The organism is Halomonas sp. KHS3, from assembly GCF_000830495.1.
Lineage (GTDB): Bacteria > Pseudomonadota > Gammaproteobacteria > Pseudomonadales > Halomonadaceae > Vreelandella > Vreelandella titanicae.
This window is the reverse complement of record NZ_JWHY01000004.1, coordinates 230687-288357: the sequence shown is the minus strand read 5'-3', so window position 1 is coordinate 288357 and position 57671 is coordinate 230687. Positions and strand designations below refer to the sequence as shown.

The window sequence follows — 57671 nt, the reverse complement described above, 5'->3', positions numbered from 1 at the left end:
TTTAGGAGCTGCTGGTGAACCTTTTCGATCACACGGTCATAGGCCCGGCGCTGATGACGGCTCATCCAATTGCTGGCCAGCACGCGCTGCTGAGCATCAAGAATACCGCTCGCCATTTCTAAACGCGGGCGATGCTGAAAGGTTTTTTTAGCTGACACTTGGTGCAACCGCCCCAGCAACTCCCCCATGGCAAATAGGTGCGATGGATTATCAAGCTCTGGCGCCTGGCCGGGGCAATGGGGGAACAGCGTAAACCGAAAGCCCTTAAAATAGTGTAAAGACGTCCCCGCCTTATCACGCCAAGGGGCAACGACCGACACCTGTTGATCTACCAGCTCCTGCAGAAAATCATGCTCTTCCTGAATCGCACTGTCTGACCAACGATCAGGCCGATAAAACTTAACAATCCAGTTCTTGCCATCGTCATCGCGAAATAGCAGTACACGGTTTTCATAGCTATTTAGCGCAAAAGGCTCGCCTGCAGGCCAAATATCCAGCGACTCCACTGCAGACATCACTAAATCAGGCGAAAGAGAGCTAAACGGGTGTGACATAGGCCACTCCTGGGTTGGCGAAAGAGCTAATGAATAAGCGAAAAGACTATTCTATCAATCCTTACCTAACGGTGTCCGTGCGGCCGCCCAAATATCAACACGTTTGGCACCTGCCTCCAGCGCAGCGCGCCCTAATGCGTTGCCTGTGGATCCGGTGGTGACCACATCATCGATTATTAACAAATGCGCCGGGGGCGGTGATTCAAAGACAAAGGCACCCGCCAGGTTGGCAGCCCGTTGGCGGCGGTTCAGCGTGCGCTGAGAGGGGGAATCCTTTACTCGCTTGGCAGTCACCATTGGCACCCCAAGCTGGCGGCTGAGATGTTCGGCCAACCAGTGCGACTGGTTAAATCCTCGGGTGCACGCATGCGTGGTAGTCATAGGCACTGATAGAAGTGCGTTTCCCAGGTCTATCGGCGGGGTTAAGAGCATCAATTCAGCCAATAGCGTGCCCGCCCGCGGAGAAGCATGGAATTTAAAATCATGCACCAACTGTTTGATCGCCCCTTGATACAACAGCCCCGCTTGGGTGGTCGAAAATGCCGGTGGGTCAACTAAGCAGTGCCCACACAAGCTCGTACCATGAGCAACTGGGTCACCGCATTGGCGACAGGCATGTAGGTTCCACGGCAGCTCGTACAAACAGGTTGCGCACCACCCTTGCCCTGCGGATGCCGGCGCCAAACAAAATGCGCAGTAGCCGGGCATGGCCTGCTTTACCCAATTACTACCCCACTGTAGCCACCCCTTTAATGCCATGCCCTCTCCTGACTGCCATATGCATTAATATCAAATCATTGATTGACTTCTATCACAAAGTTGATAATATACGCCTCGTCTTAGCGGATGTGGTGGAATTGGTAGACACGCTAGATTTAGGTTCTAGTGCCGTAAGGTGTGGGAGTTCGAGTCTCCCCATCCGCACCAATTTGATTTTCCTCAGTTTTTATCCCTCCTTGCTTCACTCCAATGCACACAAGATTATCTTGTGTGACACAGATTGTGACCTAGCCTATTTTCGGCCTCGCGCACTCGTTGCGGTGCCAAGTGCGCATAACGCTCGGTCATCGTTATGCTGGAATGCCCCAGCAGCTCCTTTATTACCTCCAATGGAACACCATCGCGCACTGGCCAAGATGCTGCGATATGGCGCAAGTCGTGTATCCGCAAATCAGTAAGCTTGACTCGCTTTGCTGCCTGGCCAAACCCTGCGCGTAATGACTTAACCGATTCACCACTCTCCTGGGCAAACAGCCATTGGCAACCCAGTGCATTCTCCGAACGCCAGCACGACGCTTGATCGCCATCACAGCGGGCTCGTTGAGCGCTACCGCCCTCGGTTTTCCCGACGTCGTGTGCTCGGCCCGAAGTGCAATCAACTCCCGCCCGCGCGTCAGATCGACCCAGCTCCATTCCAGGTTGTAAAGCTCGCCCCGCCTGCAGCCAGTGTTGACCGCGATCTCGAGGCAGCTACACGACGAGATCGGGGGGAGACTGGGCCAGATCCTCGCGATGCTCGTTGGCCTTGAGAGCTTCTTGCTCTTGAGATGCACCTGGACTGCCCTGGCTAACGCCCCCTGTTTACGCAGTTTCTCGGCGCCACGAGCGGCATGCGCACGTGTCACACGACGGCTCATATCGCTGTAGAGAGCATAATTCGATGAGACGAGGATCAGCCAACAATTACCTACGCACCCTTCCTTCGGGAGTAGACTCCCGAAGGAAGGGTTGCGGTTAGATCAAATTGAATAGCCGGTTTCGCGTAGTCGATATCGAGGCTGGATCATCACGTGCTGGGGGAATCTGGCGTCAATCCAAGATGGTCGAACACCTCGCTGCGCCAGCCATGGATTCGATCGATCAGAGTCTCGATCGCTCTGGCAGTACGGCGCGCTCCAGATTCCCCAACAAAGAAGAAATGGTTACCACCTACCTCAACGCTGAGACGTTCGGGTGACGATTGAGTCAGATCCAGCAACGCGCGCCAGTCACCATCGTTGAGCGCATTGAGGTCAACGTCATTACCACGTATGTAGCGCCGGTACACCGTGTTAGCGTTGTAGAGCGACCAGGCAGCGCTGTCGGTGAGCGCGTGGCGGGAATCCATGCGGTCGTCACCCAGCAGCATACCCACCAGCGGGAAATGCGCGAAATCAAAAGCGCCATTGTCTTTGGTGCCCGCTTCGCGGTCGATTACGAATTTTCCGTCGCGATAGCGCTGTTGATAGCCTTCCTGGTTTATCGAAATATCGCCAGTATACTCCTGCATGAACACGGGTTCCGGGACGATCTCATGCCCCGCTCGCTCACTGTTTGCGGCTAGCTGGGCAAACCAGCCTGCGCGATCGTCACGCCGATCGGCATAGCCGCTGGGGAGCGCCTCGAACATGCGGTCGAGACTAATCTGGCCGGGAATTGGTGGAGTGGCGACAAACGAGAGATAGCTATCCAGGTCTACACCCAGCTCATCGGCAGCGGACTGAACAGACTGGGCAATCTTGCCCCCCATCGACCACCCCATCACAATCACCGGCCCATTCAGGTTATGGGATTCCAGCGTCCTTTTGGCTAATTCGATGGTTTGCCGCCCCCACTCGCGCACAGTGAAGTCTGGTTGCGGTTCTGCAAATACGCCACTTTCAGTATCTAGTGGATATGAGATACCGAGGAAGTTATAGCCTTCCTGATGTAACCAGTAGGCGAGAAAATCGGTCTCTCGGTACCCTTCATGTCCACCATAGGCTATGCGTGCCATATGATTGGTACCAGGCACGAACACTAGCAGCGGCTTGTTCGGTTCGCCCTTAATGAATCGGATTACGGCCGGGTGTCCAGCAGCCTCGACACGTTCCTCACCCGGATAGAGCGAATCCCGATCGTCAACTGCCATGGCTGAAGAAAACCAGAGAGTACCGACGAGTGCAAATAACACCGCCGGAATAGAAGAGAACTTCATCATTGAAAATGTCCCTTAAGTTATGTTGGGGTTGGGGTATTGTGATTATGTGCCTCCTTAAGGGGAGTACTTGGGGATAGTTTCATGTGAAAAAGGTTGCGTCCAATGCAAAGAAAGCAAGAATTCATGCTTGGGACACATTAATCTTTCCGCTGCTTATATCTCTTCCAGGTAATCTCTGAGGTTCCTCTACACTAGCCAGCAATGATATCTGATTTATGCACAATGACCTTACCGGGGCTTGGCAATCAGTGCTCATGCTCACCAGCTGCACGGAACGTTGAGTAGCACCTCACGAGGCCGGAAACGGCGCGATACAGCCGGATGTAGCGTGACTGATGAGAGTTTAATCAATGCCAATGGTCACATTCGTCGATTGCGCCCAGCGTGTAACCCGTTGAATTTAGGCGCCTAATGTAAAGCGCCGGTTTAAAAGGATGAATTTAGGTTCTAGTGCCGTGAAGGAGTGGGAGTTCAAGCCTCCCCACTCTCATCAATTATTTGTTATTTTTCAACTATTTACAAAAACCTCTCTTGTCTTTTGAATAGCTTCCAAACAGCTTGATGTTAGCGCTACCTGGATAGCTTTTGGTCAGTATTCTTCGCAAAATACCTTATCTTCGTTTGAAAAATACCCAATGGCTTAATGCCATTTTTTTGTGTGTCTGTTATTTGCTCAATACTACCTCTATCAAAGGCCGATTTGGCTGACTTACCCCCACTTTTCCGCTAGTCTCTATTCCTAAATAATGCTACCCAACCTCCCTCAATGGCTATCCTCAAAAGCCCGCGTCAGGGATTAACACCAATAACAATGAGAAGGATCTCATATAATGGAATGGCTCAACGATAATGCTCAGGCAATCTCGGCTGTAGCGAGCATTTGCACACTCTTTGTATGGGTATTTTACGCCCAGCTACTTTATAACGGCTATGTGCGACAGCGTCGCCCCCGCGTGATCATTAATCGCGGCAAAGGTATCGGCGTGGACTCCATCTGCTTAATCAGCAATATGAGCAGCGAAGCGATCTATGTTCAACACCTGGTAGCGGTACTGCATACCCAAAAGGGCAGTTACTCCCTTGACGTAGTGGAGTACCAGCAGCACGGTGGTGAACAGCAAACGGGTAGCCAACAAGGTGAGCAACAAGAACCCAGCTACCGCACTCATCAAGGCCCGCTAGCTTCCGGGGATTATCTGAACATTCAATCGTTTGGTGATATTGTGAATCAGGTTAAAGATTATTGGGAAATCGATGATAATCTACTGCAAGAGCAGAATATTCAGCTTGAAATTCGCGTTATCGCTATTTATGGCTCCGAGGATATGCCGACAGGCGCGTCACGAACCTTTAACCTCGACCTTAGCGCGCCACCCAATCATCAGCTTATCCCGGCGAGCGTCGATACGGATCGACTCAATAGCCGTGGCCAACGCAAGCGTGTGCTGGAGTGGGCAAAAGAGATCGAGACCCATAAAGCACGCTAAATAAACGCTATTGTTAAGCAGCGACGCCCCATTACCGAGACTATCGACGATGCATAAACTGTTAACCCTCTGCTGGCTTGGCCTACTCACTACGGTCTCGACGAATGTGTATGCCGAAGAGGAAGATAGTGACTTACCCGAGTGGGCGGAAGAGCGCATTGAGCCGTTTCGTGAAAGCGTAGGCAACTGGGTTGATAACACGTCGCGCCGCATCGATGGATTCTTTGGCACTGACGACCATATGCAGGTCAACAACGAGTCCTATCTGCGTTTCGGCCAAGAGATTGATTGGATGGAGGGGGATGGCACCCGCGGCGACACCACCCTTCGTTACCGTATTGACCTACCTACCTCAGAGGATCGCTTGCGACTGGTCATCGAGAGTGACCCGGAAGAGTCGCAAGGCACCCTAGAAGAGCAGGGCTCTGGGCGCCTTGCCAATGACCAGCGTGACCGTCGCAGCTCTACGCTCGGCCTGGATTGGTTAGAAAGCCGTGATAAACGCGAAAACTGGAGCAATCGAGTAGGTGCCGGTGTTCGCCTGCGCCTCCCTCTTGACCCCTACGTGCGTTTTACCAGCGAGCGCCTGTGGCAACTGGGTGAAGGGCCGTGGCAGCTTGAGTCAAATAACCGCGTTTCATGGTTCAACAATGAAGGCTACTCAGCGCGCACACGCTGGGATGTTGGCCGACCGTTGAGCAAACGCCGCCATTTACGCTTTATCTCTACAGTTCAGTGGCGCGAGGAAGAAGACAAACTGGAGTACAGTGAGGTTGCCGAAATCAATCACCGTATCAACCGCCGCAGTGCACTGCGCTACTCGGCGATAGCCATCGGTGAAAGCGCGTCCAATCCTCGCATGACCAATTACTATCTTCAGACGCGCTACCGCCGCGATCTTCATAAAGGTATTTTATTCGCCGATGTGATTCCGGAGCTACATTTCCAGCGCGATGTCAGCTACGACCCACGCTGGGCGATGACCCTGCGCCTTGAGATGTACTTTCAGCGCAAAATTAACCGCGACTACTTTTAAGCGTTATGTACAGATGAGTGAGCTCACGCGCTCATCTACACACACAACGCGGGCGGCCTTTTAGAGCCGCCCATCTATGCAACACGCCTTTGTCTTACCACGGCAAAGAAACTACAGTCGTAAACCGCCGTCACACTCAATGATGCGCCCAGTGAAGTAGTCGTTCTCCATAATAAAGGCAACGCTTTGGGCAATATTATCGGGCTCACCCAAACGCTTTAACGGCACGCTTGACGAGATACGCTCCAACATATCAGGACGCATCGCAGCGGTCATTTCGGTAGCCACAAACCCAGGCGCTACGGTGCCGGTACGAATACCATAGCGTGCCAACTCCTGGCTCCAAGTGACTGTCAACGCATGTACGCCCGCTTTTGCGGCAGCGTAATTGCTTTGCCCCATATTGCCTGCCCGGGAAATACTGGAGATATTGACGATCACGCCTTCATGTCCGGTTTCAATCATCTGAGTGGCGGCTTCGCGACCACACAGGAAAACGCCAGTTAAATTGACATTAATAACGTTTTGCCAAGCCTCTAAGGACATACGCTTTTCCACTTGCCCCTCTTTGGCTTTTACCAGCAGCGCATCCTGGGTAATGCCCGCATTATTGACACAACCGCTGATAGGCCCCATGCGTTGCGCGATATCGGCAAACGTCTGAGTCACGGAGGCTTCTTCGGCGACATTCACCACAAACGCCTGGGCATCGATACCTTCAGCGGCAAGTTGCGATACTGCCTGATCAAGCGCTTCAGCGCTCATATCCAATAGCGCCATGCGTGCACCCTGCCTGCCCAAGCGCAGCGCCATGGCATAACCCAACCCTCGCGCCCCACCCGTGACTGCAATGACTTTATCGGTAAGTACCATTCGTGACTCCTTACAAAAGATTAAACCAGCTTCATTGTGCATCGCAGCATAGAAGAATTATGGACATAAATCGAGCTACATCATCGCTGGAATACGCCATGTCAGCTGCTTGCTATTTATATTTATGTCACCATATTACGCATTTACGACTGTTATCGAGTCGCTTTTTCGGGAGTTAGCCATGCCTATTCTTATTTTTATATCACTTTTCACTCTACTGGATTTTGTGGTTCTGTTTTCGATTGGCAGCCAGATCGGCCTACTCACCACCCTACTTTTAGTGCTCGGCACAGGTTTTGCCGGGCTACATCTGATTCGTAAAGAGGGTGTATCCACCTTTGCGCGGGCACGCCAGCGCATGGAGGCTGGTGAACTCCCCTCCAGTGAGCTATTAACTGGCGCTGCACTTATCTTCGGCGGTGCCTTATTAATGGCCCCAGGCTTTTTGTCTGATGCAGTAGGCTTGGCATGCTTGATCCCCAGCGCGCGGCAATTGATGTTCAAAGCACTTACCTGGCTGGGGCTTAAAAAAGTTGCCGGACAACAGCAAGGCCCCAGCGCTTCATCAGCTCGGCCCAATGAATATCAAAACAGCCAGTCTTCACAACAGGATGGCCCGATTGAAGGTGATTTTATTAGTCGAGATGAGCCCCCACGCCGTCGCTGAGGTTTTCTTCGGAAGAAATTCAGCGGAAAAGCAATTTTTTTATTACTCTCCCCCTTGAAAGGCCATTCGCAGCCCCCATTTTTCATTCAGCACACAAATTCGGTAGCGATCGAGACGGTAGCTGCCATTAACAAAGAAGACCGTGAGGTCTTCACTTCTCGCGGGTTACTCCCTCGAGAACACTTTTAGGCTAACCGCCCTCACCAGGGCTTCAACCATACTCAGGAGAACGTGAATGAATATCCGTCCTTTGCACGATCGTGTCATCGTCCGTCGCGTTGAAGAAGAGCAAAAAACCGCAGGCGGCATCGTGCTTCCGGGCAATGCAGCAGAAAAACCGACACGCGGTGAAATACTCGCCGTCGGTAATGGTCGCATTCTGGAAAATGGCGATGTCCGTCCGCTAGACGTTAAGGTTGGCGATAACGTGATCTTTAAAGATGGCTATGGCGTCGAGAAGCAAAAAATCGACGGCGAAGAAGTCTTGATCATGAGCGAAGCCGATATTCTTGCCGTTGTTGAAGGCTAAGCATCGTTGCAGCTGGTACTTATTTAACCAGTGCTTCGACTATTTACTTTCACGTTTTTGCATTCAATATTAGGAAGTAGCAGATATGTCAGCTAAACAAGTTAAGTTCTCCGATGATGCTCGTAAACGCATGGCCCGCGGTGTCGACGTTCTCGCCAACGCGGTAAAAGTTACCCTCGGCCCGAAAGGCCGTAACGTAGTACTGGAAAAATCTTTCGGCTCACCCACCGTTACTAAAGACGGTGTTTCTGTTGCCAAAGAGATCGAACTGAAAGACAAGTTCGAAAACATGGGCGCGCAAATGGTGAAAGAAGTCGCTTCACAGACTTCTGACGCTGCAGGCGATGGCACGACTACCGCTACTGTTCTGGCCCAGGCCATTATCGCTGAAGGCCTGAAAGGCGTGACGGCGGGCATGAACCCGATGGATCTTAAGCGCGGCATCGACCAAGCGGTCAACGCCGCGGTTAAAGAAATCAAAGCCATGTCGGTACCTTGCACCGATACCAAGTCGATTGCTCAGGTAGGCACTATCTCTGCAAACGGCGACAAACGCATCGGTGAAATCATCGCCGAAGCGATGGAAAAAGTCGGCAAAGAAGGCGTCATCACTGTTGATGAAGGCCGTGGCTTTGAAGACGAGCTGGAAGTCGTTGAAGGTATGCAGTTTGACCGCGGCTACCTCTCGCCCTACTTCGTTACCAACCAGGACACCATGACGGTTGAACTGGAAGATCCCTACATCCTGCTAGTGGATAAAAAGATCTCCAACATCCGTGAGCTGCTGCCGGTTCTCGAAGCTGTTGCCAAGCAAGGCAAGCCACTGGCCATCATCGCTGAAGATATCGAAGGCGAAGCCCTGGCAACGTTGGTTGTAAACAACATGCGCGGTATCGTTAAAGTAGCCGCTGCTAAAGCACCGGGCTTCGGCGACCGTCGTAAGTCCATGCTGCAGGATATCGCTATTCTGACTAACGGCACGGTCATTTCTGAAGAAGTCGGCCTGACGCTTGAGCAAGCCAACCTGGATCACCTGGGTACTGCTAAGCGCATGACGATGTCTAAAGAAAACACCACTATCATCGATGGTGCTGGTGCAGAAGGCGATATCGAAGCACGCGTTAGCCAGATCCGCGCGCAAATCGAAGACACCTCTTCTGACTACGACAAAGAGAAACTGCAAGAGCGCGTTGCCAAACTGGCAGGCGGTGTTGCCGTTATCCGCGTCGGTGCTGCCACCGAAGTAGAAATGAAAGAGAAGAAAGCCCGTGTTGAAGACGCTCTGCACTCTACTCGTGCAGCCGTTGAAGAAGGCGTGGTGCCAGGTGGCGGTACAGCACTGGTTCGCGTAATGGCCAAAGTACAGGGCCTTACTGGCGATAACGAAGACCAGAATCACGGTATCAACATGGCGCTACGCGCTATGCAGTCACCACTGCGTCAAATCGTTTCCAACGCTGGTGAAGAGCCTGCCGTTGTGATTAACCGTGTGAAAGATGGCGAAGGCAACTTCGGCTACAACGCACAAACCGGCGAGTACGGCGACCTGTTTGAAATGGGCGTCCTGGATCCAGCGAAAGTAACCCGTACTGCACTGCAGTCCGCTGGTTCTGTTGCTGGCCTGATGATCACCACTGAGTGCATGATCGCAGAAGACCCTGAAGAGAAAGACGCTGCACCTGATATGGGTGGCATGGGCGGAATGGGTGGTATGGGCGGCATGATGTAATGCACCCCTGAGCCCTTCGCTCTATCGACGGCTAGCATTTAGCTGTCAACAAGAACCCCGCCTTGTGCGGGGTTCTTGCGTTTTGAGGCGCCTACAGGCGTGAGGTTGTCGATAGCGTTTTGTCAGCCATTTCCAGGGCCGAACGTGCTACTATCTGGGCGATTTTTTTAAGCTACATTTTCACTACTGGGCACCAGCGCATGTTGCAGCATATCCGTATCGTACTCGTTCAGACCTTCCATCCCGGCAATATCGGCGCTGCCGCGCGAGCCATGAAAACCATGGGCCTGACCGAGCTGGTGCTGGTTAATCCGCGCCTATTCCCCGATGAAGAAGCGAATCGGCTAGCGGCGGGTGCCACTGATGTCCTGGAGAGTGCGCGGGTGGTTACCTCGCTGGAGGAAGCCGTTAACGACTGCGTGCAGGTCGTGGGTGCCAGTGCACGCTTGCGCAGCCTGCCCCTTCCCCACTTTGACGAACCTGATGAGATGGCAACAGACGTCATCCAGAACGCTCAAACGGCGCCGGTGGCACTGGTGTTTGGGCGTGAACGTTCGGGGCTGACTAACGATGAGATTCGCTGCTGCACGCATCAGGTCAGCATTCCTGCCAACCCTGATTACGGTATTCTGAATCTATCCCAGGCAGTACAGATACTCGCTTATGAAGTACATCGCGCCTGGCGTAAAGGTGATGGGAGCGGTTTTACTTATCAGCGCCCGCTGGAGGCAACGCCACCCAGCCGCGAACAGTTCTTACACTTTCAAGCGCATCTGGGCCGCTTAATGCAGGAAAGTGGCTTTTTAACCCAGCCACATGCCCGCACTGAAGAGCAGCTTCAAGCCCTATTCGCTCGCGCTCAGCCCAGCCGCAAAGAGCTTTCGCTTCTGCGTGGGCTATTAAGCGCGTTTGAAAGTCATCTGCCTAAATAGTGATAGAGTTAAAGCGACTAAAAAGGGACAACCAAGTTGTCCCTTTTTAGTTTGAAGATAAGGCTTTTAGAGCATCATTGCCGCTAGCCAGCCAAAGCCGACTAACGGAATGTTGTAGTGCAGAAACGTTGGCACCACGCTGTCCCACATATGATCGTGCTGACGGTCAACGTTAAGGCCTGAAGTGGGGCCCAGGGTAGAGTCAGAGGCAGGCGAGCCTGCATCACCCAACGCCGCTGCCGTACCCACCAGCACCACCGTGGCCATGGGAGAGAAGCCAAACTGTACCGCCAAGGGCACAAAGATGGCAGCAATAATGGGAATGGTTGAGAACGACGAGCCGATACCCAGGGTAATGAATAGCCCTACCAACAGCATCACCAGCGCCGCTAGCCCACGGTTATCGCCAAAGAGTGAAAAAGCTCCTGACACCAGGGCATCAATCTCTCCCGTGGTTTTCATGACTTCAGCAAAGCCCGCTGCGGAGATCATGATAAAACCGATCAGCGCCATCATGCGCATACCACTGGTAAATAGATCGTCTGCTTCGCGCCATTTAAAAATACCGCCCATTGAAAGCAGGCCAATCCCCACCAAGCCCCCCAGAATCATCGAGCCGCTATAAAGCTGGAGACCGAGCGCTGCGACAATAGCTATTCCAGACATCACAAGCCCCAGCCTATGAGGTTTAGCGGGCGTATGGCCTTCGGCAACGTTGGCGTTAGCGATATCTTCGGCCTGATACTCACGCGGGCGGCGGTAACTCCAAAATAGCGCAACGATTAGCCCCAGCGCCATCCCCCCTACCGGTACTGCCATGGCCAGCGGCACCATGCCACGGGTGATCTCTAAACCCAGCGGTTCCCCAGCGCTATTTAAGTTGGCCAAAAGAATATCGTTTAGAAAGATCGCCCCAAACCCTACCGGCAGCAGCATATAAGGGGCCGTTAAACCAAAGGTGAGCGCACAGGCCACCGCGCGTCGATCCAACTTTAAGCGGTTCATCACGGTTAATAGCGGCGGAATCAGCACCGGTATAAAGGCAATATGTACCGGGATAGCGTTCTGAGAAGAAATAGCCACCAACAACACAGCCGTTAGCAACAGCATTTTGACCCGCGTCTGCTGCGCAACGGTTGCCTCTTTTTTACCCAGCAGCGTAATCAAACGATTAGCCAGCATATCCGGTAGCCCAGAGCGAGAGATCGCCACAGCGAAGGCCCCCAAAGTGGCGTAGGCCAGCGCCACCTGGGCCCCGCCGCCCACGCCTGTATTAAAGGCTTCCAGAGTTTGTTCTAGTGACAACCCGCCCACTAAACCGCCGACTAAAGCGCCCACCACTAACGCAAATACCACCGAGACACGCGCCAGCGATAGCGCCACCATCACCAGCACCGCAAGAATTACTGCATTCATGAAAATCCTTAGAGCTATTGAGAGGTCATTAACGGCGAAGGGGGCGGATTTTAGCAGATTAATAGCATAAAACTAATACTGCCTTACTTACCTATTCCTAGCTTCTAAAAGCGCACAACGCATGCGATAGTGAGCTAACTGTTAGCCTGCCAACAAAGAGAACATCATGGCCTTCGTTCTTCGCCACTCACTGCTGCTGATTATATTGGGAAGCTTGGTTATTTCCACGGCCATGGGCTTACGCCATGGTTTCGGGCTCTTTATGGAGCCCCTCAGCAGCGAGCTCGGCTGGGGGCGTGGTGTATTTGCTTTTGCACTAGCCTTACAAAACCTGGTTTGGGGCTTATCGCAACCCTTTACCGGGGCGCTCGCGGATCGCTTCGGTGCGGCCAGGATTATCGTTGTTGGCGGCTTGCTGTATGCCTTGGGGCTGCTGTTTATGAGCCTCTCTACGTCAGAACTAGGCATGACGGTCAGCGCCGGGCTGTTGATTGGCCTTGGCCTCTCCGGTACCACATTCTCGGTTATTTTAGGTGCTGTGGGGCGCGCAGTGGCGCCTGAAAAACGCAGTATGGCCATGGGGATCGTTAGCGCAGCGGGCTCGTTTGGGCAATTTGCCATGCTGCCTGGCACTCTGGGTTTGCTCGAGTGGCTCGGCTGGGCCGCAGCGCTGATGGCGATGGCAGCTATCGCGACCATCATTCTGCCCCTGGGGGCAATGCTGCGCGACAAGCCCTCCGCCAAAACGGCATCCGATTTAAGCCTCAAAGATGCGCTCAACGAAGCAGCAGGCCAAAAAGGCTTCTGGCTACTCTGTTTAGGCTTTTTTGTCTGTGGCTTTCAGGTGGTGTTCATTGCCGTGCACCTCCCCGGCTACTTATTCGATAACGGCCTGGCGGTAAAGGTGGGTACGACGGTACTGGCCTTAGTGGGACTGTTTAATATTGTTGGCACTTATACCGCGGGTTGGATGGGCGGCATCTGGTCAAAACCCAAGCTGCTAACCTGGCTCTATTTGATTCGCGGCGTAGTGATTACGGCGTTTGTTTATTTGCCGTTAAGCCCAACCAGCGCTTACCTATTTGGTATCGTCATGGGGCTTCTATGGCTCTCTACCGTACCATTAACCAACGGCATTGTGGCTTCCGTGTTTGGTGTTCGTCACCTCTCCATGCTGGGCGGCATCGTATTTCTGTTTCACCAGTTAGGCTCTTTTATGGGTGTATGGCTGGGTGGCTATTTTTATGACCTTACTGGCAACTACAATACGGTCTGGCAAATTGCTATTGTGCTCTCGGTCGTCGCTGCTGCACTGCATTGGTTTATCAATGAAAAGCCGCTCGAGCGCTCGCAGTCAACAACGGTGATCCCATGACACGCAATAATTTACTCAAGGCCATGGTGGCAACTCTGCTGTTTAGCTGTTTAATACTCGCATGGTGGGGCTGGCAGCATATGGATGCTGCCTTGCTACTGATGGGAACCCGGTTATGCTAACGAGCAAAGGTTGACTACTTGCTAAGATGACTATTCCTTACCCTGAGCATGTCACCGTGGTGGTAACCACTTTTATTACCGTGGTCATTGCGGTGCTGCTTCACTATGAAGCCCTGTGGCTTATCTCGCACCAAATAGAAAAATCTCGAAGACCACATCGGCAACGCATCCTGGCGATGGCGTTTGGAGTATTGATGACCCACGTTGTCGAAATTTGGCTATTTGGCATCACTGGCTGGTGGCTTACCGAGCAATTAAGCATTGGTGCTTTACATGGGTACGACAGCTTCAACATTTTTGATTATATCTTCTTCTCTGCGGTGACCTATACCACCGTGGGCTATGGCGATATATATGCCATTGGGCCGGTACGTTTTCTGTACGGCACGCTGGCTTTAACAGGCTTTGTATTGATCACTTGGTCAGCATCATTCACTTTTATAGAAATGCAAAAGCACTGGCGAGTTGGAAGATAATCAGCTTCGTTACGCGCTCTAGGGATCCGGCATGTTTGAAGTGGTTATTCTATCGGTAGCGTTTATCTTTGGTATCGCAGCACGACAGCTAAGTTTACCGCCACTCGTGGGGTTCTTATCAGCAGGGTTTGCACTCAATGCCTTTGGGCCCAGTATTGGCCTCCCAAGTGATGCGGGCCCAATGCTTGAACACCTTGCCCATCTAGGGGTTCTGCTACTGCTGTTCACCATTGGTCTTAAACTCAATATCCGCAGCCTGGCAGAGCCCGTTGTGCTAGGAAGTTCCTTTATACACTTGGCAATTACCTGCCTGTTGTTTACATCTGGTTTTGTCATTTTTCTATCGCTGCCCCTGGACAAAGCAATTCTGCTGGCCACTGCGCTGTCTTTTTCAAGCACGGTATTAGCGGCCAAAGTCCTTGAAAGCAAACGCGAATTACGCGCCCTACATGGCCGAATTGCGATTGGCATTCTGATTATTCAAGACCTTGTGGCTTTAGCCGTTCTCAGCATCTACAGCGGCAACTCCCCTAGCCCCTGGGCCGTGCTGGTTTTTTTGGTACCGTTATTAAGGCCGGTACTTTATTGGCTTATGAACGCGGCGCAGCACGATGAATTACTGGTGCTACTAGGCGCCGTATTAGCTATTGCCGTTGGCGGCATGGGCTTTGAAGCAGTGGGTTTAAGCTCAGAAGTAGGAGCCCTGGTCATGGGTCTGCTGCTGGCCAAACACCCCCGTGCGCAAGAATTATCCAAGGCGCTCTGGGGGCTGAAAGAAGTATTGTTAATCAGCTTCTTTCTGCAGATAGGCATGGCTGGCTTACCTGATCAAGACGCACTGCTATTTGCGGTTATCCTAGCAGTTCTGCTTCCGCTTAAAGGGATCCTGTTTTTTGCACTACTCATTGCCTTCCGAATCAGGGCACGCAACGCCTTTTTGGGAGGCTTAAGCTTGACGGCTTACAGTGAGTTTGGCCTGATCGTCGCTGCGAGCATTTTGCAAGAGTGGCTTGTTCCTTTGGCAATTACCGTTGCCTTGTCGTTTGTCATCGCCGCACCGCTGAATCGCATTGCCCATCAGCTTTTTGATCGCTGGGAGAAACACCTGCTCTGTTTTGAGCGGCACGCACGACATCCTGACGAACAGCCTGTGGATTTAGGCAACGCCACCATCTTAGTGCTAGGCATGGGGCGAACCGGTAACGCCGCCTACGACTTTTTTACCGATAAAGGTTTGTCTGCCGTGGGCATCGATTCAGATCCCAATAAAATAAATACCCAACGGCATGTTTTTTATGGTGATATTGAAGATGTGGGATTTTGGCATCACCTGCATATTGCGCAAATAACCGCAGTAACGCTGGCCACCCCAGAACTTGAGAGCAAGCTTATTGCCACCCGCGAACTGCGTAAAGCGGGCTTCACTGGCCACATTATTGCGGGCATCCACTTCCAAGATGAAGCCGAACCGCTGCATACCGCTGGAGTAGATCAAACGTATTTGCTGATGACCGGTGCTGGCATCGGTATTGCCGAGAAAACCTGGGAATGCCTGCAGTCGCCGCCGTTGTAAACGCTTAAGTAAATGGTGCTAACTAATTTGACGATGGCACCAAAAACGCATCAGCCCCCTGATTGGGCGAGAAAAGCAGCGCCATAAAGAACCAGCAGGTAGCGACGAGCACGATTGCACCGCCCGAGGCAACGCCCAATACCACCGAAAGCCATAGCCCGATGACCGCCGAGCTATCCTACACCCACGGAAATCAGCATTATGGTTTTAAAACGGTCGGTGAGCAGGTGTGCCGTTGCTCCTAGGGTGATCAGCATCGCCACCACTAAAATGATACCCACCGTTACCAAACCCGCCACGATGGTAGGGAAGGAGAAGTCGCATTTTGCGCTTCGGCACTGGGCGCTTCGGTACAGGCTAGTGCAGCGCTCAGCCATAGCGGTAGGCTCAAGGCCATACCCAGATTGCGCTTACTCATTGTCTCTCCTTTTTTGTACATGACCGATAAGTATATTGCAGCTCAACAAGAAAGCATTGTGCAAATAGTTTAGCCTAGGCTAACAATATTGCACAAAAATACGTTACTATCCCAGCGACTATCCAATGATTGTTCCCACTGCTTCCGATATAATTTACCAATGACTGATTCTAATCCGAACGCCTCATTGACTGCCCCAAGCATTCCTGGAGATGCCCTGCCCCCTGTGGAGCAGCATGCCCAGCAGTATGCAACGGTGCGAAATGCCCACGAAACCGAACTGATTGAAGACTACGTTGAGCTAATTGGCGACCTGCTGGCCCACCGCGGCGAAGCGCGCGCGGCGGACATTGCCAGCCGTATGGCGGTCAGCCAGGCGACGGTTTCAAAAATGATTCGGCGTTTAAATGAGCTGGAGTTGGTTACTAGCAAGCCATATCGCTCGCTGTTTCTAACCGAAGCGGGTCAAAAAATGGCGGAAACGTCACGCGCTCGCCACGATATCGTGCTGCACTTTTTACGCGCCCTTGGGGTGAGAGATGCGACTGCGCGTATTGACGCTGAAGGCATGGAGCACCATGTGAGCGACGAAACCCTCGCCATTATGCAGCGCTTTACCGAGCAGCAGCAAAACAGCTAACCCCACTACTCCTCATCAGTGGGAAAACGCAATTGATTCACCTGGGTGATGGCGCCGTTCCAAATCATTTCCAAATAAGTGGTTTGGATAATGTCAGCAACGCAGCTTGGTGTCATCAGCGCCCAGTAGTTACTAGTTTAATAAAAAGTATCTGCAAACACAGTTTTTTACTCTTATTGATCAACCTTCTGTTACCTTGACGGGCATCCCCAACCGCCCGATGCCCGGCAATTTCAAAGCGGGTCGCATAACATCGATACCAAAGCTCAAGCCCAGGAGGTTAAGTTCAATGCCCTCCTCAAGCGCCAACATAATGCCAACCACCCCACCCAAAGACAGCTGGTAACCGCTGCCACTGGGCGCAGCAGCAAAAACGCCATTGAAAATATAATCCTTACCAATAGCAGTTACCGGGAGCGTCACCTCAAAGCCTGGCACTTCGCGTATAACCCAGGCAATAAAGCTATTGCTGTTCGGGCCAGGCCACACTCGATAAAGCTCAGCTTGTGGGTAGTCAGCGGCGGCGGCCTCTATCTGCGGTATTATCTGTGCAGCCGCCTCGCCGCGATAGTCAGCCAACAGTGTAGGAGGACTGCCAAACCAGGCTCGATCAGGCGTGTCGATTGAAGACACCACCGTGGGACGCCGCCAGCTCAACACCTGATGCAGTCGGTAACTATCGGCGTTTTCAGTCTTGGTCGCAATCCAGATATGCTCGCCAAACGCTCCGCGCCAGTTATAAGCCCGGGCTGAATATACCTGAACGACGGCTTCAGCGTTCACCGCTGGATCAGGCGCTATGCCAGCAGATGACCGATCCAGCGACGACCAATGCCCATCGGTCGCCACCTGATTACTCGCCAATAGCCAAACAGGCCCCGCTAACAGCAACGCTAACAGCGCCACTAGACTATGAAGCCAACGCATTAGCATTTTCATCGCATTATCCGTAATTGGAGATTATCTGCTTATTACCGCGATAGCTCAATGGGTGCAAGTATAGATTCCAACGACTCCATGTGCTCTATAGAGTATGATCAACAGTACAGTAAGCTACTTTTCAGGCACCACTTGAAAAATTAAAGAAAAATTTATACCAAAAAAAACCCTCCAATATTTATGGAGGGTTTATATTTTATGAACCTGATACAGAGTCAACAACATTTCATTTTATTGATCAAGATCTCTCGGGCTTTGCAATACCTATTAGCAAGGCTAACTTATAAGTAGTTGAGTAAATCTTAAAGTAATAACACAACAAATATGCCAAAAACTTTCTAGAAAATGAGAGTCCTTTTCTACCAAAAATATTTAACTGTCTTCGTGGAGGAAAATAGCCTTTAAGAAGAATTAAAAAAAAGGTATTTTTAGAAGCATTATTTTTATTGCATACTTCCCCACCGATCACCCTTTTGCGTTTTTTTAGCATAGCTTTCATATCGGCACGAGCAGGATGATTTACAATAACGTCTGGAGCATACTCAATAGATATACCTTTATCTTTTGCTCGCCAGCCCCACTCATTATCGCCTCCTGACATTAATGTATCGTTAAAAAGCCCAACCGTCTCAAAGTGTTTCGCCAATGTAATCATATTGGCAGTTGCTGCTCCTCCAGTCTGAGCATATTTTTCCTGATCAAAGGCAAAAGCCTTCTCATAAATTTCGACTAGGGTGAGCTTATCAGACTTAAAAAAAAGCTCTATTTTACCTGCTATTCGCTCTACACCTTTATCAAAATGGTTAACAGCAGCTTCCAACCAGTAAGGATCCGGAATACAATCAGAATCAGTAAAAGCAATAATTTCACCTTTCGCCAATTTTAAAGCTGCATTTCTTGCAGCATATGATCCCGGCTTTCCCTCTTTAATGATACAGAAATTGTGAGGCAAAGAGAAATCAACAGGTGGTGTATCTTCTGGTGCATTATTTACGATAATAACTTCAAAATCATCCTGGGGAAATGTTTGGTTTTTCAAAGCATTAACACACAGCTTCAATCGAGCCCAATCATGATAAGTAGGCACAATTACTGAAGCTCTTGGGCTGCGAACCTTCGTAACCCCACCTGCATCCTCTATCGCACTTTTACATTTCACCGCTTTTTCAAATTCATAAATGGACATTTAGTTGCTCTCCCCGTAATTATTAAAAACCTGAAAAATTGACGTCTGATGCTCAAGCGAAGCTTTCAGGCTTGGGGTGATATATTCCAGATAATTTCGTGTCAGGTGGTGGGTATCAGACCACATCAATCTTTCATCAAAATATGCCGGACATAATCCCTCAACACAAATTAATTCGGTAAAGTCTATTGAGATAAACAGAGGTATTTCACCTACATACGCATCTGCAGGATTAACAGATAGCAACACCTCTTCAATAGGTCGAGCACATAGGCTTGCCTCATGACGGTTCTTCCAAACGCAATAGCTTGGATCACTTTCAAACCAAGGGTTATCTCTTATACCCATTACAGGAATACCTAAAGCAGATATTTCCTTCCATTTTTCCACATGTCCAGAAGGAACAAACTCAACAGGATTCCCTACTACTAATCTATTCTCACGGGGACGATTCGACCTCGTCGAGTTTGTTATAACAAGATCAGGGGACAGGTCACTTAAATAATCAACGATATTTTCATTCCATAACTTACAAGTATCATTACCTTCCACAATTTCATAGCCAAGGGAACAAGAATTCTTTATGATACTTACCACTTTAAATCCATATTCATTCCCTAGACTCGAGAAAAAAGGTTCCCACTGACCTATATGCGACCCGCCTACGAGTGCGACTACAATTCCTGAAGAGGTATCTCCAAAATCACAAGATGAAATTTTGGACTCTGTAATGACCGTAGCACAACCATTATCTCTGTCCATGGTCTCGCCTAAGTCATTAGAAATGGCGGTAACATACCAATAGTTCAAATTGGAAGCATCGTCTTGTATAGAAATCTCATCGCCCTCGAATGCAGATCTTTTAAAATCAACTTTTACATCATGCAGATTTTCAATATAGTATTTAGCACCCAACCCAAGCGTAACCGAAGGAATGAAAAATGAAAAACCTGCAATATAGGAGATCCAAACCCTAGACTTGGGTATTTTCCTAAAAGGCTTTTCAATCAACCAGGTCGTAATAATAGCCAGCAAAACTCCTAATACAACAATGGTCATACCTTTTACAACGCCTAAGTTTGTTGTTTCATAATAGTGCTGAAAAAAAACCAATATCGGCCAGTGCCAAAGGTAAATGGTAAAAGACATGGCACCCAACATGACAAGATATCGATTTGACAATAACCTATTCACCAGTGTACGTTTTTCAGATTCGTTTCCTGAAATGATGATAAAAGCAGCTGAAACAACAGGAAATAGCGCGACATATCCAGGGAAATTCCAGTCGCTAGGAAATGCTATACCGATGCTAAAGAGAATAAAAATACCTAGAAAAGAGATGATTGATGCCGTTTTTTTATTCAACTTAATATAAGGGATAAATATAGCAACCAAGGCACCGGCTAGAAACTCCCAGACTCTTCCTAAAGGATTAAAATAGGCTGTGTTAGGAGTAAAATGCGTAGAGACCAACGAGTAAACAAAAGAAATAAAAAAAACTATAGAAACTCCCAACATTAAAGGTATCAATGATTTCATTTTGTTTGAAATATACAATAGTGGCCCAATAAGCAAAGGGAGAAAGGCATAGAATTGCACTTGAATTGATAGTGCCCAATACTGTTGAAAAGGGCTTGCTGGATCTCCAATTTGTAAGTAATCAACCTCTCTTCTTATTAGCAATAAGTTTTCTAAATGTCCTGCGCTAAAAATAAATTCATGTATTGTAGCCACCCAGTAAACAGGTGGTACGAAAAAATAACTGAGAATAAAAGTCGTTAAGAGTACAACATAAGCGGATGGAGCCACCCGTTTAATAATTCCTCCCCAAAAATGAAAGGGCTTTATATTACCATCCCTTGCATACTGACGAAGCAACATTCCGGTCATTAGAAAACCAGATACAACGAAAAATACATCGACACCTCCAGATACCTTCTGAAACCAGATATGGAAAACAAGCACCAGTATCGCGCCGATGGCACGAACTCCTTGAATATCCTTACGATACTTGTTATCGAGAGTATAAACATCAAACGTTTTGTTCACTTCTATCCTCCTTAATAAATAGCAAAAACATTCAACACATCTACCCACAGATGCCCTTGAGGGCCTCCAGAGGAGAGTTTAAAGTCTGCGTAAAGGAGTTTTCGGCAAAAATAGATAATTTTCTTACTCATCAACGGGTATTTTCTAGAAAAACCAACCTCGAGTTAAATCAATTAGCTCCTAAGTAATCATTCATTAGTATTTTGATAAAATCATCTATGTGTTTCGTATTCGCTTGCTCACCATCTTCAGCATTAACCGTTAACACTGGTACTCCTCTTTTCTCAAATTCCCCGATCACTTTCTTTCTTTTTTTTGAGCTTTTCTACAATATTCAGCAATTTCATATTCATGTTTATTTTTATAATATGGCAACAGGTTACCAGTCTTCCTATAACGCTTAAGAATGCGCTCCGCTATAATTTCTGGCCGAGCGGTCATATGCACAATAACCCTTTTTTCCATCAGCTTACTAAATAAAGCTTTATCCTTTCCCCAATTATCACTAATTTCATATTTTAAGTGGTGAAAAAGGCCTTCGTCTATTAGCAAGACAGTCGGGATTTTTTTATCTTCAACATATTTATCTATTGCTCTTGGAGTAATAGCGTACTGGGAATACTTAAACCTTGATTTTTTATTCTCCAAACTTATTAACTTGTAATCTAAAATTCTTTTATAAGCACTATCGATGTTCGTATTACGTTGTAGTCTGGCAATCCACAATCTTGCACGAATCAAACCTTTAATTAACCTCTTTTCTTCCATATAATCTATCAGAGTACTCTTTCCTACCCCTGGACACCCTACAACTTCTATAAAAAGTGATTTATTTGCGTTCTCTATCTGATAATCAAAGACACCTTTCACAAAAAAATGTGCCTTATACTCAAAAGTACGCAGTCGACCTAACCAGTTTTTTGCGATGAATTCTAATTGTGTCATGGCTAATCACCTAATAAGGAAGATCTTGCATAGATTTATTATTATTCGCTGAGATATGCTGACGTCAGACAGGATAGTTAGTGTTAGCGACACAACAGTTCCCGCGAATCCTCTGAGAATTGCGCCGTTATTTAGATAGTTTACTTTATCACTTTAATTTCGAAAAAATCTCTGCAATAAAAAGAAGATACGATTTTTAACCACTTAGCACACGATCCCGTAATCTACAGTAATATGGCTGAGGTATTATTAGAGTCGCCAAAGTCATCCACTGGCGGGGCCGCATACTAAATAGTATTAATGAGCATATATCTTTCTTAATTGACCTTCCAACTATCTTTTTTTCAACCGCCCATGACAATATTTTACGATTAATGGCGGCATTTAGATAATGTTTTTCAAGCCACGATAGGTCAACTTCACATTCACTCTTTAAGTCTAAGCAAGGATGAATTTGAATCATATTATTTTTGTCGCTTACCACGCCACTATTATGAAGCAACCACATGCTCGTAACGGTGGGATCATAGTGAACCATTTTAAGACTGCATATAACTTTTAACCAAAAATAAACATCCCCAGCACGTCGGTATCGATCAACAGGAAAACCACCAAGGGCCATGAATGTATTTTTATGTATGCAAGCGCCGTTCATGTGAATGAAATCAGAACGTGAGAACGCTGCTAAAGCTTCCTGTCGACTCATGACTCCATTTTTTAAAGGTTCACTTCTCGGAATTACTATATTTCCTTCCATCTTCCGAAATGCATTTACAAAAAGATTAACAGATGGGTTTTCGGAAATAGCATTAGCAAACCTTGAAAGGTGGTCATACACAAGCAGGTCGTCGGCATCAAAAAAAACCAACCATTCAGCTGTTGCCTGCTGTGCTCCATAATTGCGTGCTGCGTAGCCGCCTGGGCCAGGCTTATCTCGCTGGAACAGTCGCAGCTTACCCTTGCGTTCCTCTTGTAATAAAATCTGGAGAGACCCATCTGTAGAGGCATCATCAACGACAATGATTTCAAAATTCTTAAAGGTCTGATTATAAAGACACGAGAGAGAGTCCAACAAAGTTGAAGCCTTGTTATGAACAGGCACTATGACAGAAAACTTATACATAAACTCACCTCGTCTTAAGCTATTAGCCAACTTTAGCCAAAAAACTATAAACTTTCACATTTATAAATTCTCAATGGAAGACATTGACTTTTAACCGGTGAATCAATGTATTCAATTTCAGGTGAAAACAAAAAACCTTCAACCAACCCAGCTGTTACAATACCAGCTTTTTTTAACTGTCTTCTTCGTAATAATTTTAATATCATATATAAATCTAAGCACATAATTTTTACTACGACATGAGCTGGACGATATTTTTTTGTGACAAATATTCTATTTCTTATTAAGTACTTATAATACTTAAGGCGCACCTCACTATTTTCAGAAATAATATTTAGCACTCCTTTCTCCTGCCGTAAATGCATCACTTTGCTGGCACCCACAACAAACCCGGGAACATCTTCCGTTATTCTTAATGTATATTCAGTATCCTCGCCCCATATGAACATATCGGAAATAGGCAAACCATACCTGTCAATGGTACCGCGGGGAACAAGAATAGATACAAAAGTTGCTCGATCAACGGAGACAACACCATATTGAGCAAATTTTGGCCAATCTTTATATCCAATATGATTAATTTTTTTGTTGATAGAAGGTGAATTAGTTACATAACCATTTTCTGTAAAAGCAGTAGAGATCAGGTAGGCTCTGTCAATACCATTTTCATCCAAGGTATTATCTGCTTCAATTAATCTTTGCAAGGCAAACGGCTCCGGAATGACATCATCGTCCATCATCCAGATATAATCAGCTCCTTCCTTATATGCGAGACGAAACCCAGCATTGAATCCACCTGCAGCACCTACATTCTGCGACAGCAAATACACTTTTAGATTCGGATAGTCCAATTCACTTAGCATTTCTTGTGTATTATCATCGCTAGCATTATCGACCACAATCACCTGGTCACAAATGCATGTTTGTGAATAAATGGCAGCTAAACATAGCTGTAGCAAATCCTGCCGATTGTAGGTGAGTATCACCGCGATCACCTTGCTCATAGTGTCCCCTGCATAATCATGCCCTTGAAAACTCAATACAGCGTTTAATTATTGGCTAACATATACATGCGATTAATACGGCAGCACCTGACCTTAGTTGCCATTTTAATATAATAAACATTTTTGTTTGGCATAAAGAGAAGCCTGGAATTTCGTGCATTCGTAAAATGCAAATGGAGAACATACACACTTTATGTCGCTAATTATTTAGGATTATGCTATTCCAGGCGCGATCCCTAAAGCATATCAAAGATGAGCATCATTATAATTTCCAAAGGCTCACCCTTTTCAAGCGACGCCGGATGCTTCTTGGAATGTTATTATAAAAAAATTTAACAAAAGCAATTGGAAAATAGTAGAAAGGAGCTTTAAGCTGTCGTAATTTTTTTAGACTAATTTTCAATGAATTAAATGTATAACTCAATCGATTTCCGACTTCAAAGCTCTGTCCTTCGTGAAGTCGTTTAACTGTTAGCGGTAAATCCACTTGGTAAAATATAAAACCTTTTCTCAGAGCGCGTACCCACAGGTCTATATCGACCTGTCTAAACAATGCTTCATCGTACCCTCCAACCTCATCAAAAAATCGTCGAGAGAACAATATAGAGCTATGATTTATTGGATTGTTAACATAAAAACTATCACACCCCATTGGTGTGACGGAGAATCCTCTACTAATAACTAACTCCCCTTCCCCTTCTCCATAAACGATCTGGCTAGCTGTTACGACAAGCTCCACATTTGGAAATAGGCTTATAGTGGCGACCTGCTGCGCCAATTTTTCGGGTAGCCATTGGTCGTCTGCGTCGATATTGGCCAGCCACGGATAACGAGTATGATTGACAGCAATGTTAAGCGCCCGCGCACGACCAACACCTTGCGTATCCACTAACTGAACCTGGACAGGGGCCATGTGACGTAACTTCTTGAGCACTTCCCAGGTATCATCGTCTGACCCATCGTTGACCACAACAACTTCTTTAGGTAGATAGGTTTGAGAAAAAACGGAAGAAAGACTTGATTCCAGGTATTTGGATCCATTTTTCACAGTCATAATGACAGAAATATCAATCTGATTCATTAGGCCACCTCCATGGCATCAGACAAGCTGATGATGATAACTTTTTCTATTAATAATAATTATCACTAACAAACAGTAAAAACTCACTAGCATATTAACTACAGAACTAACAATTTATTTAGCCTGAAAATAATTTATATCTCTTTTCTATCGGCGAAATTTCATATTGACTACTTTCCATATCAATAATTTTATTTTATTCTTGGCAAAACGAGCCCCAAGCTGATCTTCAGGATTATATATACGGCTATCACTAAAACAGAAAACAGGCTTACCTGCTTCTCGACAAATTAGTTTTGCTTGATAAGAATTAAACTCGACAAACAAGTCCGCCGTGGATGCAACAAAAGTCTCAACCTTGAATTTCACCTGCGAATCAATAGTCATGACATTCTTATTATTTTTCTTCATAACGAGATTACGATACGAAACCCCGTTATCCATCAGTAAAGCTTCTACCTTATGTCGGTTTGACTCACTCTGAGACGTAACGATTGTATCGATATCTCTTGAAGGAAGGTAACGAAAGCGTGTAGTACCTGTATCATCACAAAGTTCGTTTTCTGACATCATCCCCTCAAGACAAATACAAGACCTACTCATTACATTATGATGAAATATATTCCATTCAAAAGCTCTTGGATGGGGAAGAAATTCAAGAATAATATCTACATCACTTCTGATTGGCTTGCCTGAGTAAATAGCCAGTGTCGATGCACGTGCTGCTAACCAATCGGGGAGCGCGTTAATTTCGTTTCTTATTGAACCTCCGGTCATTATACTGTCGTCTACAATAAGAACTTTTTGTGCCTCCCAGGGAGAGTTCAAATCTTTTCTCACGCATCTCGTAAGCCCTTTTTTCAATGGATAATTATTAACCCAGGATGAAATATCCGTACAATTTATATTTAGTGCAAGTGCAATCATGTAGGCGGGAACCATACCACTTCTTGGTACCCCGACGACTAAGTCCCAGTCACCAGAAAATTTTTCAAAATTCTTTGTAATATCCCTGCCGAGATCACCATATGACTTGAACTGAATCTGCATTAAGTTTTCTCCGACAACTCGCTCAATATTTTCAGCAACAGCTATCTACCACCCATTTAGCTGATACAGATAGATATATGGTGACCACCAATCGAAATACCTATTGCATCAGTGATGCCGCAGCTATTAAATTAGATAAAATCAGGAAATTAGTATCGAGGCTGTTAGTACTTTTGCAGGGTATAATGTAGATAACACGCAGCACTACGCTACAATTTTATTTAGCAGTAATAGTATCAAATGGTTTTTGCACCCTATTACGAAGCTCTGGTTTTCCTATACCCATTGCTTCAAGCATAACGGCATTGACTTTATGCACATCGTATTTATCTTTAGCAATCTCGTGGGAGCGCTGTCCCATGGTTTTAACTAAAGCTGGTCTGTCAATAAAGTGTTGCATGGCTTTAACAAGCGCATCGACATTTTTTACAGGTATCAAGTAGCCGTTATCGCCATTAGTGACGGTTTCTCGACATCCAGGTGCATCGGTAGTGATGACCGCTCGCCCCATAGACATGGCTTCCAGAATTGAGCGCGGCGTGCCTTCTCGGTAATAACTAGGCAGTACAAAAACGCTACTCTCGGCAAGTGCCAGGCGCACATCATTCAGCCAACCCAAGTGTTCAAGCGATCCCTCTCCCACCCAAGTATCCAGCTCTTGTTGCGAAATCGTATCGGGGTTGCTGTCGATATCACCAGCCAGTTGAAATACTACCTCAGGGTGCTGCTGCTTGATTCGCCTAGCTGCCTCAGCGTACTGGCGGACACCTTTGTCTGCCAACAAGCGAGCAACCAATAAAAAACGTGGCGGCCCATCAGGTAAAGGGGCTGTAGCAAAATGCGCCATATCGACCCCTGACCCATTGAGCACTTGGGAAGGTACGCGATCGCGTAGTATTCCCAAATCACGAAATAAGCTTTCATCATCGGGGTTCTGGAAAAAAACCTTATCCACCTTATTCAAAGCTGCCGAATACAGTCTACGCACCAGATGGAAAACCAGAGCGCGCTTACCGCGTGCCTCTCCGGCAAAGGCATATCCCAGGCCAGTGATCAATGCATAACGTTGAGGAACCTTCGTCAGCCAAGCCGCCAACATCCCATACACCACCGGCTTGATGGTATATGCCAGAACGACATCGGGTCGTATATTACGCATCAACAAGTAAAGTGCTTTTAGCGTCAAAAAATCATACCACGGGTTAAGGCCTGTTCGTTGCATGGGGATATCGTGAACAAATACTCCCCAAGCCTCTAACTGGCGGCATGTCCTTGGATCATCATGTAACCCTGGTGATGCCGCATGTACTTCTAATCCTGCACTAATCAGGCTTTGTACGAGCGGCCCCCGAAAATTGACTAAGGAATAGCTTGAGCCCGACACTAGCAGAAAGCGACGTTTTGGTTTATTAAGCTTAGAGTTCATGCTGCCTCCTCAACGAACACCAGATAGTAAAAAAATTACCAGCTAAAAACATATAAATTCGAAAATATAAACGCCTACTTATAATAAAGACCCATGCATAACATAAATGCATCCTTAAAGTAATGAATATAAACAAAACCATGTGATACATGGAATATTTAATTAGAAGCTAGATATGAAGATTCTAATGGGCTGGGCCTACCTACTGAATAATAAGTAAATCCTTTCGCCCTCATTCGGCGCGGCTCATAAATATTACGCCCATCAAAGATAGTGGGTTCAGTTAATTTCTCTTTAATAAGATCAAAATCAGGTGCACGGAAGTTCTGCCACTCCGTGACGATAATCAAGGCGTCAGTATTCTTTAAAGCTGCTTCTTTGGTTCCACAAAGGATTAAGTGATCATGACTCCCGTAGAGACGCTGAGCTTCTTCCATGGCTTCCGGATCATAAGCCTGCACCTTGGCACCAGCTGCCCAAAGTGCCTCCATTAGTACCCTGCTGGGGGCATCGCGCATATCATCAGTGTTGGGCTTGAATGAAAGCCCCCAAATGGCGAAGGTCTTACCCTTTAATTCAGCATGGAAGTGCTGGCTTATCTTATTGAATAGCGTGTTTTTTTGCTCTTTATTACGCGACTCCACTGCTTTGAGTAATTTGGCGTCAAAATCAATGGTATTCGAGACGTGGATAAGAGCCTGCAGATCTTTAGGAAAGCACGAACCGCCATAGCCCACACCGGGATAAATGAAGTCGTAACCAATGCGTGGATCCGAGCCTATTCCTTTACGCACCGCCTCAATATCGGCACCCAGACGCTCAGCCAGGTTTGCCATTTCGTTCATAAAACTGATTTTGGTAGCCAACATGCAATTAGCTGCATACTTGGTCAGTTCGGCACTTTTTACATCCATCACGATGATCTTGTCGTGATTACGATTGAAGGGGGCGTATAGCTCGCGCATGACTTCAATCGTGGCATCGCACTCTGTGCCGATAATAATACGATCAGGCTTTTGGCAGTCTACGACCGCACTACCTTCTTTTAAAAACTCAGGATTAGACACCACGTCAAACGCGATATCATTGCGTCCGCGCCTTTCCAGCACTTTTTCCACCTCGTCACGCACTTTGTCAGCACTACCTACAGGTACGGTGGATTTGTTAATGATAATTTGGTTCTGCTCCATATGTTCGGCAATGGTGGCAGCCACAGTGAGAACGTACTTGAGATCAGCACTACCGTCTTCGTCCGGTGGAGTTCCCACAGCAATAAACTGCACTTGGCCATGGTTGACTCCCGTGGCCGCATCGGTAGAAAACTCAAGGCGCCCAGCGGCGTAGTTCTCTTTTACTAAAGATTCTAGACCAGGTTCATAAATAGGGATGTTGCCCTGCCTAAGTTGTTCGACCTTATGATCATCTAGATCGATGCAAACAACATGATGGCCAACTTCAGCCAGAATAGTTCCTTGAACCAGGCCTACGTAACCCGTGCCGAAAACTGTAACGTTCATTGGATTTCCTAACTGGAGAGTAAAGTGGTGAGAAAAATTAGAGAGAAGTTTTATTTAGGCAAGCTATGAATTTCACTTATGGTGCTGCTCGCCTTATTTGGCGAATAGTAACTTCGATACCATTCGACAAACTTGGCAACGCCATGAAAAACTGATGTGGCGGGCCTATAACCAACCTTTTTTTCTAATTCACCTGAATCCGCATAAGTGTCTGGAACATCGCCAGGCTGCAAAGGCAGTAGATCCTTGATGGCCTTTCTACCTAATGCTTTTTCAATGGCTTCGATATAGATGTTGACCGTCACAGGATCATTATTGCCAATGTTGAAGATACGAAATGGCGCATTGCTGGTAGCAGGGTCAGGGTTATCGCTATTCCACTCAAAAGCAGGAGTGGCTATATCATCACTGGCGCGAATAACGCCCTCAACAATATCATCCACATAGGTGAAGTCGCGGGTATGGCAGCCATAATTGAAAACCTGGATGGGCTCATTGGCCAAAATATTTTTGGTGAATTTAAAAAGCGCCATATCTGGGCGCCCCCAGGGGCCATAGACGGTGAAAAACCTTAGCCCGGTGGTCGGTAATCTAAACAAATGACTATAACTGTGGGCCATCATTTCATTGGCTTTTTTGGTGGCAGCATAAAATTGCAGTGGATGGTTGGCTCCTTCATGCTCGGAAAACGGCATTAAAGTATTAGCGCCATAAACACTACTGGTACTGGCGTACGTCAGGTGCGCAATGCTGGAGTAACGACACGCCTCCAAAACATTAGTAAACCCAATCAAGTTACTTTCCACATAACTAAGTGGGTTTTCCAGCGAATAACGAACCCCTGCTTGGGCAGCTAGATGAATAACTCGGTCAAAGTGGTGTTCATTAAAACACTCGGCCACCGCCTGTTGATCAGCTAGATTAGCGCGAATAGAAAGGTAGTCGTTTCTTGTCTCTTTCGCCGTCTGCTCAAGAATTTTTAGGCGCGCCTCCTTAATGGCAGGGTCATAATAGTCATTGACGCTATCAAAGCCGACGACACTATCACCGCGCTCCAGTAGCCGCTTGGCAGTGTGAAAGCCGATGAATCCGGCATGGCCGGTAACAAGAATCTTCATTTAATAACTCCATGACGTGGGAGGAATAGAGGGCATTGGCAGGAGTAGGGCAAATAACAGCGCTAATCTCAGCTGCGTACAAAGCGCTGAATATGGCGCCAGCTCACTCGCCTCAAGCCATCCAACGTCAAGGGCACCAGAGCCACTGAACGCACCATGGCAAGTAACGGACGCGGAAGCTCACTCAGACATAAGGTTCGCGGCAGGCCGGTATAGGGAAACCAACATTGTCGATAGGAGCTCTGCCGGGCTGAAGGAGGTAAATCGCCGGTAAAAATCGAAGGTACGGCGTACCAGGCATAGTTGCCTTTCAGCGTCTTTATTTCGTCAGAACCGGGCTGTAGAAACTCGAAATCGATAATCTTTAGCCCTTGGCAAGGGTCATAGATAAGGTCATGCGGATTAAGATCGATGCATTCATAGCCAAGACTGCGATAGTGCAAAATAACGGCTCTCACGCGCTCGATGGCCCAGATAGGCAGCAAACCATGATTAGAAAAAGGCGCACGAGGCGATAAAATGCGTTCCATGCAATTGGCATAGCGCTCAAACACTAGATAATGAGTACCGACTTCTAGCAGACGGGATACTTCTGGCAGAGAGGCACCGAGTTCACGCGCCTTTACTTCACGCTCTAGGTAGCGCTCACGCCCAGGCCGAAATGTCTTGCAAATCGCCTCAGTGCCATGAAAATCCACCAGCTCTACTTTGGCTCGGCAAACCTCTTTACTTAGGTCAGCTAATACCGGGTAAGGTGTGCGAAATGCTGCATCGTTGCTTAGGGCTGCTTCACGTATCTTACCGATCTGCTCGGGCACCAAGGTTTTGAGATACTTAAACGCCTGATCCGCATCGCGGGAGCAATGTATCGGACTCTGTTGTTCTGCTTTGCTCTCCTCTGGAGAGAGCGTGGCACTGAAGGTTGCCCTGATGGTAGGTAGTCTTAAATTGGGAGAGTCACTCGACATCCGCTTCACCGGTACTGGATGGACATCCTGTACCACAAGCAGAAAAACTGGCGGCGACCCACTGCTGGCAAAATTTCCTTGCTCTTGTCCATCATCAAGAACCCACTGAGCGAGCGCCTGTTGCTGCCCACTTTCGATTGGCACGCTACACAACACATTAAATCCATAGTGATCAAGCAACTTAAGAAGGGTGTCCAAATACGCCAACTCACACTCTCTAATCAGAAAAACAGTAATCCCGGATAGCCACTCTTGTTGCTCGTCATCAGATTGTTTGTTCGTCATGACTTGCCTCCTTGTGCTAAAGAGAGCACTTATTTTTAAATAAGCATTGATGACATGCTCAATAATGCTTTTCGCATCACTCAAGCATGAAAAGTGGTGATCAGAGCGAGGGGGAAACGGCTCAGTCGCTATGGCGTAGGCGCCGGAAGTAAACGGGTTGCAGCAAAGTTGGTAAGATTCCGTCGTCTTGTGATAGCCAGCGATTCAATAAGATTCTCAACCTTCTTTGGGTACGGAGCGTAATACAGGGCCTAGTCTGGCGACCGACCTTAAGGCTGTGTTCGTTGCATCAACATGTTGGCGTTGCGTATCTGAGGTCATGGTCTGACGCGCTTTCCATACCAGGTCGGCTATTTCGTCCAAAGGGTTGTAGTCCAGTGGAGCCGACTGCAACAACTGGCGGATACGCAGGTGATCAGTAGCGATAAATGCCTGCTCCAGCTGCTTTAAAAAGGCTTCGAGCCTCGGCCATTCCCAGAAGCGCTCTTTTGAAGTCATGATACGATCATGGCGCGTCTTGCTGACGTCATGACCTATCAACAATTCCTCGTAAAGCTTTTCACCAGGCCGCAAGCCGGAATAGATGATTTCGATATCCCCTTCAGGATGCGCAGCGTCTCTTACCTCCAATCCCGAAAGGCGAATCATATTCATGGCCAGATCATGAATGCGTACCGGCTCGCCCATATCGAGCACGAAAACCTCCCCACCTTCCCCCATGGCGCCAGCCTGGATAACCAGCTGCGCAGCTTCGGGAATTGTCATGAAATAGCGGGTGATATCCGGGTGAGTCACCTTAACGGGGCCGCCCTGCTCAATCTGCTGACGAAACACTGGGACAACGGAGCCACTTGAACCCAGAACATTGCCAAAGCGCACCATGCAGAATCGAGTGTTGGACTGAGAATGTGCGAAGGCCTGACAGATAAGCTCAGTCAAACGCTTGGATGCACCCATGGCATTGGAGGGGCGAACCGCTTTATCGGTGGATACCACCACAAAGGTTTCAACATTGGCCGACATTGCCGCCTTGGCCAGATTCAATGTGCCAAAGACGTTATTACTCACTCCTTGCACGAGATTAAATTCCACCATCGGCACATGCTTGTAAGCAGCAGCGTGGTAGACAGTATGCACCTCGAAACATTCGAACACTGCCTTAAGACTGCCCGAATGCTGCACTGAGATAAGCAATGGTTTTAGCTCGCACCGTGACGCGGTGCTTTCGATATGTTGCTTCAACTCTTGCTCAATGGCGTATAGCGCAAATTCGCAGTTATCGATCAAAAGCAGGCGGACAGGATTCTGATCAAGAATCTGACGACACAGTTCACTGCCTATCGAGCCTCCTGCCCCCGTCACCATGACCGATTTATCGCGGATATTGGCCTCCATCAGTTCGGGGAAGGCAGGCACAGACTCCCTACCCAATAAATCTTCCAGCGCCACATCGCGAAGTTCACTGATTTTGGCTCTACCGGCAATTACATCGGCGCTACCAGGAATTGTCTTAAGAGGCACGGAAAGGCCCGAAAGCCAGTGCAGTATCTCGCGGCGACGCCAACGTGGGGCGCTGGGGATAGCTAACAAGACCATTGTGGCGCGGTGTTCTTGAACCAGAGCAGCTAATGCTACCGGCTGATGTACCCGCAGCCCTTCTACCATGGCGCCTTCCAATCCCCGCCAGTCATCAACGAAGGCCACCGGCTGGTATTCCTCTCCATTGCGCAGAGCAGCCACCAGCTCGCAACCCGCGGCCCCTGCCCCATAAATCACCACTGGCTTGCGCTGTCGAAGCTGACTGTGGCGATACAACTCGCGCAATAGAAAACGCAGGCTACCGATACCCAACAATAAGAGCAGCGCATAAATGATGATAATAGATAGTCCAATGGGCGAGTTAACCATGTAACTGGCCGGCGCTACTAACAAAGTCGATGCCAGCACAACAACAGCTATAGTGGATACAGTGGCATGGCTCATGTAGCGAATGACGGCGCGATAAAGCCCTAACCAGCGGAAAAGCAAAAGGCTTATCGGAACTAACACGCTGATGGTCATCCACAAGGAAATGCTGCTGAGTGGTTGTAGGCTTTCCAGGTGAATCATTGTGGCAAGTTGCAGGCTACCCACCACAATCAAACCATCAAATACAACAAGTACCCGGCGCTTTATGGAGCGCGGCGCCATTGATAACGACTTTATGAAACTAGCCATAGTTATCTCTATCCGTCCTTGCGGGTTGCCAAGTTACAGCGCTGACAGCCGCATTATTGAAGTGGGCGATCAAAAACGAGATTTTGACGGGAAGCCGCTATCGAGCCTTCTCGATAGAGATGCCAACAGATCACTAGTAGTACCCAGAATAACGTCGCGCGCAGCCCGTTATGAGTAGTGGAATAAATCAATGGCCCTGCTACTCCAGCCCAGATGTAAAGGGGAGCTCGGCGCAATACGGTGGCTATTATCGATAGGAAAAGCACTAGGCCTGGCAAGCCATAAGCAAACAACATGTTAATAAAGGAGGAGTGGATTTCGGCCCCATCATATGGTGCAAAACGCTGCCGTTCGGCTTCTCCTGCCCCCAATATTGCGTAGGCGGGAAAGTTAGTCAGTCGGTCAAACTTGCGTTCTTCATACACACTATCAATTTTGCTTGGTGCTCGATCCATACGCGCTTCCAGGTTGCGCAACACCTGCCCCTCAGTACTAATATTGGCGAGCACAACACCTCCCAATAATAGTGGCACCAGCAGCAACAGGCGCGCAAAGTACTTGACCTGCTTAGCATTTGCTATGGCCCAGCCGATCCCCACCATAGCCCCACCTCCCATAGCGGCCAACGACGACGCCGATAAGATCCCCAACACGCCGCTAGCTAGCCCGGCCAATGCCAAAGGCCTCATTTTAGGGTGAAAATCATCGAGCATTAACAACACCACTACGCCACATAGCGAAAAGTAGGCCAGCTGATTGGGATTATTAAAGCTGCCAGTGGTGCGGTTGATCCCCAAGGCTAATTGCACTAACACATGGCCACCGGCGATCACTAGCGCAATAGAGATGCTATTTCGAATAAGCCCTATGGCACGTTCACCGTAAACGCTTAGGAAACGCAGCAGCCCCATACCGATTAAAAAATTGAACAGGAAAAACTGGGCTGGTCTAAAAAATTCAGTGGTTTCCATCACTAACGTCCAGCTAAGGCATACCATTACTACCCACAACACCATTAATCCCCAGCACATAGCGAAGGGTGAAACTTTCAGGTGTTTGTCTCCTAATGACATCAAAAGCATCACGCCGGCAAAACCGATCAGCACAAAATCAGCCAGCTGTGGCCCACCGCTGGGAAACAAATAAAGGCTGCTTAGCGAAAGCCCCACAAACAGCAATAGCGCACCGATCAGATTCATGGCGATACCTTTTTTCTACTGTGGCTAGAGGTTAGCCATCATCTGGAAGGTATGATTGCGACTGGCCAAGTCATCATAAGTACCTGCATCACTTACTTGCCCGTCCTCAAGCATATAAATTATGCCGCACTCTTTGACCGTGGCCAGGCGGTGGGCAATAAGCACCACCGTCATTTGGCCTGCGAAGCGCTGGATATCTTCCATCACACGACGTTCGGTGATCCCATCCAGAGCACTGGTGGCTTCATCAAAAACTAATACACTGGCTTGCTGATAAAGAGCACGGGCGATACCCAAACGCTGACGCTGTCCCCCTGATATCTGCACTCCGCGCTCCCCGATTCTAGTTTCGAGCCCTTCGGGAAATCGCATGATCAGTTCATCGAGTTGCGCCATGTGTAGGGCTTCTTTGACTCTCTCAACATCAATATTTTCGCGTTCAATGGCAAAGGCGACGTTTTCGAGGATCGTGGCATCGGACAGAAATATCTGTTGCGGCACAAACCCCACACTGGCATGCCAATTCCGCAAGTTCTCCTGCGTTAAAGCCACACCATCAATGAGTATTTGCCCTTGCTGAGGCTCGATCAGACCCAGCAATAGATCCACAGCAGTACTTTTACCACTGCCAGAAGCACCGACTAAGCCGACCATCTTGTTGACCGGAATTGTCAGAGTCAGGCCATTCAGCGCCCGTGCTCGCGCTCCTGGGTAGTCGAAGGCGACCTCATGAATTTTGATTTCTCGCTGAGGAACCCACGGCATTGACTGAGCAGCAGGCTTAGATTCACTGCCTGTTTTCAGTTTTATGGTTTCCTCACTGCTGGCGATCAAATCTTCACGGATTGCATCATAAGCCGCCAGGTTGCCGCGTATTTTAGTAATGGAGGTATAGATTTTCTGAAAGCCAGGCAGCATCTTGAAACCGGCTAGGGCATAAATTGAAAGCGCCGGCAAAATGGCGCCCAGATTGCCTTGGTAGAGGTTAAGCAGGTAAAGAACCAGCAGGATTACCGAACCAAAGGCCACTAGCTCGATAGCATAACGGGGTGCCTCACTCAGTCCTTGTGTTACACCTTGGCCTCGCGCTATGCGGTTGCTGGCCTTTTCAAACCGCGTGGTAAAACTCGCCTGACGATGCAATAAAAGAAGATCTTTGATGCCTCCAAACCCTTCAGTCATCAGCTTGAAGCGTTTCGATTGAGCCTCAGATATACGCCTTCCATTAATGCTGAGAAAGCGCCGCACCGTCTGATAAAGCAGTAGATAAGTGGCGAGGAATATCACTAAGCCGGATATTGCTACAACAGGGTTATAGATAAAGATAGCCAAGCTCATCAAGGTCACCATGACCGCCTTGGCGTTGAGCTCCATCGCTGGATTGATCACCTTTGTCGTAACGCGCTGGACTTCAACGGAGACCTTGCTGATCAGGACACTGGTATTCTGGCTCGAATGAAATAACCAAGGTTGGTACAGATAATAACGATAGAGGCGGCTAGAGAGTTCCGCTCCCACTTGCTCACTGTAGAGCGACAGCCGCCAGGTGGTATACATGGAAATTAGCGCTGCCATTAACAACACTCCAAGTACCATACCGCCCAATAGACTCAAGAAGGACTTGTGGCTTTGCATTCCGCTATAAGTATAAGCCCAGGCTAACCAACCATTGCCCTGGAGTTTGCTCATATCGCCGACCACCGCCATAAAAGGCCCAATGGCGATGACACTGGCAATTTGAGCTAGCGCCATCACAATGATCAGTGCCTGAAGCCCTAACAATCGGCGGCGCTGTTGTTGCGTTAGTAAAGAATAAAATTCGCGCAATTGATTAAGCATATTGGCTCACCGGTAAGCATAGAGGTAGCTGCCATAGTATCCGTGACGGCTGCTGGTCGGCTTCTTAACACCATTTAGAATTCCACCTTTGAGCCTCACACCAGCACTCTCAAGACGACGCTTAGCGGCTTTGATTTCGCCAGGAGGGTTCGTGTCGAACCGCACCACCATTAGACTGGTACCAACCAACTTGCCGACTACCGAGGCATCGGTTACCGCCAGAATCGGGGGCGTATCCACGATTACCAGGTCATAGTGCTGGCTTATCGTGTCTAGAAAGTCGTGAAAACTCTGCTGCATCAAAAGCTCTGATGGATTAGGCGGTACGCTTCCTCTTGCCACATAATCAAGTCCATCAAGCTCACTATGGCGAATGGCCTCCTCCACACTGATACGCCGTGCCAACAACTCTGAAAGTCCCTTTATTCCCTTACCGTGAAAGGCATGGTGCAAATGGCCGCGGCGCATATCAGCATCGATTAACAACACTTTTTGGCCAGCCTGGGCACATACCGCCGCTAAGTTCGCGGCTATGAAGCTCTTACCTACCCCCGGACTAGCACCAGTAATCATCAACCGATTGTTATCGGATTCGAGCATGGCGAAGTAGAGGCTGGTACGAAGCCCACGCAATGCCTCAACGGCAATTTCAGCGGGTTTCTTGACGGCCAGCAAGCCACGAAAAACTTCTTGGGCTTTCTTGGCACGACGCGGACGAATACGCTCGGTAAGCCCTGCCTGTTCACCGGAATTCGGTAAGGTGGCATAGACAGGCAGACCCAATTCTTCAAGCTGCTCGGGGGTTTTGATAGACCGACTAAGCAACATACGAACGATCACTAATAACATTGCCAACAAGGCGCCAAACAGGCCGCTAACAGCGGTTATTAAAGGGATACGTGGAGCAATGGTACCGGGGGACAGCATGGCCGCATCCAAGATACGCACATTGCCTACTGTGCCAGCCTTCACCAAACGCATCTCTTGAAGCTGGTTGAGTAGCTGGACATACACTTGCTGATTGACCTGAGTATCCCGAGTAAGACGCAGCACTTCCTGTTGGGTTTCGGGTAATTCACTCACCAGAGCGTTAAGTCGGTCACGCTCGGCTTCTAGCTGGCCGCGTTGTCTCAGTAACGTTTGGTAGTTAGGGTGTGAAGGACGGTACCTCTCAGCCAGATCCGCTTCCCGCATAGCCAACTCACCAAGCTGGTTTTCCACATCGACTACCCGAGTAAGCAGGTTCTGTGTCTCGAACGTCAGGTCGACAGAGTCACGCTGAGCTCGGTAATCGTTGAGCATGCCTTCGGCATCTGACAATTGGTTGCTAACCTGAGGAATTTGCTCGTTGAGAAAGGCGATCTGTTTTTCTGCTTCTTCTGAATGACGCTGCACGTTTTGAGTCAAAAAAACGCTGGTCAGCGTATCTAGTGTTGGCTGAATCTGGTTTTGATCCGCCCCGTTCAACGTCAGTTCATAGACGCCCGACTCTAACCCACGCGGAATGATTTCAAAGCGATTCTTCAGCTCACTTATTGCACTAAGAGCAGACGTTCTTACTAATGTGAATTCTGCGCCGGGGTGGGCCTCTGCCTGGCTGACAAAAAGACGATACCCCAATTCATCATTCTGTACCGTTTCCCCAACGCTACCAGTAAGCAGCGTTTCTTCTTCCAGCAGCAGCTCGAATTCACCGCCGTCGAGAAGCCGCAACACATGCTCCCCCCCCACGTTCTCCTCGGGAACATCGAAACGAGCGACTCGCAGTGATTCCCCAGCCCACACATAGGGGTTACTCCAAGCATCATCCACAGAGTCTGCTAACCACTGGCGAATGAATTCAGGCGTGAGGCTCTCGAACCACTGCTGATTAACTCCATGATGAACCAGAAAGTCCCCCACCACCGGCAACCTACGCGGCTCAACCTGAATGGCAAGGTCAAGACGGTCAGCGGTTTCACCCAACACCATACGTGACTGCAGAATTTCGAGCTCAGCAGAGGTAGGGTTGCCTTGTTGCGGCTCTCCCAATGACTCCATAAACGCCAAGTTCGATCCTCGGGTCTCTATCTGAACTAAGGCATCGGCCTGATAAATTCTCGGCTGAGAGCTGGCATTAAAGTAGCCCGCCAGCAGAAAAAATCCCGTCACCGACACAATAAACCAGCGATGATCGGACAGCGTGTCTACCAACTTACGCAGATTAAGCTCATCGCTCTCTCGAGGTGCTGGCGACGGCGCTGGTGAAGGGAAATTAGTCATGGAGATGCCTCATCACTCAGAAAATATATTAAAGCTCACCGGCATCAATAGCAGACGTTGCAAAGTCGCCTGGCAAACTAACTGATGGCAACAGCAGGGAGATCACAGAGTTCCAGCGAGCCAGCGGTGCTGACGTCACGTACACCACATCCTGCGGCTCAAGAGGAAAACGTGTTCCTAGCAATAAGCGAGTGGCATCCTGAATATCCAACTGATAGACGGTGGCAATTTTCTCGCTACCCGGCGGGTTTCCCCTTACTACGAAAATACCCGACGGCTGGGCGCGATTTTCATTCACACCACCTGCCCTTCCCAATGCATCCGTCAACGTGATGCGTTCATTGCCCAGGGCAATGGCACCTGGACGGCTAACCTGTCCCAGAACGACCACGTTTTGATTTTCCATGGTGGGCACGTGAAGTAGATCGCCATCACGCAGTAACCGGTTTTGTGTCATATCCCCTTGACGCATCATGGCGTAAAGCGATATCACCTCTTCACCACCATTGCGGCTTAGGGTGACATTACGCCAATCCGCATTATCACGTGCCCCGCCTACTTCACTAATGGCATCAAGTACCGTCATCGGCACAATACTCAGAGGCAGAGTGCCGGGGTTTTCCACTGCACCACTGATGTACACTTTTTGGGAGTTAAACGCCGCAATGCCTACCTCTACCTGCGGCTCATTGATTACTGCGGACAATCGCCGTGCGATTAACTCGCGCACCTCGTCAAGCGTCATGCCCTCGACTCTCACACGCCCTACGTAGGGATAGAACATCGTGCCATTGGGCCGTATACGGTTCCCGGTTTCCGCAGCGGAGCGCTCGGCGCCGGCAGGAATCGTTAATTCTGGATGGTCATAGACGATCACGCTTAAAATGTCCCCAGGCCCTACCCGATATTCGTAGTCTTGCACTTCTTGATTCAATGCTTGAGACGTGGCTTGCGTGGTAGGCTCTTCTGGGACATACAACCTATCTACAAACTCTGGTGTAATGGGTTGTACGTCCACTCGGCCATCAAGCGATTGGTCGAGCTCGCTTTCATCAATATGCCCGCCTGGGGCCATGGCACAGCCACTTAATATCCCCAGCAGCATGATGAACATTAGATAGCGAACCAGCCGCAATGGGTTTTTTCTGGTTTCTACACCTTCTATTGCTTTGAAATTATTCATTTTTTGTTCCCTTTGCTTTGTGTCTTACCACGCTACCGCCCGGGGATTTTAAATGGCATTTCCCAGAGCCTATTTGGAAACTCGCCTTGGCAGTGCAACCTTCGAGCCGCCATAAGACATGAATGCCATTACGGCAGACAAATATAATGTTACATAAAAAAACAAAAAACATACTTTGATTTACTTCATTGCTGAGGATGAGATAGCTAACGCTATTTAGGCGTTTAGAAATGAGGTTTGGCGTCATGGGTGAGAGGAGAGGAGATCATGCCTAGCGGTATTAAACATTTAATGATAATAAAAAATTTATATTTAAAATTAATAAGTTGTAAAAAGTTACAAAAGAAGAAATTTCAAGTTACAATCGCGGAACAATTGTAATATCGCCTTAATTGAGGGGTTTCTTAGTGACAGTGGTCACATAGAAAAAAGCCACCCTTGGAGGGGCGGCCATAAGTTGGTCTTTGAATCCGCTCACGCCTTTTTGGGTTTCCACCGCTCCCTCAGTGCCGTCTTGAGGGGGCTTGGAAAGCTAGATAAAATCTTTCTTTTGCTGGCGCTGAGAAGGCGTTTCGTATAGCTATGCGATCCCTTTTTGGCGGAGATTTTATCAGACGCTGTATAGACTCTATTATCTTCACAGCAATAAACGGCTTTCCCCGATATTTTTGCAATACTTGCAGCCTGCCTGGTAGCACTCTCAATGAAGAAAGTGTAATCCGAGTTCTTATAGAACAGGCCCTTGTGCGTAGAGTGAATCCCCTGGCGTTGGCGCTCCTCTTTCGAAGGCAGATCCAGCATGACCAAGCGCTCATAGTCAATTCCCTGTTGCTTCAGCCACTGCTCTGTCTGGCTACGGTACTTCTCAAGACGGTTGGTTACCAAGCAGCCGATTCGGCCAGCAGGTAGGAAAAGAAGCTCCGCGTTATTCAAAAACGCAATGTACTGCTCTCCATCATCGTTCTGAAGGTCGGTAGGATCGACGCACAGTACACCATCGATATCGACACATGACTGGGAAAGTATGGCAGGAGTGAAAAGGTTCCACTGGAAAGCACAAGGCGATTCTAGCGTGTAAAAATGAAAATCAACATGTTGCTTACCGTCGGGATCAGCATAGATCGCCAAGGTATCTATTATACAAGGACAGTTTTCGGGGATAGCACTCCGTGCTTCCTGCACAGTCTTCCCTGTAATGACGCTATCATCGACGAAAAGAACTTTTTTCGCGTCCCAGGCGGCTCCCGGCGGCTTTTCTTCCTTTCTACGCAAGCGAGTTTTCAGCGGTTGGTTGTCAATAAAGTCTGGGAGCCCCATCATATCGAGATGCAAACCCAACGCAACCATGCTGGCAGGGATGATGCCGCTACGGGGAATACCGACCACCAGGTCGTAATCCTTCCCGTGAACTTTGAACAAGGACGCAGCGATGTCCTCACTTAAATCACCATAGGATTTGTAATTCATTGTCTATCCCTCCTTATTTATCAGGCTTGACCGCCAAATTAATGGATGGTTAGGTAGAATCGCCTTTCTTGTAAAACCCAGCGGTGATGGCCCTAAACACAAAGACATACTCTCGGTACGTCACGCCTCTACCCAAGATGGAGCATCACGCCAGAGAGTTAAAAAGGCTTTTCCGATAGTTTCTGCAATGAACAAAATCGCTTAGTTACGACTTATAGTGGAACGGTAACTTTATCGAATGACAAAATCGTGTCACTTAAATGATAGGTTATATTATATCTCCAGAAAAAATTATTAAAACTACAATAAAAAAAATACAAGCATTTGTTTCTGTTAAATTTATTCACCTTCATAGTCTAAAGACAGAAACCTCAATCTTCTACTCTATTGGCATTTAAATCAGGCATTTTTAACAATTTTACTCCTTCAAAATAAATGAGAAAAACAATACATAATTCCCATCATAAATACAAAGATCAACATCTTAAAAACAAGAAATACATAATTAAAAAATAGCAAAAAAACAGCAAAAAAATCATTACTTAATGATTAGTCAACTAAAAATTTTAAAACGAAAAATGGATCTAATACTGACATGCACATTGGCCATACCGCAGACAGATCAAGCAGTAAAAAAGAAAAAGAAGCGATGGCGATGCCTCTAGAGCCTCTCTGCCCACGTAAAGGCAGCGTCCTTTAGCAACATATGGATATGCTCGAAAACTTCCCTGGATTTTCGGTAAGGATCGGGGATATTGCGCCCTTTGCCACTATCTAGCCAACGACCTAGCAATAGCGTCTTACCTAAGGCTTGGGGTACGTGTTGTCCTACGGCACGGCGCTGGCCCTCAGACATCACCAGAATGAGATCGGCTTCCTGTATCATTATCACCGTTAATTGCCGTGCCTGGTGGCTGGTCACATCCAAACCATCGGCCTCGGCCAATTGACGTGCAAACGGGGATACAGGCTCGCCTTCCAAGGCGCCCAAGCCTGCAGAACTGATATGACGCTCGGGTAGCCGCTGTTTAAGAAATGCCTCAGCGACAGGACTACGACAAATATTACCTGTACACACCACTAAAATACGCTCGAACATGTCTTACTTATCTCCTGGGTGAGCAGAGGTAGACGTTTTCAAATGACACCTTCAATGCTCCCACTGAATAGCAAGCAACCCAAGGGTTTCGTAGATTGCCCTCTCAGTCTTGCGTAGCTCACGGGCAGAGGGCAGCCAATAAGCTAGCGCTAATCCCTCCGTTCGATCGGCCAAATAATGGGTAGGTGCAGCAACTGGAGCTAGGCCTGCCGCCTCGAAATGACGCATAGCGCGCGGCATATGCGACGCTGATGTCACAATCAATACTTGCGCACCTTCACCGAGCAGCGCCCGAACTGACTTGGCCTCTTCAGCAGTATCGTTGGGCGACACCAGCGTCACGATACTCTCTGGCGGAACCCCCAATGCTTCGGCAGCTTCGGCGTAACCATGAGCCATGGTCATTTTTGGATCTTGCCCTCCCCCTGACACTACCAGTAGCAAGTCTGGACGCTCATGCCATAGCCGCAGGCCTTCCATCAGACGCAAACCCGAACTTTCGCTGAGCCTGCCGGTTATCGACCAAGGGCGATCCGGCTGCCAACCACCCCCGAGGACTACCACTGCTTCGATGTTCTGCTCTTCAGGCCATTTCTCCCAAGCGACATATTGAGACTCCAACGGCCCTAGCAAATTATCTGCCACTGGTGCCCAGGCCGCCAGCAATAGCAAGAGCATTGCTAACGTCATTATGCTGTGACCCAGGCGGTACCACCCAAGCTTACGAATCAACCATCCGATAGTAAAAGTGAGGGCCATCAGAGACATTGGCATCAGCAATATCGCCGTCAGGCTTTTCATTAGTGTATACATGGCAACCATCTTGCAGAACTTGCTCGGAAACGAGAACCCAAAGGAAAATCAGCCAGCTAGCATACACCGCTACCCCTGCTGGATAAGCAAAAAAAGAATAGCTTAAGCCAAAGCCCATAAAAGTGATTGGCAGCAATATACCAGCCACGGCATAGGAGCGCTGAGTGGCGCTTTCAGCGCGTAAACCTGGGAAAAAAAGCCACAGGGGAATGAGATAGAGGCTCACGACTATAACAAGACCTGGCAGCCCTTTTCGTACCCAGGCATCCAGAAGGTCGTTATGCGCATGCCAGTAATTGCCTAACTCGGGGCTTAGCACGCCTTGAGTCTCTAGTCTTTGCATGGCGGGTAGATAGCCCTGATGCCCGTAGCCCACGAGGGGACGTTCATAAATCAGCCAGAATGCGCCGCGATACATTTCCAAGCGAGCCCCTACGGAGCCATAGTCAGCGCCTTCCATGTAGCGATGCACCTCGGCCACCGCCTTATCCACCCTTTTTTCTACGCCGCTATGGGGCGTCGTATACACCCCTATCATCACAGCTATTGCAGCAGTCAGTGCCAACCATCGCCACAGCGCTCGCCAGCGACGCGCATAACCGTAATAAAATACCCATATCACTAGCGGCAGTGCCAACCACCCGCCCCGGGTGCCAGAAAGAGCCGAGGCTAGTCCGCCCCCCATTGCGCCGCTCAGCAAAAGCGCTACCCAAAAAAAACGTGTTGATCGCTGTTGCCAGGCCCACCCCAATCCGGCCAAACATAACAGCGCCATCAATAGCGCAAGATTGCCGAAAAAGATTGAATGTAACGGTGGGTGGCCTGTAGCACGGGTTAAACCGACTATCCATTTTTGCCACGCCGCCCAACCCCCTGCACCCAATCCACTTAGCGCTAAACCCACCCACCATGCTGAAGGACGTGGTGGAACGGCGCGCACTAACATAAACGCCAATGCCGCGAGCCAAGCTGCACCAGCTAATGGCAAGGCCCGCTCCAAGCTAGAATGCCAAGCGCCAGCCACTACTTCGACAATACCGACTCCTAGTAGCAACGCCAAAAGAAGGCCATCACCACGCCCCATTGGTTTTCTAAAAAAGCTACGCCTTTGTCGCTCATGCCTAGCAAGAAACGACCATATAATAGTGATCGCCAATCCTAGCCAATAGCCCAAGGGGGCCAATAGCGGTAACACGGTGATTGCTAAAGCCTGCATGCAGTATTTACCTTGTAGGCCACAGGAGTGCGCATGCTTTATTGTCTCACCCGGTCTCCGCTTCCTCTACCCATCACAGTGAGGAACAGGTAGCGAAAATACGTCGGCATCGCCATTGTCGCCAACATTTTTTGATCCGTTTCTGCCAGTAATTGAGGCGTAGACATATCAATATCGTTAAGTTGCGCCAGCCCGGTAATTCCTGGGCGAGCATTGTATACACCACGCTCGGTACGCTCTTTGATCAACTCATCTTGCGTGTATAAGCAAGGACGAGGCCCCACAAGGCTCATATCCCCTTTCAATACATTCCATAGCTGCGGTAACTCATCCAATTTGGTACGCCGTAAGAAATGACCGAATTTGGTAATTGAAGAAGAATCCGCAAGATGCGAAGCAACCCAAGCGGTATCAGGCTTCATAGTACGAAATTTAATCAATACAAACGGCTGGCCACGGTATCCCACACGCTTTTGCAAAAATAGAGGAGACCCCGTGTCCCAGTAACCGATTAAGGCTAATATAAGCAATAATGGCAGACCAATGAGTAGGCCCGTGGCAGCAAACAGGATATCAAAAAATCGTAATATTTTAGTCATGATGTCAATACCCGCATAGTTAAGTCACTATTATTACCATATAAAAATTAGATCTTGGCAACTTCCACTTCAACAAGAATACGCTTTATCACCCAAACAAAGGCAACCAAAGAGTAACGATCTCGAAGAGAAGTATATAAACAAGCTGTTTATATAGCTATAACTGTTAACCTAACAATTTAGGCATATTTTCTCATTCTATTTTACTAGTCTCACCAATTAGAAATTAAGCAAAAAAGGCTAAAACAATTCCCATTAATATATATTATTTGGTAATCCCCTCCGAAAAACCAGGGAACTCAGAAGTAGAATTTTCCGTAAGCTAAACGCAGGGATAACCTGCACGAAAAAATCACGTTTTTCAGACAGCCAAATACTTTCGATCCTTAAGTAAAAGGAAGGCGGTGCCCCGGTTCCGAAACTATGCCGTGAGCTCGGCATGAGCAGTGCGACCTTCTACAAGTAGATAGCTAAATTCGGTGGTATGGGTGCATCCATGGTGGCACGGCTGAAGGTGCTAGAGGATGAAAGCCAGCGGCTCAAGAAGATGTACTCCAAGGAACGATTGAAAGCGGACATCTTCAAGGAAAGCCATCATAAAAAGTGGTGAAGCCGTCTCGTCGCCGTGAGATGTCGCAGAAAGCCGTAAGGAGACATCACTATGGATCACAGGCTCGGCGGCCATCAATATAGTTTTGCATCGCCCACAAATTAGATGCATCGTAAAGATGTTCGGCGGCCTCCCATTGGTAGCACCTCAGGACGGGCGGACTAGGTACATAGCAGGATTCCCTTTGGTTACAGGATCCAACAAGCCAAAAAACAAAGGGTCATCGAACCCCTGCCTGCGATTAGACAACCCTGAAAACTCTATAACATTTAATGCTTAAGTTCTTATATGATCCGTTACTTTCCAGACGCCTGGTGAATTCCATACAGCATGGTGAATTAAGTCTTTTTCCGCAAGGTTATGTACCTTTCCACTAAGCGTTACTTCATGATTATGAACTTCTACTTTTATGGCATTCGCATCCTGAAGCGCCCTTCGCTTAAGTGCGTTCTCAATATTAGCCTTAACCGCCGTAGTCGTTGGCTTAGGTTTAAGAACGATCTGGTTACTAACACCAGTCACACCTGCTAAATATCGAATTGAGCTAGCAGCTAGGAGGCGCTGATATTCCCAGGGCACTTCCCCTGACAAGGTGACCCATCCATCCTCAACCATTACCTTTAATGGGTCATTTGGAATAAAAACATTCCACTCAAGCGTATTTTTTACCGCACGCGCTATATCGGCATCAGTGCGCTGATTTTCCCCTGGCAGTTGTACGTCAATTTCCACAGCGACGCCCTTTACCCCAGCCACCCGCTGAGCTGCCTTTTCCGCATGCCATTTTTCACCATAACTATCCACATGACCGGCTAATGTTACAATGCCATCTTTTACCTCTACACCAATATCCGACGCTCGGACAGAGGGTTCATCACCAAGTTCCGCAAGTACATCTTGCTGAAGTTGACTATCTGATTTCGACATTATGAATACTCCTTGTGTTATGCAGTTATAACTTTCCGTCAACCAGACTATTTTTGACTTACTTAACCTCAAGATTTCGCCGTAATGCCTGCTTGGATTTGGGCATGGTGATTGTCAAGATACCATCCTTAAATTTGGCCTCCGCATGCTGTGTTTCTACATCTACAGGCAATGCAATCGTACGAGAAAAAGTGCCTTGCCATATTTCTGAATGGTAATATTCATCTTTCTTTTCCTCGGTTTCACCAGAGCGCCGACCTTTTAACATCACAGCATGGTCGGTGATCTCGATATCTATCTCCTTGCGATCAACACCTGGCATCTCAGCACGAACGACGAGTTCCTTTTCTCGGTCAATAATGTCGACTTTAGGGTTGCTTTGAGCAAAAAATCCGAGCCTTTCCTTGACTAAGTCATCTCTAAAGAAAGGTTTTAACCAACTACGTTCAAAGAACCCCTCCATTAAGCGGTCGAACTCCTCAAGCGGATTCAGCGACCGATTGGTTGGCAATGCGCTGGACTCCTGACCCGCAATAACAGGTTTTGTAGCAGTCTTCTCCATGATATTTCTCCTCTATGCTTTCATCTGCTTTGGATAGCACCTTCACCCATTACGTATTAATCTTAGGCACCAAAAAAACATCAGGTGTTACTTGAATATTTATAGCGCAAACAAGATTTTTTAAAAGCTAATCAACGTAACAAAAAGGTATTAAAATGATTAAAAATTGATCTAGAGCAATTTATCTTCCTTTCCAGCCATTCAAAATTCTATTCTTAAAAGGGGGGGTACAACAGACTTATTAAAAATCAAAAACTTAGCAGGACAGCATGATGAGTTTTATATGGCGTTAAACTAGCCCTATTGAAACCCAAGTAGCTTATAATCTAGAAAAGAACAGCTAGTATCAAACACGATGCCAAGACGCTAAGCAAGTGGTAGATAAGAGTGAAGCACTAAATCTTGTACTCACTCTCTTGAGCAGCCTATCTACCTCACGAGGATTGATTTTGATGATTTACGACGAAGCTCAACACCAAAATATCGATAGGTTGGTACGTGCATCATTGGCCAGGCTAACGCTCGGTATTTCTCCTGCATCGGCGATGCTGACTTACTTGGACTGGCTATCCAGCCTCCAGCTTTCTCCAGGGACTCAGGCTCATCTACTACAAAAAGCAACGAAGAAACATCTATGCTTACTGATTTGGGCCAGCCATTCGGCTCTAGATCCCGATGCCAAGCCTTGTATTGCCCCTTTGCCACAGGATCGTCGTTTTCGTGATCCTGCTTGGCGTTATTTTCCCTATAACCTGCTTTATCAAGGCTTTCTTCTTCAACAGCAGTGGTGGCATAACGCTACCACCGGACCACGCGGTTTATCTCCGCATCACGAACAGGCAGTAGAATTCGGTGCCCGCCAGTGGCTTGATGTGTTCTCGCCCTCCAATTTTTTACTGACTAATCCCACTGTGCTCAAAAAGACCTTTGAAAGCGCCGGAGGTAATCTAATCCAAGGCCTGCAGCATTACTGTGAAGATATCCAAAACCACTATCTTGGCAAAAGGTCAGCGGGTGCTGAAAAGTACGTCGTTGGAAAAAATGTAGCAATTACGCCGGGTAAGGTTATCTATCGCAACCATCTAGTCGAATTGATCCAGTACACGCCTACTACTGAAGAGGTGCACGCGGCTCCTATGCTCATTGTGCCTGCCTGGATCATGAAGTATTACATCCTAGATCTGTCACCGCATAACTCGCTTGTCAGGTATCTGGTCGACCATGGCCACACCGTTTTTATGATCTCATGGCGCAACCCAACGTCTGAGGATTGCGATATTGGGATGGATGACTATCGGCAACAAGGCATTATGGCTAGCCTCGATATTATCGAACATCTATTTCCTAGCCAGAAGATACATGCGGTAGGCTACTGCCTTGGAGGAACACTGTTGGCCATTACCGCCTCTGCGATGGCGAGAAATAGCGACAATCGCTTAGCTTCAATGACACTCTTTGCCGCGCAAACAGATTTTCGAGAAGCTGGCGAATTGATGCTATTTATTGACGAAAAGCAGCTCGCCTTCCTTGAAGATTTAATGTGGGCTCAGGGCATTCTCGATACTAAGCAAATGTCAGGGGTATTCCAGATACTGCGCTCCAACGATTTAATCTGGTCTCGGGTCGTGAACGAGTATTTGCTAGGCACAAGGCAACCCATTAACGATCTTCTCGCCTGGAACGCGGATGCAACGCGTATGCCTTACCGCATGCACTCTGAATACTTGCGTAACCTGTTTTTAAATAATGATTTAGCCGAAGGACGTCTTCGAGTAGATGGCCGTCCGATAGCACTTAGTGATATTCAGATACCTATCTTCTGTGTTGGCACTGAGTGGGATCATGTCGCACCATGGCGATCAACCTACAGGTTGCATCTAATTGCGGATGCGCCGGAGATTACTTTTTTACTCACTAGTGGAGGTCACAACGCGGGTATTATTAGCCCCCCTGAACAATCGCATCGGCATTATCGGGTAGCCACCGCCTTTGAAGGTGACTCTTATATTGATCCAGACACTTGGCTGAAACGCACAGCAATTAAGCCAGGTTCATGGTGGGCTGCATGGCAATCATGGCTGGCAACCAGGTCTGGCTCTCTTATTAAGGCGCCCGATGTTGGTTCACAAACTTACCCACCGCTCGAAGACGCCCCTGGTAGCTATGTTAGAAAGGCGTAACGCCTGTATGGCTAGTTCTATTAAGGTGCTAGTCACTTTGTTTCTTTTATCCTGGCTGCCTCACAGAGCTAAACGATATTCAACGTTACACGCCCTATCTCTCACTACCTATAAATCCCTGTATATTTACTGCGCCACATCCCAATGAGGCACTGTAAAATACATACCACTGCTTGCAAGATTTTAATATAGCTTACATTCGCAATATTGAAACGCTCAGCCGACTCATCAGCGGTTTTCAACAGCAAGGCATATTATCAGCTCATGGGCATGAGTACTGCCGCCTTCTTAACCCTACAAAGTTGGCTGCTATTGCTGAAATAAAAACATGAGCGCGCATCGCATTACCTCTTCTTTCAATGATGCAATTGATATCTATGAAGAAAATTCCACATACTCACCACTCTGCTTATTTATTTGAATTTGAGTTAATTGGTGTCACGAAATAGTGTGCTGTCACACTCAGTAGGCTTGCTATGGACGCTCCTAAAAGTGCCAAAACCATGTCCTTCTGTGCATCCCAAATATCTCCCTGGGCACCTAGGTATGATTCCCCCAATTCCCCTGGGAAGAGTACAACCGCCAGCCACTCAGCAATCTCATAAAACGCCGAATGGGATAAAATCAGCATCACCGGTAGTAGGCGTCTTTTCACAAGATCTTCCATCAGTGGAAAAAGTAGCAGTCCATAAAGGAAATGTACCCAGCGGTCGTACTGATTACGCTCAAAGCTAAACCGTTGGTCCAGAGAAAACCCAAGCAGGGTTCTCAACCAACGGTCATAGGGCACTTCAGAATAGGTATAATGAGCACCAACTTCATGAAATATCAAAAATAGAAAAATGCTTAACCATGCCAGACGTGAGACACCACCCTGATACCACAACCAACCCAATACGGGCACCGCGGCAAACACCAGAATATTTTCAAGTAGCCAATCTGAACGGTAATAAGGCGCTATGGCCAACCATATCCAGAACAGCACAAATCCAACAAACAGCCATGCAGGAAACGGATCAAGCGTTAGCAGACGAGCACGTACTTGCTTAATCCTAGACACACTCCCCTACCTCTGTTTATTGATTTAGCCAGCCTGTTCGGCGCATCACAATTTTCTCGAGTTCCAATATAGTCATCATCACCATGCCGATGCTGATGACCAATACGCCATCCAAAAATGTTAACGGCTGAGTATCGAAAAGGGCTTGCATAGCAGGCCAGTAGGTAAACATCGCCTGAGCAACTATCACCACAGCGACAGCAGACAGCACAGCGGGAGTGCCCAGTAACCCCTGCCAACTAAATGAGGTGTAGTGTAGATAGCGCACATTAAATAGATAGAAAATTTCCAATACGACGATCAAATTGACCACCAAGGTGCGAGCCATCGGCAGCTCATCCCCACGCCCCAGTGAGTAAAAAAATACGCCCAGCACCGCTGCTAGAAAAAGGAACGAAACAAGCGCTACCCGCCAGATCAGAAAAGGTGTCAGCAACCCTTGATTAGCAGGCCTGGGACGGCGCTGCATGACATTGGGTTCTGCCGGTTCGAACGCTAGAGCTAGGCCAAGGGTGCCCGCCGTAACAAGATTAATCCACAAAATTTGCACCGCAGACATCGGCATGGAGAAGTTAAACAGGATAGCGGCAATGACCGCCAATACCTCACCGCCATTAGTGGGTAGTGTCCACGCGGTTACTTTGCGGATATTGTCATAGACAACTCGACCTTCGTTCACCGCAGCGACGATAGAGGCGAAGTTATCATCCAGCAAGACCATTTGAGAGGCCTCTTTCGCCGCATCAGTGCCTTTATGCCCCATCCCAACGCCGACATTTGCCTGCTTCAACGACGGCGCATCATTGACGCCATCGCCGGTCATGGCCACGATTGCCCCCGTCGACTGCAGGGCACGAACGATACGCAGTTTGTGTTCAGGGTTGGTGCGAGCAAAAACACTGGTTTCGTTCACGATAGCAGGAAGGTCAGCGTCTGAAATGCCATCAAGTTCACGCCCAGTCAAGACGTGTGGATCTTCTCCAAATCCTAGCTGCCGCGCAATCGCCGCTGCTGTCTCAGCGTGATCACCGGTAATCATTTTCACCGCAATACCCGCGGAATGGCATTCTTTAATGGCGGCCACCGCCTCCTCGCGCGGAGGGTCGATAAACCCTATCAGGCCAATGAAGACGAGCCCATCCAGGTCGGAAAAAGCTAGCTTATCAGCACCTGGAGCTACTGCTTTAACGGCAAAGCCGAGCACTCTTTCTCCCTGAGAGGCTGCGTTCGCGACCTTGGCGCCCCAGGCGTCTTGATCTAGCGATGCCGTCCCTTCACCATCTATCTGGGCGACACATCGCTGCATTAGTTCATCGGGGGCGCCCTTGACAAAAATCCGACCATCGCCTGATGAATGGCGATGAAGGGTGGCCATAAAGCGATGATTAGCATCAAAGGGGATCTCATCAATTCGCGGCCATTCATGGCGGGTTAGCTCCGGCTCCAAACCAGCTTTAATGGCCAACGCCACCAGCGCACCTTCCATCGGATCGCCCATCACATGCCAGGCACCATTTTCCTGGTTCAACTGGGCATCGTTGCACAGCACTCCCGATAGCACTAAACAACCACTCTCTAGCCGCTGTTTATCCGCAGCAGCGTCATCTGTAGAAGCAGCTTCCAGCCGCCCTTCCGGCACATAACCCGAGCCTGTCACCGTGTACCGACCATGAGGGACTTCCAGCCGTCGCACCGTCATCTCGTTACGCGTCAGGGTGCCGGTCTTGTCTGAACAGATGACCGAAGTAGCGCCTAGTGTTTCCACCGCCGGTAGCTGCCGGATCGCTGCATGACGACGCGCCATGCGCTGTACGCCGATAGCCAATGTAATGGTGATGACCGCTGGCAAGCCTTCAGGAATAGCCCCCACTGCCAGGGCAACGACAGCTATCAGCGCGTCCGGCCAAGCATAGCCACGTACCAATACCGCAAAGGCAAATAGTAAGACCGCCACCGCCAGTGTGATCCAGGTAAACCACACCCCAAAATGGTTAATCTGGCGCAGCAGCGGTGTGGTCAATGGTTGTACTTCACGCAGCAAAGCACTGATGCGCCCGATTTCCGTAGCGCCGCCCGTTGCCACAACGACACCCATCGCCTGCCCTGTAGCCACCAGCGTCCCGGAATAGGCCATTGAGTGCCGGTCACCTAATGCAGCGTCCTTGGGCGCTGGTGTTTCCCGCTTTTCTGCCGCCACCGACTCGCCCGTCAGAATGGCCTCTTCGATACGCAAAGCACTCGTACGAATAAGCCGCAGATCAGCAGGTACCCGATCCCCTGGCTCAAGTGACACGATATCTCCAAGTACAATCTCTTCCACGGGTACCTTGACTCGCCTTCCCTCTCTTACCAGATAGGCGTGGGGAGCGATAAGATTGTGGATCGCGCTCAGCGCCTTTTCGGCCTTACCTTCCTGAATAAATCCAACCAGGGCATTGACCAAAACCACCGCAGCAATAACCGCAGAGTCAACGAAATGCCCTAGCAGCGAAGCGGCAAGCGCTGCCGCCAACAGAAAATAGATCAATGCGTTATGAAACTGGGCAAGAAGACGAAACAATGGATGTCGACCGGCCACCTTTGGCAACCGATTACTTCCAAAAATAACGAGGCGCTGCTTCGCGTCACCCACTGCAAGCCCGGCGGTTGAGGTTCCTAGCGCCGCAAGAACATCCTCGCTTCGCTTGGTATGGGCATCGCTGGGCGGTGAAACCAATGGAGAAACAGTATCTCGTTTAACAGTCGGCGTCTCCATCCTGTCTCCCTGGCAGACGTACTCAAAAGGAATAAGCAATCACCGTTACAGCTTGAGCGCCACCGTCACGGTATCGACTTCATCGCGGCCGGGCTGAACTATAAAACCAAATTCTTTGGCCATGTCCCGCATGGCATGGTTCTCTCTCAGGACATCGGCAAACACCTGCTGAATGCCGGCAGCACGAGCATAATCAATCATCTGCTGCATAAGCCGATAGCCAAGCCCGATCCCCTTCATATCACTACGCACCATGATCGCAAACTCCGCTTTTTCATTGTCGGGATCCGAAGATAAACGAACCACTCCCGCGATATCCTGCTTGCCAAATGGCATCGCTATAAAGGCCATTTCCCGGTCATAATCGATTTGAGTCAGGCGAGCAGCAAAGGCGTGATCAAACCCTCGAATGGCAGCAAAGAAGCGCAGCCTCACATCATCAGGGGAAGAGTGACGCAGCATATCGACCAATGCACTCTCATCTTCGGGGCGAATAGGTCGCAGGCTGTAGCGCTGACCACTGCGTGTTTCTATCGTTTGCTCAAGCTGCTGTGGGTAGGGACGAATAGCCAGCGGGCGCCGCTGATCACGCTCGGCCCTGACCACAATACGTGCATCTAGGGCAAGCACCCCAGAGGTATCGGCCAGCAACGGGTTAATATCCAGTTCGACCACGCGCTCCAAATCAATGACCAACTGTGACAATTTGATAAGAGTGAGCGTAACCGCCTCAAGATCAGCCGCAGGCCGATCACGATAGCCACGTAGCAACTTTGAGATACGTGTCGCCTGGATCATTTCCTGCGCTAACAGCGGGTTGAGAGGCGGGAGGCCAATCACACGATCACCTATCAGTTCAACGGCCGTTCCTCCCTGGCCAAACAGTATGATTGGACCAAAAATGCTATCTTCAGCGATACCTAAGATCAGCTCATGTGCGCCAGGACGACGAATCATCGGCTGTACACTAAATCCATCTAATCGCGCCTCAGACATTACTTGGCGAATAGACACAAGCATGTCTTCAGCAGCCTGCTTCACCGCACCAGGCGAGGCAAGATTCAATTGCACGCCGCCACTATCCGACTTATGCGAAATGTCTCGCGACAGGATTTTCAATACCACCGGAAAGCCAATCCGTTTTGCTGCCTCACTCGCCTCTTCCGGGGTATGCACCGTGATAGCAGAGACGGTTGGAATGCCATAAGCTGATAGCACGGCCACCGCCTCTGGCTCCGTTAGAACACTCCGCCCATCTTCCAGTACGCGGTCAATCACAGCATCCGCACTACTCTTATCGATAGTACTGTTGTTAAAAAGAGGCGGCGGCGTTTCCCTTAATGTTTGCTGGTTTCGCCAGTAACTAAACAGATGTCCGAAGGCCCGAATGGCCTGCTCGGGTGTTTCGTAACTCGGAATGTTGTGTGCCGCAAACAAATGGCGAGCTTTAGCCGGTGCACCTTCACCCAGCCAACAAGTGAGGACGGCTGTCCGCTGTGAGCCCAGAGTATCCACCACTGCCTGGGCAGCGTCCAAGCTATCGGCGACCGCTGTCGGGCAATTCATGACCAGAATCGCATCCGCTTCCTTCTCATTCATCAAAGTTTCGAGTGCGCCGGCGTAAAGTGCCCCTGGCGCATCACCGAGAATATCGACCGGATTGGCATGGGACCATGCAGGTGGCAGAAGATGATTCAGACGCGCTAACGCGTCTTCGGAAAGCTCGGCAAGACGGCCATGCATGTCAGCCAACTCATCGACTGCAAGCACACCAACGCCGCCACCGTTGGTGAGAATGGCTAGCCGGTCGCCTTTCACGCGAGCCCCTGTGGCCAACGTACCTGCCGCTTGAAATAGTTCATCGAGTGTTTTGACGCGCAGCATCCCAGCACGCCGAAACGCTGCATCGTAAACGGCATCAGCACCTGCCAGCGCTCCGGTATGCGACAATGCAGCCTTGGCCCCCGCATCGCTACGCCCTGCCTTAACCACCACTACAGGCTTGGTACGAGAAGCCATTCGGGCCGCCGAGAGAAATTTGCGTGCCTCAGTAATGGCTTCGACATACAGCAGGATGGAATGCGTCTTAGGGTCAAGGGCTAAGTAGTCGAGCATATCGCCGAAATCGACATCGCTCATCGAACCCAGAGACACTACATGCGAAAAGCCGATTCCCCGTGCTGCCGCCCAATCGAGGATAGAGGTCGCCACCGCGCCAGACTGCGTCACAAAGGCCACATCGCCTTTTTGGGGCATGATATGCGCAAAGCTGGCGTTGATCCCCCGATGGGGGGCTAAAATGCCCAGACAGTTAGGGCCAACAATGCGCATCAAGTAAGGCTTGGCCGCGTCAAGCATCGTCTGTTTGAGTACTTTTCCATCGGCATAATCGCCTTCGCCGAAGCCAGCTGTAATGACCACGACAGCCCGACATCCACGTTCGCCGAGTTCGCGTATAAGACCAGGAACCGTATCTGGCGGCGTTGCAATAATGGCCAAGTCGGGAACCAGCGGCAGCTCACTCACGGTGTGGTAGTTGAGGGTCGAGCGGATCGCTCTCTCCCGTAGATTGACCGTTAGGACAGGCCCGGCAAAACCAGCATCAAAAAGATTGCGTGCCAGTACCGCCCCCACAGAACCGGGGCGGTTACTGGCGCCAATCAAAGCGATCGTACTAGGTGAAAACAGGGCATCCAAATTACGAATCGACATCTAACATCTCCGATGCCAGGGATGGCCCCATCACCAACACGGCAGCTCCGGTCAGCTTGCCTTCCCTGAGATCCTTCAGTGCGTCATTAGCGGCGTGGAGCGGGTAGCAAACTGTCCTGGTCTGGATCATCGCCTCAGAGGCCAGTGATAAAAACGCCCTACCGTCCTGGCGAGTCAGATTGGCTACCGAGCGCAACTGCCGCTCTCCCCAAAGCAGCGCATACGGAAAAGAGGGAATGTCACTCATATGTATACCGCCACAGACAACGACTCCCCCTTTGCGCACGGCACGAAGTGCAAGGGGTATCAGCTCTCCCACAGGTGCGAAAATGATAGCGGCATCCAGTGGCGCTTCCGGCAACTGTTCAGAGCTACCTGCCCATGTCGCCCCCAGGTACTGCGCAAATCGTTGAGACGCTTCATCCCCTGGGCGAGTAAAGGCGTGCACTTCCATGCCCTGCCATTTTGCGACCTGGGCCACAATATGTGCCGCCGCGCCAAAGCCATAAATACCGAGACGCTGCAGGTCATTGCCACACATAACCAGAGAACGATAGCCAATCAGGCCAGCACACATCAGTGGGGCTGCTTCAGCAGCGCTATAGTGGGAACTGATAGAAAAGCAGAAGCGATGATCCGCTAAGGTATATTCAGCAAAGCCACCATCTATCTGGTACCCGGTAAAACGCGCCTGATCACAAAGGTTCTCCTTCCCGTGCAAACAGTAGCGGCATTTACCGCAGCTATACCCTAGCCAAGGAACGCCCAGGCGTACTCCCTTCTCTAGCACTACACCAGGGCCGCACTTAACAACACGACCAATAATTTCGTGCCCAGGAACAATCGGATAACGGATGTCCGGCAGCTCTCCGTCAAGCAGATGCAGGTCAGTGCGACACACGGCGCACGCTTCAACTTTCAGCAGTACCTGCCCCTTTCCCGGCGTAGGAATGGGCCTTTCCTGACATTGCAACGATCCACCCTGTTGCTCAAGCACCATGACCTTCATGCGACGTCCCTAAGCACCGTAAACACCAATTTTCGTTACCTTTTTCTTAGCTGGTTTTGTATGCTGCTTTTGTGTACAAACCACTCCTTTGCTCACAGTCACTACTAGAAATCTATGGATAGTTATAGCGTAAAGTCCCGTGAAGAAAAGCTCATCAAGCAAATAAAATCACTTATTCATAATAATATTGATCTAGCGCAATCAAACTGCCTCGACAGCGCCCGCTTTTTCATAGCAGTCCACTCAACATAAGGAATTAAAACAACACCTTATCGCTCAAATAAAAATACCTATTAAATACAGCCTTGATATTAAAGGCGCAGATTTTAAAACGCTCCTGAATCAAAAATACCAGCCGATAGTGAGACATCTTTCATAGCGTCTTAACAAACGAGCTGTTTTGGGAGGTATGCCGCTTTTACGTGGCCACATATGCTCTAATGCATGAATATACCATGCGTGAAAGCGGCGCTTTAATCACATCG

At 48.7% G+C, this 57671-nt stretch carries 47 protein-coding genes, 1 tRNA gene and 4 pseudogenes (2 of these 52 running past the window's edge); 15 read left to right on the top strand and 37 right to left on the bottom strand.

Features of this window, described 5'->3' with window-relative positions; all coding sequences use genetic code 11:
- Both RO22_RS12125 and RO22_RS12120 read right to left on the bottom strand, forming a co-directional pair.
- Positions 1-554: the 5' portion of a serine/threonine protein kinase gene (locus tag RO22_RS12125; RefSeq protein ID WP_041158432.1), read on the bottom strand. 421 nt of this gene lie to the left of the window's left edge; only the first 554 of its 975 coding nucleotides appear in the window; its start codon is at positions 552-554; the stop codon falls past the left edge of the window.
- Between the two features lie 54 nt (positions 555-608).
- Positions 609-1313: a ComF family protein gene (locus tag RO22_RS12120; protein ID WP_041158431.1), complete on the bottom strand. Its 705-nt coding sequence runs from the start codon at positions 1311-1313 to the stop codon at positions 609-611.
- A gap of 83 nt (positions 1314-1396) precedes the next feature.
- Here RO22_RS12120 and RO22_RS12115 point away from each other — a divergent pair.
- A tRNA-Leu gene (locus RO22_RS12115) sits at positions 1397-1481 on the top strand.
- A 54-nt stretch (positions 1482-1535) separates the two neighbouring features.
- Here RO22_RS12115 and RO22_RS25325 read toward each other — a convergent pair.
- Positions 1536-2191, bottom strand: a pseudogene (locus tag RO22_RS25325) (tyrosine-type recombinase/integrase).
- Between the two features lie 149 nt (positions 2192-2340).
- Entirely contained in the window at positions 2341-3513 is a 1173-nt protein-coding gene (locus tag RO22_RS12105) for an alpha/beta fold hydrolase (protein WP_041158430.1), read from the bottom strand.
- An 830-nt stretch (positions 3514-4343) separates the two neighbouring features.
- On the opposite strand from RO22_RS12105, the gene RO22_RS12100 reads away from it, so the two are divergent.
- Together RO22_RS12100 and RO22_RS12095 are read left to right on the top strand one after the other, a co-directional pair.
- The gene (locus RO22_RS12100; RefSeq protein WP_009286565.1) at positions 4344-5000 is read left to right on the top strand and encodes a hypothetical protein; all 657 of its coding nucleotides are present in this window, start codon (positions 4344-4346) and stop codon (positions 4998-5000) included.
- A gap of 49 nt (positions 5001-5049) precedes the next feature.
- On the top strand, positions 5050-6036 hold the full coding sequence (locus RO22_RS12095; RefSeq protein ID WP_039858339.1) for a hypothetical protein: 987 nt from the start codon (positions 5050-5052) through the stop codon (positions 6034-6036).
- 111 nt (positions 6037-6147) lie between these two features.
- Here the strand turns inward: RO22_RS12095 and RO22_RS12090 are convergent, their stop codons facing one another.
- Positions 6148-6909 (bottom strand): SDR family oxidoreductase, encoded by a 762-nt coding sequence (locus RO22_RS12090; protein WP_041158429.1) that lies wholly within the window; start codon positions 6907-6909, stop codon positions 6148-6150.
- Positions 6910-7090: 181 nt separating this feature from the next.
- Between RO22_RS12090 and RO22_RS12085 the strand changes: the two genes are divergently transcribed.
- From RO22_RS12085 to RO22_RS12070, 4 genes are all read left to right on the top strand, one after another.
- Complete coding sequence (locus tag RO22_RS12085) at positions 7091-7576, top strand: FxsA family protein (protein WP_039858336.1); 486 nt, start codon at positions 7091-7093, stop codon at positions 7574-7576.
- Between the two features lie 235 nt (positions 7577-7811).
- Positions 7812-8105 (top strand): co-chaperone GroES, encoded by a 294-nt coding sequence (locus tag RO22_RS12080; RefSeq protein WP_027959273.1) that lies wholly within the window; start codon positions 7812-7814, stop codon positions 8103-8105.
- Positions 8106-8190: 85 nt separating this feature from the next.
- A complete protein-coding gene (groL, locus tag RO22_RS12075; RefSeq protein ID WP_041158428.1) occupies positions 8191-9834 on the top strand; it encodes a chaperonin GroEL in 1644 nt (547 codons plus the stop codon).
- Positions 9835-10034: 200 nt separating this feature from the next.
- A complete protein-coding gene (locus RO22_RS12070) occupies positions 10035-10766 on the top strand; it encodes an RNA methyltransferase (protein ID WP_027959272.1) in 732 nt (243 codons plus the stop codon).
- Positions 10767-10832: 66 nt separating this feature from the next.
- On the opposite strand, the gene RO22_RS12065 is transcribed toward RO22_RS12070, so the two are convergent.
- Complete coding sequence (locus RO22_RS12065; RefSeq protein WP_041158427.1) at positions 10833-12182, bottom strand: Na+/H+ antiporter family protein; 1350 nt, start codon at positions 12180-12182, stop codon at positions 10833-10835.
- Positions 12183-12348: 166 nt separating this feature from the next.
- Between RO22_RS12065 and RO22_RS12060 the strand changes: the two genes are divergently transcribed.
- The 5 genes and pseudogenes from RO22_RS12060 (at position 12349) to RO22_RS25320 (ending at position 15728) form a co-directional block, all read left to right on the top strand.
- Positions 12349-13557, top strand: a complete 1209-nt coding sequence (locus RO22_RS12060; RefSeq protein WP_039858333.1) for an MFS transporter — start codon at positions 12349-12351, stop codon at positions 13555-13557.
- Positions 13554-13679 carry a hypothetical protein gene (locus RO22_RS25200; protein ID WP_268747805.1) on the top strand — a complete coding sequence of 42 codons (126 nt, stop codon included), beginning with the start codon at positions 13554-13556 and terminating at the stop codon, positions 13677-13679. Before RO22_RS12060 ends, RO22_RS25200 begins: the two co-directional genes overlap by 4 nt.
- A gap of 26 nt (positions 13680-13705) precedes the next feature.
- Entirely contained in the window at positions 13706-14155 is a 450-nt protein-coding gene (locus RO22_RS12055; RefSeq protein ID WP_041158426.1) for a potassium channel family protein, read from the top strand.
- A 31-nt stretch (positions 14156-14186) separates the two neighbouring features.
- A pseudogene (locus RO22_RS12050) lies at positions 14187-15194 on the top strand (cation:proton antiporter); the annotation flags it as partial.
- A 111-nt stretch (positions 15195-15305) separates the two neighbouring features.
- Positions 15306-15728, top strand: a complete 423-nt coding sequence (locus RO22_RS25320) for an NAD-binding protein (protein ID WP_411906434.1) — start codon at positions 15306-15308, stop codon at positions 15726-15728.
- Between the two features lie 18 nt (positions 15729-15746).
- On the opposite strand, the pseudogene RO22_RS24135 reads toward RO22_RS25320, so the two are convergent.
- Together RO22_RS24135 and RO22_RS25195 are read right to left on the bottom strand one after the other, a co-directional pair.
- A pseudogene (locus RO22_RS24135) lies at positions 15747-16033 on the bottom strand (metal ABC transporter permease); the annotation flags it as partial.
- A complete protein-coding gene (locus tag RO22_RS25195; protein WP_268747807.1) occupies positions 16012-16146 on the bottom strand; it encodes a hypothetical protein in 135 nt (44 codons plus the stop codon). The pseudogene RO22_RS24135 and the gene RO22_RS25195, both read right to left, overlap by 22 nt.
- Before the next feature lie 160 nt (positions 16147-16306).
- Here RO22_RS25195 and mntR point away from each other — a divergent pair, with 160 nt between their 5' ends.
- On the top strand, positions 16307-16786 hold the full coding sequence (gene mntR / locus RO22_RS12040; protein WP_022523680.1) for a manganese-binding transcriptional regulator MntR: 480 nt from the start codon (positions 16307-16309) through the stop codon (positions 16784-16786).
- 180 nt (positions 16787-16966) lie between these two features.
- Here mntR and RO22_RS12035 read toward each other — a convergent pair whose 3' ends face one another.
- The 22 genes from RO22_RS12035 to RO22_RS11930 all read right to left on the bottom strand — a co-directional run bounded on the left by RO22_RS12035 (position 16967) and on the right by RO22_RS11930 (position 45371).
- Positions 16967-17725: a DUF3750 domain-containing protein gene (locus RO22_RS12035; RefSeq protein ID WP_009286560.1), complete on the bottom strand. Its 759-nt coding sequence runs from the start codon at positions 17723-17725 to the stop codon at positions 16967-16969.
- A gap of 238 nt (positions 17726-17963) precedes the next feature.
- Positions 17964-18911 carry a glycosyltransferase gene (locus tag RO22_RS12030; protein ID WP_009286559.1) on the bottom strand — a complete coding sequence of 316 codons (948 nt, stop codon included), beginning with the start codon at positions 18909-18911 and terminating at the stop codon, positions 17964-17966.
- Positions 18912-20960 carry an acyltransferase family protein gene (locus RO22_RS12025; protein ID WP_041158423.1) on the bottom strand — a complete coding sequence of 683 codons (2049 nt, stop codon included), beginning with the start codon at positions 20958-20960 and terminating at the stop codon, positions 18912-18914.
- A 297-nt stretch (positions 20961-21257) separates the two neighbouring features.
- Positions 21258-21905, bottom strand: a complete 648-nt coding sequence (locus RO22_RS12020; RefSeq protein ID WP_041158422.1) for an AAA family ATPase — start codon at positions 21903-21905, stop codon at positions 21258-21260.
- Positions 21906-22101: 196 nt separating this feature from the next.
- Positions 22102-23028 (bottom strand): glycosyltransferase family A protein, encoded by a 927-nt coding sequence (locus RO22_RS23870; protein ID WP_052475619.1) that lies wholly within the window; start codon positions 23026-23028, stop codon positions 22102-22104.
- A gap of 44 nt (positions 23029-23072) precedes the next feature.
- Entirely contained in the window at positions 23073-24032 is a 960-nt protein-coding gene (locus RO22_RS12010) for a glycosyltransferase family 2 protein (protein WP_152419231.1), read from the bottom strand.
- Positions 24033-24294: 262 nt separating this feature from the next.
- Entirely contained in the window at positions 24295-25113 is an 819-nt protein-coding gene (locus RO22_RS12005; protein ID WP_027959262.1) for a glycosyltransferase family 2 protein, read from the bottom strand.
- Between the two features lie 147 nt (positions 25114-25260).
- A complete protein-coding gene (locus RO22_RS12000; protein WP_009286553.1) occupies positions 25261-26163 on the bottom strand; it encodes a phosphoribosyltransferase in 903 nt (300 codons plus the stop codon).
- Between the two features lie 217 nt (positions 26164-26380).
- Positions 26381-27589, bottom strand: coding sequence for a glycosyltransferase family 4 protein (locus RO22_RS11995; RefSeq protein ID WP_041158421.1), 1209 nt, complete (start codon positions 27587-27589; stop codon positions 26381-26383).
- 158 nt (positions 27590-27747) lie between these two features.
- Positions 27748-29106, bottom strand: coding sequence for a UDP-glucose dehydrogenase family protein (locus RO22_RS11990; protein WP_027959259.1), 1359 nt, complete (start codon positions 29104-29106; stop codon positions 27748-27750).
- Between the two features lie 50 nt (positions 29107-29156).
- Positions 29157-30224 carry an NAD-dependent epimerase gene (locus RO22_RS11985; protein WP_027959258.1) on the bottom strand — a complete coding sequence of 356 codons (1068 nt, stop codon included), beginning with the start codon at positions 30222-30224 and terminating at the stop codon, positions 29157-29159.
- A gap of 68 nt (positions 30225-30292) precedes the next feature.
- Positions 30293-31477: a hypothetical protein gene (locus RO22_RS11980; protein ID WP_022523692.1), complete on the bottom strand. Its 1185-nt coding sequence runs from the start codon at positions 31475-31477 to the stop codon at positions 30293-30295.
- Between the two features lie 216 nt (positions 31478-31693).
- A complete protein-coding gene (locus RO22_RS11975; protein WP_027959257.1) occupies positions 31694-33694 on the bottom strand; it encodes a polysaccharide biosynthesis protein in 2001 nt (666 codons plus the stop codon).
- Between the two features lie 53 nt (positions 33695-33747).
- The gene (locus RO22_RS11970; protein ID WP_022523694.1) at positions 33748-34893 is read right to left on the bottom strand and encodes a hypothetical protein; all 1146 of its coding nucleotides are present in this window, start codon (positions 34891-34893) and stop codon (positions 33748-33750) included.
- 24 nt (positions 34894-34917) lie between these two features.
- A complete protein-coding gene (locus RO22_RS11965; RefSeq protein ID WP_041158420.1) occupies positions 34918-36732 on the bottom strand; it encodes an ABC transporter ATP-binding protein in 1815 nt (604 codons plus the stop codon).
- Between the two features lie 6 nt (positions 36733-36738).
- Positions 36739-38994, bottom strand: coding sequence for a polysaccharide biosynthesis tyrosine autokinase (locus RO22_RS11960; protein ID WP_022523695.1), 2256 nt, complete (start codon positions 38992-38994; stop codon positions 36739-36741).
- 28 nt (positions 38995-39022) lie between these two features.
- A complete protein-coding gene (locus tag RO22_RS11955; RefSeq protein ID WP_084625324.1) occupies positions 39023-40177 on the bottom strand; it encodes a polysaccharide export protein in 1155 nt (384 codons plus the stop codon).
- 474 nt (positions 40178-40651) lie between these two features.
- The gene (locus tag RO22_RS11950; RefSeq protein WP_009286546.1) at positions 40652-41644 is read right to left on the bottom strand and encodes a phosphoribosyltransferase; all 993 of its coding nucleotides are present in this window, start codon (positions 41642-41644) and stop codon (positions 40652-40654) included.
- A 661-nt stretch (positions 41645-42305) separates the two neighbouring features.
- On the bottom strand, positions 42306-42743 hold the full coding sequence (locus tag RO22_RS11945) for a low molecular weight protein-tyrosine-phosphatase (protein ID WP_009286545.1): 438 nt from the start codon (positions 42741-42743) through the stop codon (positions 42306-42308).
- A 51-nt stretch (positions 42744-42794) separates the two neighbouring features.
- Positions 42795-43421: an ElyC/SanA/YdcF family protein gene (locus RO22_RS11940; RefSeq protein ID WP_230805089.1), complete on the bottom strand. Its 627-nt coding sequence runs from the start codon at positions 43419-43421 to the stop codon at positions 42795-42797.
- Positions 43422-43464: 43 nt separating this feature from the next.
- The gene (locus RO22_RS11935) at positions 43465-44640 is read right to left on the bottom strand and encodes an O-antigen ligase family protein (protein WP_051051897.1); all 1176 of its coding nucleotides are present in this window, start codon (positions 44638-44640) and stop codon (positions 43465-43467) included.
- Positions 44641-44810: 170 nt separating this feature from the next.
- On the bottom strand, positions 44811-45371 hold the full coding sequence (locus tag RO22_RS11930; protein ID WP_035537425.1) for a sugar transferase: 561 nt from the start codon (positions 45369-45371) through the stop codon (positions 44811-44813).
- A gap of 334 nt (positions 45372-45705) precedes the next feature.
- On the opposite strand from RO22_RS11930, the pseudogene RO22_RS11925 reads away from it, so the two are divergent.
- Positions 45706-46022: pseudogene (locus RO22_RS11925) on the top strand (transposase); the annotation flags it as partial.
- Positions 46023-46257: 235 nt separating this feature from the next.
- Here RO22_RS11925 and RO22_RS11920 read toward each other — a convergent pair.
- Positions 46258-46908 carry a BON domain-containing protein gene (locus RO22_RS11920; protein ID WP_027959254.1) on the bottom strand — a complete coding sequence of 217 codons (651 nt, stop codon included), beginning with the start codon at positions 46906-46908 and terminating at the stop codon, positions 46258-46260.
- 58 nt (positions 46909-46966) lie between these two features.
- Positions 46967-47470 carry an Hsp20/alpha crystallin family protein gene (locus tag RO22_RS11915; protein WP_041158419.1) on the bottom strand — a complete coding sequence of 168 codons (504 nt, stop codon included), beginning with the start codon at positions 47468-47470 and terminating at the stop codon, positions 46967-46969.
- A 452-nt stretch (positions 47471-47922) separates the two neighbouring features.
- On the opposite strand from RO22_RS11915, the gene RO22_RS11910 reads away from it, so the two are divergent.
- A complete protein-coding gene (locus RO22_RS11910; protein ID WP_141441177.1) occupies positions 47923-49650 on the top strand; it encodes a PHA/PHB synthase family protein in 1728 nt (575 codons plus the stop codon).
- Positions 49651-50059: 409 nt separating this feature from the next.
- Here RO22_RS11910 and RO22_RS11905 read toward each other — a convergent pair whose 3' ends face one another.
- From RO22_RS11905 to RO22_RS11885, 5 genes are all read right to left on the bottom strand, one after another.
- Positions 50060-50710: a DUF2238 domain-containing protein gene (locus tag RO22_RS11905; protein WP_009286541.1), complete on the bottom strand. Its 651-nt coding sequence runs from the start codon at positions 50708-50710 to the stop codon at positions 50060-50062.
- 16 nt (positions 50711-50726) lie between these two features.
- Positions 50727-53465, bottom strand: a complete 2739-nt coding sequence (locus RO22_RS11900; RefSeq protein ID WP_039858322.1) for a cation-transporting P-type ATPase — start codon at positions 53463-53465, stop codon at positions 50727-50729.
- A 45-nt stretch (positions 53466-53510) separates the two neighbouring features.
- Positions 53511-56177, bottom strand: a complete 2667-nt coding sequence (locus RO22_RS11895; protein WP_027959250.1) for a bifunctional acetate--CoA ligase family protein/GNAT family N-acetyltransferase — start codon at positions 56175-56177, stop codon at positions 53511-53513.
- Positions 56164-57186 carry a zinc-dependent alcohol dehydrogenase family protein gene (locus tag RO22_RS11890; RefSeq protein ID WP_041158417.1) on the bottom strand — a complete coding sequence of 341 codons (1023 nt, stop codon included), beginning with the start codon at positions 57184-57186 and terminating at the stop codon, positions 56164-56166. The genes RO22_RS11895 and RO22_RS11890 overlap by 14 nt, the downstream gene beginning before the upstream one ends.
- Positions 57187-57663: 477 nt before the next feature.
- Positions 57664-57671, bottom strand: partial view of a hypothetical protein gene (locus tag RO22_RS11885; protein ID WP_039858552.1) — the final stretch only. Its footprint extends 493 nt past the window's final position; only the last 8 of its 501 coding nucleotides appear in the window; its start codon lies off the right edge, out of view; its stop codon occupies positions 57664-57666.

Excerpts from the sequence above, each read along its gene's own strand:
- RO22_RS12120 (WP_041158431.1), bottom strand. The coding sequence starts at position 1,313 with ATGGCATTAAAGGGGTGGCTACAGTGGGGTAGTAATTGGGTAAAGCAG.
- RO22_RS12105 (WP_041158430.1), bottom strand. The coding sequence starts at position 3,513 with ATGATGAAGTTCTCTTCTATTCCGGCGGTGTTATTTGCACTCGTCGGT.
- RO22_RS12100 (WP_009286565.1), top strand. The coding sequence starts at position 4,344 with ATGGAATGGCTCAACGATAATGCTCAGGCAATCTCGGCTGTAGCGAGC.
- RO22_RS12095 (WP_039858339.1), top strand. The coding sequence starts at position 5,050 with ATGCATAAACTGTTAACCCTCTGCTGGCTTGGCCTACTCACTACGGTC.
- RO22_RS12090 (WP_041158429.1), bottom strand. The coding sequence starts at position 6,909 with ATGGTACTTACCGATAAAGTCATTGCAGTCACGGGTGGGGCGCGAGGG.
- RO22_RS12085 (WP_039858336.1), top strand. The coding sequence starts at position 7,091 with ATGCCTATTCTTATTTTTATATCACTTTTCACTCTACTGGATTTTGTG.
- RO22_RS12080 (WP_027959273.1), top strand. The coding sequence starts at position 7,812 with ATGAATATCCGTCCTTTGCACGATCGTGTCATCGTCCGTCGCGTTGAA.
- groL (WP_041158428.1), top strand. The coding sequence starts at position 8,191 with ATGTCAGCTAAACAAGTTAAGTTCTCCGATGATGCTCGTAAACGCATG.
- RO22_RS12070 (WP_027959272.1), top strand. The coding sequence starts at position 10,035 with ATGTTGCAGCATATCCGTATCGTACTCGTTCAGACCTTCCATCCCGGC.
- RO22_RS12065 (WP_041158427.1), bottom strand. The coding sequence starts at position 12,182 with ATGAATGCAGTAATTCTTGCGGTGCTGGTGATGGTGGCGCTATCGCTG.
- RO22_RS12060 (WP_039858333.1), top strand. The coding sequence starts at position 12,349 with ATGGCCTTCGTTCTTCGCCACTCACTGCTGCTGATTATATTGGGAAGC.
- RO22_RS25200 (WP_268747805.1), top strand. The coding sequence starts at position 13,554 with ATGACACGCAATAATTTACTCAAGGCCATGGTGGCAACTCTGCTGTTT.
- RO22_RS12055 (WP_041158426.1), top strand. The coding sequence starts at position 13,706 with ATGACTATTCCTTACCCTGAGCATGTCACCGTGGTGGTAACCACTTTT.
- RO22_RS25195 (WP_268747807.1), bottom strand. The coding sequence starts at position 16,146 with ATGAGTAAGCGCAATCTGGGTATGGCCTTGAGCCTACCGCTATGGCTG.
- mntR (WP_022523680.1), top strand. The coding sequence starts at position 16,307 with ATGACTGATTCTAATCCGAACGCCTCATTGACTGCCCCAAGCATTCCT.
- RO22_RS12035 (WP_009286560.1), bottom strand. The coding sequence starts at position 17,725 with ATGAAAATGCTAATGCGTTGGCTTCATAGTCTAGTGGCGCTGTTAGCG.
- RO22_RS12030 (WP_009286559.1), bottom strand. The coding sequence starts at position 18,911 with ATGTCCATTTATGAATTTGAAAAAGCGGTGAAATGTAAAAGTGCGATA.
- RO22_RS12020 (WP_041158422.1), bottom strand. The coding sequence starts at position 21,905 with ATGACACAATTAGAATTCATCGCAAAAAACTGGTTAGGTCGACTGCGT.
- RO22_RS23870 (WP_052475619.1), bottom strand. The coding sequence starts at position 23,028 with ATGTATAAGTTTTCTGTCATAGTGCCTGTTCATAACAAGGCTTCAACT.
- RO22_RS12010 (WP_152419231.1), bottom strand. The coding sequence starts at position 24,032 with ATGAGCAAGGTGATCGCGGTGATACTCACCTACAATCGGCAGGATTTG.
- RO22_RS12005 (WP_027959262.1), bottom strand. The coding sequence starts at position 25,113 with ATGAATCAGATTGATATTTCTGTCATTATGACTGTGAAAAATGGATCC.
- RO22_RS12000 (WP_009286553.1), bottom strand. The coding sequence starts at position 26,163 with ATGCAGATTCAGTTCAAGTCATATGGTGATCTCGGCAGGGATATTACA.
- RO22_RS11995 (WP_041158421.1), bottom strand. The coding sequence starts at position 27,589 with ATGAACTCTAAGCTTAATAAACCAAAACGTCGCTTTCTGCTAGTGTCG.
- RO22_RS11990 (WP_027959259.1), bottom strand. The coding sequence starts at position 29,106 with ATGAACGTTACAGTTTTCGGCACGGGTTACGTAGGCCTGGTTCAAGGA.
- RO22_RS11985 (WP_027959258.1), bottom strand. The coding sequence starts at position 30,224 with ATGAAGATTCTTGTTACCGGCCATGCCGGATTCATCGGCTTTCACACT.
- RO22_RS11980 (WP_022523692.1), bottom strand. The coding sequence starts at position 31,477 with ATGACGAACAAACAATCTGATGACGAGCAACAAGAGTGGCTATCCGGG.
- RO22_RS11975 (WP_027959257.1), bottom strand. The coding sequence starts at position 33,694 with ATGGCTAGTTTCATAAAGTCGTTATCAATGGCGCCGCGCTCCATAAAG.
- RO22_RS11970 (WP_022523694.1), bottom strand. The coding sequence starts at position 34,893 with ATGAATCTGATCGGTGCGCTATTGCTGTTTGTGGGGCTTTCGCTAAGC.
- RO22_RS11965 (WP_041158420.1), bottom strand. The coding sequence starts at position 36,732 with ATGCTTAATCAATTGCGCGAATTTTATTCTTTACTAACGCAACAACAG.
- RO22_RS11960 (WP_022523695.1), bottom strand. The coding sequence starts at position 38,994 with ATGACTAATTTCCCTTCACCAGCGCCGTCGCCAGCACCTCGAGAGAGC.
- RO22_RS11955 (WP_084625324.1), bottom strand. The coding sequence starts at position 40,177 with ATGAATAATTTCAAAGCAATAGAAGGTGTAGAAACCAGAAAAAACCCA.
- RO22_RS11950 (WP_009286546.1), bottom strand. The coding sequence starts at position 41,644 with ATGAATTACAAATCCTATGGTGATTTAAGTGAGGACATCGCTGCGTCC.
- RO22_RS11945 (WP_009286545.1), bottom strand. The coding sequence starts at position 42,743 with ATGTTCGAGCGTATTTTAGTGGTGTGTACAGGTAATATTTGTCGTAGT.
- RO22_RS11940 (WP_230805089.1), bottom strand. The coding sequence starts at position 43,421 with ATGCTCTTGCTATTGCTGGCGGCCTGGGCACCAGTGGCAGATAATTTG.
- RO22_RS11935 (WP_051051897.1), bottom strand. The coding sequence starts at position 44,640 with ATGGGGCGTGGTGATGGCCTTCTTTTGGCGTTGCTACTAGGAGTCGGT.
- RO22_RS11930 (WP_035537425.1), bottom strand. The coding sequence starts at position 45,371 with ATGACTAAAATATTACGATTTTTTGATATCCTGTTTGCTGCCACGGGC.
- RO22_RS11920 (WP_027959254.1), bottom strand. The coding sequence starts at position 46,908 with ATGTCGAAATCAGATAGTCAACTTCAGCAAGATGTACTTGCGGAACTT.
- RO22_RS11915 (WP_041158419.1), bottom strand. The coding sequence starts at position 47,470 with ATGGAGAAGACTGCTACAAAACCTGTTATTGCGGGTCAGGAGTCCAGC.
- RO22_RS11910 (WP_141441177.1), top strand. The coding sequence starts at position 47,923 with ATGATTTACGACGAAGCTCAACACCAAAATATCGATAGGTTGGTACGT.
- RO22_RS11900 (WP_039858322.1), bottom strand. The coding sequence starts at position 53,465 with ATGGAGACGCCGACTGTTAAACGAGATACTGTTTCTCCATTGGTTTCA.
- RO22_RS11895 (WP_027959250.1), bottom strand. The coding sequence starts at position 56,177 with ATGTCGATTCGTAATTTGGATGCCCTGTTTTCACCTAGTACGATCGCT.
- RO22_RS11890 (WP_041158417.1), bottom strand. The coding sequence starts at position 57,186 with ATGAAGGTCATGGTGCTTGAGCAACAGGGTGGATCGTTGCAATGTCAG.